Raw genomic sequence first — 49576 nt, forward strand, 5'->3', positions numbered from 1 at the left:
GTGAAAATTATACTTATGAACACTTTTTGAACACCTAGACCGTGATGAAGTCCTCAAAGCCCCTTTCTATCAGTATTTGAGATTGGTTAAAACGGTTCGATTCCGGTCTGCGGCAGTAAGTAAAGGTAGGAGAAACGTTGGTTTTCAGCGTTTCTCTTATTTTTTTAGGAGGATTTTGTTTTACTAAGGTTAGTATCAGGTCGATAGATTCGGAATTTTTCCAGGAGGAATAGTATGGTGGATGTATATAAGAATTGTCCCGAATATGAGAACGAGAGTTATATATTGAGAATGGTAAGTAAAGAGGACAAAAAAGATCTATTAAAGGTATACTCTGATGATAAGGCAGTACCATTTTTTAATAGTGATAATTGTGGTGGGGACGACTTTCATTATACAACGGAAAATAGAATGGAACAGGCAATAGAATATTGGCTTTGGGAGTATAACAGACAGGGATTTGTTCGGTGGGCTATTGTATCAAAAACAACGGATGAAGCAATCGGAACAATTGAATTATTCCACAGAGATGCTGCCGATTATTTTACAAATTGCGGATTACTTAGATTAGATATTCGAAGTGACTATGAAATTTCAAGTGAGATTATAGAGATATTAAGATTGATAATTGAACCTGCATATACCTTGTTTGGTTGTGATAAAATTGCTACAAAAGCTACGATAGCAGCGACAGAACGTATTGCGGCATTGAAAGATTTAGGATTTAAACGCTCAGAAGAAAAATTAATAGGACATAATGGAACAGAATATGATTCGTATTTTGTATTATGCCGGGATTAGTAAAACTACAAACTCAGATTGCGGGCGAAAAACGTGTATTATTCACAGCATTATTTTATCAGTATTTATAATATTTAAAGTAGAGGAAAATAATCTTTTAGGCGGGACTGACAGTACGGGATTCGTGAGGGCAGTTTATGCAGTATTGTTATTTACGGAAGAGATAATGTGCCGGAGCATGTGGCCATCAGTCTGGGTAATAGAAAAGATGTGCATGCAGGCAATAGCAGGGGTGTAAAATGGGCAGAGGAGCCAGTTCGGTTCGCCTTGTATAATTGCCGATTATGCTTTATACTTATAAGAATATGGATGTATGAGACAGTAGGAGAAGTACCGCGGGTGCTTCTCCTATTTTAGAAAGGACAGCATTGTAAGAAATCTGTAAGGAATCTGTCAGTTGTTTTGTAAGACAGAGGGGGTATTATAAATACAAGCTTTAAGGAGGAGGAGACATGAGCGAATGTATTCTTGTGGCAGATGATGACAGAGAGATCGTAAAGGCCATAGCTATTTTACTGGAGAGGGAGGGCTACAAAGTTCTGCGGGCCTATGATGGATTGGAGGCGCTGGATCTTCTGGCGCAGAACCAGGTTCAGCTTATATTGATGGATGTCATGATGCCGCGTATGGACGGCCTGTCCGCCATTATGAAGATCAGGGAGAGAAAAAATATACCGATTATCGTACTGAGTGCCAAAAGTGAGGACACAGACAAGGTGCTGGGGCTCTCCATGGGAGCGGATGATTATGTGACAAAGCCTTACAATTCACAGGAACTGCTTGCCAGGGTAAAAAGCCATCTCAGACGTTATACCAGATTGGGAGATATCCATGCAGCCAGCGCCTCAAAGGAGTTTAAAAGCGGCCGCCTCTGTTATCATGCTGAGGAGCGGGTACTGTATGCGGATGGGGAGTCCATTCGGCTCACTGCCACGGAGACAAAGATTGTGGATCTGTTTATGCGGAACCTGGGACGTGTATTTTCCGCAGAGGAAATTTACTGCCGTGTCTGGGAAGAAGAGGCATTTGCTCCGGAGAACACGGTTATGGTGCATATCCGGCGCATTCGTGAAAAAATCGAACTGAATCCAAAGGAGCCAGAATACTTAAAGGTGGTGTGGGGAATTGGATATAAAATCGAAAAAATGTAAAGTGATAACAGCCTGGGCAGCGTTTTTCCTGAGTATTTGTCTGCTTGTGGAGAGTGGCTTGACCGGCCTGAATTTTCTGACAGGGAGCGGCCCCCGGGGGGTGAGCGTTAAGGATGCGCTTGCCGCGGATTTTGAAGAGACTGAGGAGTTTCGCAGCTTTGTGTCAGACTATCTGGATACGTTTCTTGCCATGGCGACCGGAGGCCCGGTGGACTGGTACAGCAGATATGGAGATGCAGCTTTGGATGATTCTTATGACATCTCCTGGGGAAGCGGCATTGCGGAGAGTGCGGCGACTACTGTAATCGAGGAAAGTGCAGAATCGGCTTGGGATGGGGATTACACCTCAGAGGACTGGGAGTATAAAACTTCCGCAAAACAAGTGCATGAGACGATTAAAAACGATAAAAACCTGGTCTATGATATCCGGTATAACGGAAAGTCTGTATATACCAACGATGAGAATGGAATTTTGAAAGAGGGAGAAAAGAGTCTGCCTTCAGATTACAATTTTTATATGGTCTTTGCAGAGGGTAAGGCGTCTGTATTCAAAGATAAGAAAGCTGTAGATGTATATGGGGATGGGGTATACCGTGATGACAGCCAGTGGCGTATTCCCGGCTATAAGAATTTTACCGTGGATGAAAAAACAAAAAAGGCAGAAGTTCGCATGGCAGTGATAAAATCTCCGGTAAATTATGTGCAGGGTAATTATTCCGGCAGTTCGGGCAGTTATTATGGGACAAGCAGCCTGTATGATATAGTCCGAAATATGGAACATGCAAAGCGCAGCTACATTGCCAAAATCGTGGAGTTTATTGCCGGACTCGTGCTTCTGGGCGTTTACCTGGCACTGAGAAAGTATAAAAAGGACGGAGACAGATTCCTTGCGGTTTATACGGGAAAAATCTGGCTGGAATGTAAGGTCGCTCTGGCAGTTCTTGTGATTGTGGGAGGAATTGCAGGACTTAACAACTACATGGGTGTCTTTTACGGATGGGGGTACTATGAGTATGCATCAGAGATATTGTATCCGATGATGTATTCTTTATTGGCAAATCCCATGCTGCTGCTGATATGTTTCTGGATTTTATATCTCCTGATCAATGATTACAGATATAACAGAAAGAAACCCAGAAAGATACTGGTCAGGGATATACAGAAATTATTTCAGATAAGGGATATGGAGTATCCTTTTCAAAAAAAAATGATCCGTAAATTTTCACCGGTGATGATATCCGGAATCGTACTGTCAGTGATTGCGGCTTTGGCCTGCTTTGTGTCATCTTATTATTTGTATGATAATGGCGGAAGCCTTGCAATGGTGCTGCTGCTTGTGGCACTGGCGGTGATCGCACTGCTGGCGGGTATGATGAGACAATATGCATCTGACAACCGGATACTCGCCAAAGAGATGGGTGATCTGATCCGTCAGATAAAAAAAGTCCATGACGGAAATATGACGGATAAGCTGAAAGTGCCGGAGGATTCGGACCTGTATGACGCTGTCCAGCAGCTAAATGATATCCAATACGGTATGGATACGGCTCTGTCGGAGCGAATGAAAAGTGAGCGTATGAAGGTGGAGCTGGTATCAAATGTTTCTCATGACATCAAAACGCCTCTGACCTCCATTATCAGTTATGTGGAACTTATGAAGCAGGAGGAGAACCTGCCGGAGGATGTCAAGGATTATATCCGCATTCTGGATATAAAGTCCCAGCGTCTGAAATCCATGGTGCAGGATGTTTTTGAGATCAGCAAAGCGGCCTCCAAGCAGCTCCCCGTAAATCTAGAGGATTTGGATCTGGGCAAGCTTCTCCGCCAGACACTGGCTGATATGGAGGAACAGATAGAAGAAAGCTCTGTGACGGTTAAAGCACAGATTCCGGCAGAGGCAGTGGTGATCCATGCGGATGGCAGCCGTCTCTACAGAGTTTTCCAGAACCTTCTGCAGAACGCCCTGAAGTATTCCTTGGATGGTTCACGCGTTTTCATAACACTGAAAACAGACAATAAAACAGCAAGGGCCACGGTAAAAAATATTTCCCAGGAGGAGATCCCGTCGGATATTGATTTTACCGAGCGGTTTGTACGCGGAGATGAGAGCCGTACCGACGGCGGAAGCGGACTGGGCCTTTCTATTGCCAGGAGTTTTACAGAGGCGTGCGGAGGTGTGTTCGGGATTGAAGTGGATGCGGATCTGTTTGTGGTGACAGTGGAATTTCCGATAAAAGATATTTAAACTAACATGTTTGATAGATAAAAAGACTGCCCCTGCGGTGCCGGAATGACGGAGCTGGCAGGGGCAGTCTTTTTTTGAATACAGCGTGCTTTTGTAAGCACACCTTAAAAATGTGTGATAAATTCAGAAAAAACCATTTTTTGTTTTTTGTATACATACATGAATCTGCCCCAATATTCCAGGAAAATAATCGAAAAAATAATCGACAAAAAAAGTCCAAAAATAAATTGCACGCATAAAAATACAAGTAATTTAAGCATTTTTAATTTTTTGAATGCACGCACAAAAAACAAGATGGCCGAAAGTGCACTTTTCTACATTAACGTAGTAGATGAGGCAAAAAAGTACAAAAAATCGTTAAAAAGTTGTTGTTAATTTCTTATCAATATGATATCCTTAATTCGTAGCGCGAAATCAGATTCTTCTCAAAAGGCCCTGAAACCAGGGGGGATGAGTAAATATGTTTTAACAGAAAAACATACTCAGAGAGATAGAATTTGTGATTTCACATTTTTTTGAATATTAATTGTTAAAAAAAAGACAATAAGGACCACCCAAGGGAAGGGGAAAGGAGCAAGCATGAGTAGTAAAATTACTGTCATCGGAGCCGGAAGCGTTGGCTCAACAATTGCTTACACATTATCTAACGGGGATATCGCATCAGAAATCGTATTGATTGATATCAACAAAGAAAAGGTTGCCGGAGAAGTTATGGATATCGCACAGGGTACCTGTTTCCGCGATCCGATCAATATCGTTGCCGGAGAGTACGAGGATGCAAAGGATTCCGATATTGTAATCATCACATCAGGAATCGCCCGCAAACCGGGTCAGACAAGAATTGAGCTGACACAGACAAATGTGAATATTTTAAAGAGCATTACACCGGAAATTGTAAAGGCTGCGCCAAACGCGCTTTACATCATTGTAAGCAATCCTGTTGATATTATGACTTATGTATTTACAAAGATCTCAGGACTGCCGGAGAATCAGATCATCGGTTCCGGAACGATTCTGGATACGGCGCGCCTCCGCTGCGGACTGTCTGAACACTTTAAAGTTGCTCAGAAGAACATCCACGCTTATGTATTCGGTGAGCACGGCGATACTTCCTTCATCCCCTGGACTGGAGCATATATATCAGGTGTCAGCCTGGATGAGTATTATGAACTGGCAAAGAACCTGGGCAAAGACGTGGAAGAGCTTGATAAGGACGAGATGCTGACCTATGTGCAGAAATCCGGCGGCAAGGTGATTGCGAACAAAGGCGCTACTTTCTATGCGGTATCAGCGGCAGTATGTAAGCTGTGCGGAATCCTGCTGGCATCCTCCGATTCCATCGCAACGGTTTCATCCATGATGCACGGGGAATACGGCATTGAGGATGTCTGCGTCAGCACACTGACTCTGGTTGGACCGAACGGTATTCAGGGCAAAGTGCCGATGAGAATGAACAAAGAAGAGATTGCAAAACTTCAGGCAAGTGCCAATGCACTGAAAGAAGTTATCAAACAGATAGAACTGTAAAACAGGATTTTTAACAGGAGGAACTATGAAGTACAGTTATTATCCGGGGTGTACCCTGAAAACAAAAGCAGTGGAGCTGGATGCTTATGCCAGAGCTTCTGCAAGGGCACTGGGATTTGAACTGGAAGAAATTGAAAACTGGCAGTGCTGCGGCGGAGTTTATCCGCTGGGCACTGACGAGATCGCCACAAAACTTTCTTCCGTCCGTGCTCTCAATGAGGCCAAAGAAAAAGGCCAGGATCTGGTAACACTCTGTTCTGCCTGTCATCATGTGATAAAACGTGTCAATGATGATATGAAGAACGCAGACGATATTCGCACCAGAGCAAATAATTATATGCAGTTAGAAGAACCCTATGCAGGTGAGACGACAGTGCTCCATTTTCTGGAGGTACTCCGTGACCGCATAGGTTTCGACACGTTAAAGGAGAAAGTGACAGCTCCGCTTACCGGCAAAAAGATAGGCGCTTACTACGGATGCCTGCTTCTTCGCCCAAGCGGGCTTCTGGAATTCGACGATCCGGAGAATCCGTCCATCATCGAGGACTTCATCCGGGCCATCGGTGCAGAGCCGGTGATCTATCCGTACAGAAACGAGTGCTGCGGCGGCTACATATCCCTGAAGGAAAAAGGGATGTCAAAAACCATGTGTGATAAGATCATGGACAGCGCATCCGGATTTGGAGCTGACATGCTGATCACAGCCTGTCCATTATGCCTGTATAACCTGAATAAGAGCACTTGCGGCAGCAGACTTCCGGTATACTATTTTACAGAACTTCTGGCAGAAGCTCTCGGCGTGAAAGAGGAGGTAGCAAAAGCATGAATACTCCAAAAAAACAGGCTGAAATGATTAAGGAAATCAGCGGTGTCAATCCGCTGAAATGTATGAAATGCGGCAAATGTTCTGCGTCCTGTCCATCCTACAATGAAATGGACATCAAACCCCATCAGTTTGTATCTTATGTGCAGAATGAAGATATCGAGTCTTTGGTGAACTCAAAATCTCTCTGGAAATGCCTTTCCTGCTTTGCATGCGTGGAGCGCTGCCCAAGGGATGTAAAACCGGGCAAACTCATTGATGCGGCAAGACAGCTTGTGGTCCGCGAGAAGGGCGGGGATTACCTGATGGCTGATGAAATCCCCGAGCTTTTGGACCCGGAACTTCCGCAGCAGCTTTTAGTCAGTGCATTCAGAAGATACAGGAGGTGAGGTTAAGTGCAGAGAATAGGTGTATTCGTCTGTCATTGCGGCAGCAACATCGCTGCTACGGTAGATGTAAAAAAAGTAGTGGAAATGGCTAAAATGGAGCCGGGAGTTGTCCATGCGGAAGATTATCAGTATATGTGTTCCGAAGCCGGACAGTCCAAGATTGCAGAGGCTATCAAAAATGAAAAACTGACAGGACTTGTGGTATGTTCCTGTTCACCGCGTATGCACGAGACCACTTTCCGCAAGGCAGCGGAGAGAGCCGGATTAAACCCATACATGGTGGAAGTCGCCAATATTCGTGAACATTGTTCCTGGATTCACAAGGATATGGAGGAGGCTACCAAGAAGGCAGTCATCCTTGCAAGAGCGGCAATCGCGAAAGTGAATTTGAACGCGTCCTTGAAGCCGGGCGAGAGCCTTGTCACAAAACGTGCCCTGGTGATCGGCGGCGGTATTGCAGGTATCCAGACCGCACTTGACATTGCAGAGGCGGGTTACGAAGTGGATATTGTGGAGAAGACACCCAGTATCGGCGGAAGAATGTCACAGCTTGACAAGACCTTCCCTACACTGGACTGTTCTGCCTGTATCCTGACACCTAAGATGGTGGAGGCATCCGCTCATGAGAAGATCAACATCTATACATACAGCGAGGTGGAAAAGGTTTCCGGCTTTGTAGGTGATTTTACAGTGGATATCCGCAAGAAAGCAAGAAGTGTGGATATGGACAAATGTACAGGCTGCGGCGTATGCCAGGAGAAATGCCCGTCCAAGAAGAATTCCAATGAGTTCAACAGGGGCCTGAATACAAGAAGCGCCATCTACACACCGTTTGCCCAGGCAATCCCCAATGTTCCTGTCATTGACAGAGAGAACTGTATTAAGTTCAAGACAGGAAAATGCGGTGTCTGCGCCAAGGTATGCCAGGCAGGTGCCATTGATTATGAGCAGAAGGACGAGATCCTTACAGAGAAGTACGGTGCCATTGTAGTTGCCACCGGTTTTGACACCATCAAGCTGGATAATTACGATGAGTATGCGTACAACCAGAGCAAGGATGTGATCACATCCCTGGAGCTGGAGCGTATCATGAACGCAGCAGGACCTACCAAAGGCCATCTGGAACGCATGTCCGATGGGAAGGCGCCGAAGAATATGGTGTTTATCCAGTGTGTGGGAAGCCGCTGCGCGGACAAGAGAGGAAAGAGCTACTGCTCCAAGATATGCTGTATGTACACAGCAAAACACGCCATGCTGATCCGCGATAAATATCCGGATGTGAACGTGACTGTATTTTACATTGATGTCCGTACCCCGGGCAAAAACTTTGATGAGTTCTACAGAAGAGCCGTGGAGGAATACGGTGTGAACTACATCAAAGGCCAGGTGGGTAAAGTCGCTCCCCAGCCAAACGGACAGTTATTAGTACAGGGCGTTGACCTCATTGATAACAAGCAGATCCTCATGGAGGCAGATATGGTGGTTCTGGCTACAGCCATTGAACCGGATCCTTCTGTAAGGAAGATTGCCACCATGCTCACAGCCAGCATAGATACCAACAACTTCCTGACCGAGGCACATCCCAAGCTTCGTCCCGTGGAATCCCCAACGGCAGGTATCTTCCTGTCAGGCGTATGCCAGGGACCCAAGGACATACCTGAGACTGTTTCCCAGGCAGGAGCAGCGGCAGTGAAAGCCATCGGGCTTCTTGCAAAAGACAAGCTGATGACAAACCCATGTACAGCCAAATCCGACGAACTTCTCTGCAACGGATGTTCCACCTGTGCAAATGTGTGCCCGTACGGTGCCATCACTTACGAGGACAAAGAGGTGAATGACCACGGAATCCGTGAGACACGCCGTATCGCAGTTGTGAACAATGCGCTTTGCCAGGGATGCGGAGCCTGTACCGTTGCCTGCCCGTCAGGAGCCATGGACTTACAGGGATTCTCGAACAGACAGATCATAGCGGAGGTGGATGCAATATGTCGATAGAAACAAAGGAAGAATTCAGACCTAAAATTGTGGCATTCTGCTGTAACTGGTGCAGTTATGCAGGTGCGGATCTGGCCGGAAGCAGCCGCCTTTCCTATCCTGCAGATGTGAAGATCATCCGTGTGCCATGTTCCTGCCGTGTAAATCCCATGTTCATCCTGAGAGCATTTGAGAAAGGTGCGGACGGCGTGATCCTCTGCGGATGCCATCCGGGAGACTGCCACTACAGCACAGGAAACTACTATGCCAGAAGGCGTATGACACTTTTATTCTCCATGCTGGATTATATCGGCGTGGAAAACGGACGTACCCGTGTGGAATGGGTGTCAGCCGCAGAGGGTGTCAAATTCTCCACTACCATGAATGAGTTTGTGGAAAAAGTCCGCTCTCTGGGCAAAAACGTAAGATTGGAGGATTTGAGATGCAGGAATTGATTAACCGTGCAAAAGAGCTGTTAGCGGACGGTACCGTAGCCCGTGTTCTCGGCTGGAAAGCGGGAGACCTGCCTTACAATCCGGAACCGGCATATTTTGAAAAGGAAGAGGACTTTGAGAATTTCGTATACAACGGATTCTGCGGAGCCAATTTAAGCAAATATATGATTGAAGCCTCCAAACTGGAGGGAAAGACCCTGGTATGCCTGAAACCGTGTGATACCTACAGCTTTAACCAGCTCATCAAGGAGCACAGGGTGGACAGGGAAAAAGCCTATATTATCGGTGTGGGCTGCAAAGGCAAGCTGGATATTGAAAAGATCAAAGGTATGGGGATTAAGGGAATCGAGAGTATTTCCGGCGCCGAGATCACAGATGGGGCAGATACCCTGACCATACAGACCCTCTACGGAGAGAAGACATGTTCCTATGCAGATGCCATGCTGGAGAGATGCCATGTATGCAAAGGCAAAGAGCATAAGATATACGATGAGCTGATCGGAGAATCAAAAGAGACAAAAGACGCAGAGCGTTTTGACAGTGTGGCTGCCATTGAGGCCATGAGCCCGGAGGAGAAATTTGCGTTTTTCCAGAAGGAGTTAAGCAAATGTATCCGCTGCAATGCCTGCAGAAACGTATGTCCTGCATGCAGCTGCAGAAAATGTGTATTTGACAGCAACAAGTTTGACAGTTCCCAGAAAGCTAATGTGGACTCCTTTGAAGAGAAGATGTTCCACATCATCCGTGCTTTCCATGTGGCAGGACGCTGTACAGACTGCGGAGAGTGCAGCCGTGTATGTCCCCAGGGAATACCCCTTCATCTGTTCAACCGGAAATTCATCAAGGACATCAATGAGTTCTACGGAGAATATCAGGCCGGTGAAGACACAGATTCCAGAGGACCGCTGACAGACTTTACCTTTGATGACGTAGAGCCAGGCATTGTGGCAGAAAGGGGATAATGTATGTATAAGATAGCAAAAGAAAATCTGGCGGCATTATTCCAGTTGATCGCCGGCTCCCGGGAATTATACCTTCCTGTAAAAGTGAGCGGACAGGTGAACTTCAGAGCATGGAGCGAGGACGCGGAGGTGGATCTTGATACACTGAAGACGGTGAAATCTCCAAAAGACGCGTTCTTCCCCCAGAGTGAGGATCTGTATACCTGCAGAAAGGACGGAAAAAAGCTGACAGTTGAACCGGAAGCACTGAAAGAGCAGGATTTTGTGGTATTTGGAATGAAGGCCTGCGATGTGAAAGGTGTGGAGGTTTTAGATAAAGTATTTTTAGCTGACCCGGTAGACTCTTTCTATGCGGCAAGGCGTGAGCACGGTACTATTGTGGCTATGGCATGCCATGAGCCGGAAGAGACCTGCTTCTGTAAAGTGTTTGGCGCAGACTGTGCAGAGCCGGTGGCAGATGTGGCTGTGTGGATGACAGGCGAGGAGCTTTACTGGAAATCCCTCACAGAAAAGGGAGATGCCCTTACGAAATCTGCAGAAAGCCTTCTTGCTGAGGCAGACGCTGAGGACGAGAAGAAAGTGGAGGAAGAGAAAGCATCCATCCGCGGAATCGTTGAGAAGCTGCCTTACTCCAATCTTTCCCTGGAAGGATGGAACGGGGAGGCATTAAACGAAAAATTCAATTCTGAACTCTGGGAAGAACTGTACAAGCCATGTCTGGCGTGCGGAACCTGTACCTTTGTATGTCCAACCTGCCAGTGCTATGACATCAAGGACTACGACACAGGCCACGGAATCAAGAGATACCGCTGCTGGGATTCCTGCATGTTCTCGGATTTCACCATGATGGCACACGGGAACAACCGTACGAGCCAGATGCAGCGTTTCCGTCAGAGATTTATGCATAAACTGGTATATTTCCCGGCAAACAACGACGGGATGTATTCCTGTGTAGGCTGCGGCAGATGTGTGGAAAAATGCCCGGCTTCCTTAAATATCGTAAAGGTTATCAAATCCTTTCAGAACCAGGGAGGTGACAAATAATGAGTGAATGTACCTGTCATAAGAATTATACACTGGATACGCTGATCCCCCAGGTGGGAGTCATCACGGATATCCGCCAGGAGACACCGGATGTGAAGACCTTCCGCGTAAACGCGCCGGAGGGCGGAAAGCTTTTTGAACATATGCCCGGACAGTGTGCCATGGTGTGTGCACCGGGCATCAGTGAAGGTATGTTTTCCATTACTTCCTCACCGACTAACAAAGAATTCCAGGAATTCAGCATCAAGAAATGCGGTGTCCTCACCGATTATCTCCACAGCCTTGAGGTGGGTGACGAGATCACCGTGAGAGGGCCATACGGAAATCATTTCCCGGTAGAGACTGAGTTAAAAGGCAAAAACCTGCTGTTTATCGCAGGCGGTATCGGCCTTGCGCCTCTGCGCTCCGTGATCAACTATGTGCTGGACAACAGAGAGAACTACGGCACTGTGGACATCCTTTACGGTTCCCGATCCGCAGACGATCTGGTCCAGTTAAAAGAGATCCAGGAAGTCTGGATGAAGACAGAGGGCGTGAATGTATATTTGACCATCGACCGGGAGCAGGAAGGCTGGGACGGCCATGTGGGATTCGTACCAAACTACCTGAAAGAAGTGGGCTTTACCACAGACAAGACAGCCCTTGTCTGCGGCCCGCCGATCATGATCAAGTTCGTGCTGGCAGCTCTGCAGGAGATGGGATTCTCCAAAGAGCAGGTGTACACAACTCTGGAGCTGCGCATGAAATGCGGCGTAGGCAAATGCGGACGCTGCAACATCGGTTCCAAGTACGTGTGCAAAGACGGACCGGTATTCCGCTGTGATGAGATTGATGAATTACCGAATGAGTATTAAGGAAAGGATTGGTACCTATAATGGAAAAAATGGTAAATGTATATTTCTTTGGTAAGAAATACAGCGTGCCTGCAGATCTGACGATCATGACAGCCATGGAATATGCCGGTTACACCCTGAAAAGAGGATGCGGCTGCCGTCACGGCTTTTGCGGGGCATGTGCTACAATATACAGAATCAAGGGAAAGAACGAGTTAAAGACCTGTCTTGCCTGTCAGACACAGGTGGAGGAAGGCATGTATGTGGCAAGCATCCCCTTCTTCCCCACAGATAAGAGAACTTATGATATAGAGGAGATCAAACCGACTCAGCAGATCATGATGGAACTCTATCCGGAGATCTACAGCTGTATCGGATGTAATGCTTGTACAAAAGCCTGTACACAGGATCTGAACGTTATGCAGTACATTGCTTACGCACAGAGAGGGGAATTTGAGAAATGCGCAGAGGAGTCCTTTGACTGTGTAAGCTGCGGCTGCTGTTCCGTAAGATGCCCGGCCGGCATTTCTCATCCTATGGTTGGTCTTCTTGCAAGGCGCCTCACAGGAAAATATATCGCGCCTGAGACAAAACATCTGAAAAACCGCGTGGAGGAGATCCACAAGGGTGCTTATGATGAACTGATCGAGCAGGTTATGCAGAAACCCATTACGGAAATGCAGGAACTTTACAACACAAGAGAGATTGAGAAATAAGGAGGGATAGCCATGTTTACACCAGAAATGCTTGAGTCCATTAAAAAGGTGGAAGCGACCAGAGACGAACGTATGGGCATGGAACCCAGGCGTATGACCGCTGATGAAAAAGACGCCCTCTTGAAGGCTTATCATCCGGACTACAAAAAAGACGGCTTTACAGAGATCAAGATCGGACCAAACAAGGGCCAGAAAGCCCCCACAGAGCTGGGACATTTACTCCACTCCAACAGCCGTCTGTTAAATGTGGATATAGATTTGAACAAAGTGGATTATGACGTGGACGTGCTGGTGATCGGCGGCGGCGGAGCAGGTTCTTCCGCTGCGATCGAAGCTCACGAGGCAGGCGCAGACGTTATGATCGTCACAAAACTGCGTATCGGTGATGCCAACACCATGATGGCAGAGGGCGGTATCCAGGCAGCAGACAAGGAAAATGACTCCCCGGTACAGCACTATCTGGATGCTTTCGGCGGCGGACATTTTGCAGCAAGGCCGGAACTGCTGAGAAGACTGGTTATGGAAGCCCCGGACGCGATTCAGTGGCTGAACAAGCTGGGTGTTATGTTTGACAAGGACGTAGAGGGAAATATGGTCACCACCCACGGCGGCGGTACCTCCAGAAAGAGAATGCATGCCTGCAAGGATTACTCCGGTGCGGAGATCATGCGTACTCTGCGCGATGAGGTTTTAAACCGTCAGATCCCCGTTGTGGAATTTACATCCGCAGTGGAGCTGATCAAGGACGAAAAAGGTCAAGTGGCAGGTGCTGTTCTTCAGAACATGGAGACAGAGGACTATATGGTGGCAAGAGCAAAGACGGTTATCATTGCGACCGGCGGCGCAGGACGTCTCCACTATCAGAATTTCCCCACATCCAATCATTATGGTGCAACCGCAGACGGTCTGGTTCTGGGATACCGTGCAGGCGCTCCGCTTTTATACCAGGATACCATTCAGTATCATCCTACAGGTGTTGCGTATCCGGCACAGATCTTCGGCGCTCTTGTTACAGAGAAAGTACGTTCTCTGGGAGCCATGCTTGTAAATATTGACGGAGAGGCATTTATGCATCCTCTGGAGACACGTGACGTGGCAGCAGCTTCCATTATCCGCGAGTGCAGCGACAGGGGTAAAGGCGTGGCAACACCTCTTGGCAGCGGTGTATGGCTGGATACGCCCATGATCGAGAGAATCGGCGGAGAGGGTACTATTGAGAAACGTATCCCTGCCATGCTTCGTATGTATATGAACTATGACATTGATATGAGAAAACAGCCGATTCTTGTATACCCGACTCTTCATTACCAGAACGGCGGTCTGGAGATCGGCGGAGACGGATTTACAAAGGAAATCAGCAATCTGCTGGTAGCCGGTGAGGCGGTAGGCGGAATCCACGGCAGAAACCGTCTGATGGGCAACTCTCTTCTGGATATCATTGTATTCGGCCGCAACGCAGGTAAGGCCGCAGCAGCCAGGGCAAAAGAGACAGAGCTTGGCACCATGACACTGGAGCATATTGAGAAATATGCGGAAGAACTGAATAACGCAGGCATTGCTTCCGATGATGTATCACCGCTGCTGCTTCCTAAATATGCCCGCCACGAGAGATAGGAGAGTGAACGTATATGCGTGAAATAATGGCAAGCCAGATAACAGATGTCATTGAGAACCTTTGCATCCAGGCCAATGAACATCTGCCTGAGGATGTGAAATGTGCGATCAAAAACTGCAGAGCATGTGAAGACTGGGAAATTGCACAGGGCGTTCTGGACAATATTATTGAGAACTTTGAGATCGCTGACGAACAGAATGTACCAATCTGCCAGGATACAGGAATGGCATGCGTATTCCTGGAAATCGGACAGGACGTACATATCACAGGCGGTAATTTAAGCGAGGCTGTGAACGAAGGCGTGCGCCGCGGATACGATAAGGGATACCTGAGAAAATCCGTAGTAAAAGACCCGGTGCGCAGAGGCAACACAGGCGACAACACACCGGCCATGATCTATACCGAGATTGTTCCGGGTGAGCAGATCAAGATCACAGTGGGACCGAAAGGCTTCGGAAGTGAGAATATGAGTGCTATCCGCATGTTCAAACCGTCAGCAGGCCTGCAGGGAATCAAGGATTTCATCCTGGAGACAGTCGAGACAGCAGGCCCGAACCCATGTCCGCCTATGGTTGTGGGCGTGGGCATCGGAGGTACTTTTGACAAGGCTGCCCTTCTTGCGAAAAAAGCATTGATGCGGCCCATTGATTCCTCCAATGAGGACCCGTACTATGCGGATCTGGAAGTGGAAATGCTGGACAAGATCAACAAGCTCGGTATCGGACCGCAGGGATTCGGGGGTAAGACCACTGCCATCGGACTGAACATTGAGACCATGCCCACACATATTGCAGGTATGCCGTGTGCCATCAATATCAACTGCCACGTGACCCGCCACAAAACGGAGGTGATTTAAATGGAAAAACATATTACACTGCCCCTTACCGAAGAGCTGGCAAAAACTCTTCATGCGGGAGATACCGTATATGTAACAGGAACCATCTACACCTCACGTGACGCAGGCCACAAGCGCATGTGCGAAGCACTGGCAAGAGGTGAGGAACTTCCCTTTGACCCCACTGACGCTACCATCTATTATGTGGGCCCCACACCGGCGAAACCGGGCCAGGTCATCGGCTCCGCAGGCCCTACCACCAGCGGACGTATGGATGCCTATGCACCGACTATGATGTCCGTAGGCGCAAGAGGCATGATCGGAAAAGGCGCCCGCCTTCCGGAAGTCATTGAAGCTATGAAAAAATACAGCGGCGTTTACTTCGGCGCGATCGGCGGAGCAGGCGCACTGCTGGCAAAATGTATAAAAAAAGCGGAACTGATCGCGTATGAAGATCTGGGCGCGGAGGCATTGAGAAAATTATATGTGGAGGATATGCCTCTGTTTGTCATCATCGACAGCGAAGGAAAGAACCTGTACGAAGAGGGCAGAGCCGCTTATCTGGCACAGCATAAAGAGTAAGACAGAATCTGAGGGACGTAAGACAGACCGCTTCTGAAAGAACAGAGGCGGTCTTTGCACCACATTAAAAGAGGGAATGGAGAAAATAGAATGACAAACTTATTAGAAGCACTTATGATACTCTGCTTCGGCCTGTCGTGGCCGATTTCAATCCGTAAATCCTGGATTTCCAGAACAGCAAAAGGAAAGAGCCTTTTCTTTGAGTTCTTTATCTGGATTGGTTACGTGTTCGGTATTGCCCGCAAAGTGATTCTGTGGATGGAAGCCGGATCAGCAGGAACTTCTCTTGACTGGCTGTTTTATCTGGGATGGTTCTTCTACATACTGAATATTGTTGAGATTTCCATTGACATGGCACTCTATTTCAGAAATGTAAAACTGGATAAAGCAAGAGAAAAAGCCTGAGTTCTAAGTTCACGCCCCATTACATAAACTGATACAGAATGTGACCGGGGGCCGGACATGAACAGACAGAGATGGAAAAAATATGGTTTTACAGCGGAAGTTATTGTGTTGACTCTGACGGCAGTGCTTTGCTGGAAAGATGTCTCAGACGGTGCCTTTGCTGCCGGAAGGAATACGAACGCGGCAGCAGATGTACCGGATTCCGGCACTATAGGTGAAGAGAACGCCGGTACGAATGGCGAAGAGGGTTCTGCCGCAGGAAGCGGAGAGGATTCCGCCACGGAAAATGTGGAGAAAGACTACATAAAATGGGTGGATTTCCATGTGACCAGTGAAGCCATGCGTCAGGCATGTGCCTACGATGTGGATACATATGGGCAGGAAGGCCATCTAAACTGGGTGGATCTGCTGGCCTATCTGGGAGCCAGATACGGCGGAGATTTTAAACAGTATAAGGCAAAAGATATGGATGAGATTGCCGACAGGCTCCAAAAAGGGGAAACTACCGTGGAAAAGCTGTCTGCGGAGATAAAGTCTTTTGACTACTACCGTGAGGCCTACGGTGCAGTCCTGGATGGTTTGGTGGGAGAGTATGAAATAGAGGCAGAAAATGAAGGCCAGGAAGTGCAGAGCCGGGACAGTCAGGAAGTGCAGAACCGGGACAGCCAGGCGGAGCAGGGACGTAAAGAGGATCAGAATGACCAGGAGAGCCCGGGGATGGTAAACTGGACAAAGAAGTATGGACTGAAAGGATTCAGTCCGATTGCGAAAAGTTTTCCCTATAATGACTATGATGATTTCGGTGTGGCCAGGAGCTATGGTTATAAGAGAGAACACCTGGGGCACGACATGATGGGGCAGACAGGCACACCCATTGTGGCGGTGGAGTCCGGTTATGTGTCAGCTATGGGCTGGAACCAGTACGGCGGATGGCGTCTGGGAATCAGCAGTTTTGACGGCAGGCGGTACTATTATTATGCCCATCTGCGCCAGAATTTTCCCTACTGCAAATCCCTGGAAGTGGGAAGTGTCGTGCAGGCAGGTGATGTGATTGGCTATATGGGGCGCACCGGATACAGTGCAAAGGAAAATGTGAATAACATTGACACAACCCATTTACACTTTGGCCTGCAGCTTATTTTTGACGAATCCCAGAGAGAGGGAAATCATGAAATCTGGGTGGATGTCTATGAACTGGTCAAATTCCTGTATAAGAACCAGTCAGAGGTGGTAAGGGACGATGCGACAAAAGAGTGGTCCAGGGCAATGCAGATAAAAGACCCGGAGGCTCTGGAATATCTGAAGTCAGCGGAAGAAAAAAAGACAACAGGCGGCAATACGGAAAAACAGCCGGCAGATGCCGATGCAGGATAGCAGACAATGGTCAGTGCTTCGGAAAAGCGGCGATAAATACTTATCTGTTTTGTAAGATCAGAGACCTTATGAAAGGGAGCAGTGAAACAATACTGTCCTTTTGATAAGGTCTCTTTTACATTTTATAATAGTTCTTTCTTTAGGCCGCAATCCTGGCAAGTATCACAAGCAGATATACATGCAGCGGATAATAAACATAAAAGAAGTATTTCATTTTTCGCCCCCGCTGACCGTTGTAGAGCAGAATAAAAGGAAGCGATAAGATCATAAACCACTGGTCATTCAGGATAAACAGATTTTCATAGGTCAGTCCCGCACCAGCCGCGGAGAAGAAGAAAAATCCGGACATAAGTACATAGAAGACAGAAAGCCTGATTTTCTTATTTCTGAGAAAGTAGAATCCGATTCCAAGGACTACCCAGAAGACAGAGCCTTCCACGAAAACAGGTGAGGGGATCAGGGTATACATTGCCTGGAAGGCGATTCTGCCCACAGGTGAAAGCTCTGCCATATTTCCCATAAACAGGATAACCGCAATTCCCGAGAATACGGGTACGAGCAGCATTACCAAAGCGGCTCCTGCCTTTTTCCATTTTCTTTCTTTTCCGCCTTCAATGAGCAATTCAATAGCCCAGATGTAAAGCCCCACAAGAAATAAAGTGGCAAACATACCGTTAATGACCATAGCCCCGCCGGGATGCGGCAGGAAGGCGTTGACCAGGCCATTTCCCACGGACATAAGCACAGAGGCGATATACAGCCGTTTGAGATACGCCTTCCGGTCATGTGTATGGGAAAAGCCCTCCGCCATGGCAAACAGAAACAGGGGTGCTGAGATCCGGCCCAGCAGAGTAAATATGTGGGGGACCGGAAGAATCCCGCCTCCCAGGTAATAATAAATGTGGTCAAGTGTCATCAGCAGAAGCGCCAGAACCTTCAAAGAATAGGAAGTGAACCCCGATCTGGCAGCGGCTGTTTTATTTGGTATTGCAATCTCGTTCATTTCAAACCCTCCGTGATATTTGTTTTACAGTGTTGATTATAGGGTATGACAGGGATATCTACCATCGATTTACCTTACAAATTCGGAACTTTTATTACATTTTTGTCACCTTTGGCGGGGATGTCCGTAAGTATACAGAAGGGCCTGCATGACGGAAGGCAGTTTAAAAAATATACGAAAACACGACATGAAAGACAGCAAGGTGTCGCAGATATCTCTAATAACCTCCGCGCAGAATGGTATAATAAGGACAAATAAAAAACAGCAGAAAATGCTGGAATTTACGGTTGGGAGGACAACAGTTATGGCAGTAAAAATGCTTCCGAAAAAGATGGCAGGTGCAATACTTCCGGGCAACAGCTCAGTTGAAATGAAGGAGTTCGATGTTCCGAAGCCGGGTCACGGACAGGTATTGATCCAGACAAAGGCAACAACGATCTGCGGCAGTGACATCCGATGCATTTACAGAGAACACGTGGGAAAAGGACCGGAAGGATATATTCCGGGTATGGTGGCAGGCCATGAGCCCTGCGGCGTGATTGTGGAGGAGGGCGAAGGCCTCCGCAGGTTTAAAAAGGGTGACAGAGTGATCGTATATCACATTTCCGGATGCGGTGTGTGCAATGACTGCCGAAGAGGATATTACATTTCCTGTAAGAGCAAATTCCGTCAGGCATACGGCTGGCAGAGAAACGGCGGCATGGCTCCGTACATTCTGGCGGAGGAGAAGGACCTGATCGCCCTGCCCGATGAACTCACCTACAAAGACGGTGCGCAGGTTGCCTGCGGATTCGGTACGGTTTACGAGGCAATTGAGAAAATCGGCATCAGCGGAAATGATGCGGTTCTGGTGACGGGACTTGGACCTGTAGGCCTGGCAGCCCTCATGCTTGCCAAAGCGCTGGGCGCGAATAAACTGATCGGTGTGGAAATGAATGACTACCGTATTGAACTGGCTAAAAAACTGGGTCTTGTGGACCATGTCTTCAAACCGGGCGAGAATACCGTGGATGAGATACTGGAAGTGACGGGAGGATACGGCGTTGAACGTGCGATTGATGCCAGCGCCAATGATGCTGGCCGTCAGCTTGCCATCCGCGCCACAAGAGAATGGGGCAAAATTGCCTTCGTAGGTGAAGGCGGAACCTGTACATTTAACCCAAGCCCGGATATCATTCACGGACAGAAGACAATCTTTGGTTCCTGGGTGACAAGCCTGTGGAGAATGGAAGAACTGGTGGAAAGGCTGGTGCGCTGGAATATCCATCCGGAAGATCTGATCACAGACGAGTTCCCCATCGAGAGAGCGGGCGAAGCATATAAACTCATGGCCGGCGGACAGTGCGGCAAGGTAGCTGTAGTCTTCGGCGACCAGGATGAAAGGTAGGCACAGGATGACAAAAGGAGTAGACCCGGCAAAAGTGCCTTACAGAACTTTATATACAGGAGCCAGAATGCCGGCGATCGGTATAGGTACCTTTGGCTCTGACAAGTATTCCGCAGAGCAGGTGTCAAATGCAGTTTACGGTGCCGTGGAAAACGGATACCGCCTCATTGACTGTGCATCCGTCTATCAGAATGAAAAGGAGATCGGTGCTGTGCTCGGACGTCTCTTTGACAACAAAGTTGTAAAGAGAGAGGAGCTGTTCATCACAGGGAAAGTGTGGAATGACATGCACGGGGAAGGGGAGGTTATAGCTTCCTGTAAGCAGAGCCTTGCAGATTTGGGGCTTTCTTATCTGGACCTGTACTTTGTACACTGGCCGTTTCCGAATTACCACGCGCCGGGCTGTGACGGGGATTCCAGGAACCCGGATTCAAAACCCTTTTCCACAGAGGAGTTCATGAGTGTGTGGAGACAGTGCGAACAGCTTTTAGAGGAAGGTCTTGTGCGCCACATCGGTATGTCCAATATGACCATACCGAAGCTGGAGGCTGTGCTTCCCTTTTGCAAAGTACAGCCCGCAGCCATTGAGATGGAGCTTCACCCGGGCTTTCAGCAGCCCGAGCTGTTTGCGTACGCGCTGGAGCACAGGATCGTGCCCATCGGCTACTGCCCCATTGGTTCCCCCTCACGCCCGGAGCGTGACAGGACCTCTGAGGACGTTGCGGACACCCAGATGCCCGAGATTCTGGAGATCGCCAAAGCCCATCAGATACATCCGGCTGTGGTGTGCCTGAAATGGGCGGTACAGCGGGGGCAGGTGCCCATTCCTTTTTCCGTAAAGGAACCGCAGTATATCAGCAATCTGAAATGTACCACCGAAGACCCGCTGACAAAGGAGGAGATGGAGAAAATCCGCCTTGCAGATAAGAACTGCCGTTTGGTAAAAGGCCAGGTATTCCTCTGGCCGGGGGCAGAGAGCTGGGAAGATTTGTGGGATTTGGATGGGACGATCACAAAATAGGGATATAAGAGAAAAAGGGCTTTTCCGGGTATGGTTTACCCGGAAGAGTCCTTCTCAAGAGGTAAAAGCAAAGCGCACAGAGAATTGAGGAGGTTCTCTGCGCGCTTCGACGCGTAAGTCCGTCAGACCGGGCTTTTCTATTTTGTATAATGGACACCTTTCCAGTACACAGGAGTGGTAACTTCCGCAATTTCAGGCAGTTCCACGCCTTCAAGCGTCCATTTCTTAAACTCTTCAAATCCGGTGCGGTCCACAATGTAGCCGATGTGTTCCTTGCCGCCGGGAGCGGAACGGTCAATGTAGTGTTCTACATATTTATAGGTGTTCAGGATAATCTTGATGATGCTGTCCTCATCCACCCATTTGATGAAATCCTCGCCAAGACGCGGATTTCTCTTTCCTGTACGTCCCAGAAGGGTGAGACGGTAATATTTCTTTTCATCCCTGGTCCATGCGGAGGCAGGACAGTTCAGAACGCATTCACCGCAGCCGATGCATTTCTCTTCATTTCTCTTTGGACGGTAGTTTACAGTCTCCAGAGCTTCCACGGATTTGCGGCGGCAGTATTTGACACAGGCACCGCAGTTTACACAGCGGCTGGGGTCCAGACGGGGAAGCGTCATTCCCATGATGCCGAAATCATGCATGCGGACTTTGGCACAGTCATTGGGACATCCGGTCAGGGCAATCTTGAAATGCAGATCGTTTGGGAAGATGGCCTTCTCGATCCGTTTTGCAAATGCCGTGGTATCGTAGCAGGCGTAAGGACATATGCGGTTGCCGATGCAGGCGCTTACGTTTCTGGTCCCGGAAGCCGGATAGCCTGTGCCCGGGTCCGTCTGATTTATGTCCAGTCCTTCAATGATGGGCTGCAGCATTTCGTTGACTTTGGGCATATCTGCATAGTCAATGCCGGGAATCTCGAATCCCTGGCGGTTGGTAATGTGTACGGTTCCGTTGCCGTACTTTTCAGCGATATCCTGTATCATGGACAGATAACAGGCATCCATATGACCGCCCGGTACACGGACACGGGAGGCTGTTTTGCCGCGCTCTTTTGTGACGCGGAATGCATTTTTCTTTAAAGCCTTTGTATTGACATCCATTCCCTGCACCTCCTAATCCAGCAGCTGACGGCCTTTGGTAAAGTTAAAGACAGGGCCGTCCAGACATACATAGACATCATTGATCTTACAGTGGCCGCATTTTCCAAGGCCGCAGCACATTTTGCGCTCCTGGGAAATCCAGATCTGTTCTTCTTTCAGGCCTCGGTCCATAAGGGCCATGGTGGAAAAGCGCATCATGGCGGGCGGGCCTACAACAATGGCGCAGGCGTCATCCATATTACCAAATTCAAGGTCAGGGATATAGGCAGTTACCAGTCCCTCTCTGTAAGACTCGTCACCTTCCCTGCTGTCCACTGTGAGGATCAGGTTTAAATTCTCTTCCCAGAGCTTCAGATCCCGGCGGAACAAAATGTCATCCGGCGTTTTGAAGCCTGCAATTACGGTGACGCTTTTGGCCGCCCCGGGATTGCGTGCAAAGTAGTCGATCACCCCGCGGACAGGGGAAACACCGGTGCCGCCTGCCACAATAACAAGCTCTTTATCTTTATAATTTTCCAGGTCGAATCCGTTTCCGTAAGGTCCGCGCAGCAGCAGGGTGTCCCCCTCATACTGCTCAAACACTTCGTTTGTGACCTTGCCAACGCGGCGTATGGTCAGGTCTATACAGCCGTCGCCGATGCCGCTGACAGAGATGGGAGCCTCGCCGTATTTGGGGATGGATACCTCAAAGAACTGGCCCGGTTTCACATCACCTGTGTATTCCATGCGGAAGGTGTACTCAATTGCTGTGTGGCGAATTACTTCTTTTATTTCTGATCGGAAAGGAATATATTCATTTTTTATCATAAATCTTCCACCTCCTTCATGGCATCAGAAAGGCGGTTCAGGCAGTGTGAGAAGGAAATGTACTCCGGACAGACATCGTCACAGCGTCCGCAGCCCACACACATCTGATAGCCCGCTCTCTGTTTGAAATCCAGTGCCTTATGCATGACTTTAAAGCGCATACGTTCCCCGTTGGTTTTACGATAACTTCCTCCGCCTGCCACGTCCGTGTAGCCGTCCACCATACAGGAGGCCCACACTCTGCGGCGCTCGCCCACCTTACCGTTGTCTGTATAGAACAGATCCTGCATGGTGAAGCAGGTACAGGTCGGACATGAAAAATTACAGCGTCCGCAGTTGATGCAGCGGCTGTCATATTCTTTCCAGACAGAGCTTTTAGCGGCTTTGGCTGTCAGGTTTTCGGGAATATGTACGCGGGTCTTTGTCTCTGTCACGAAAGCCGGGGAGACGGTTTCCTGGGAAACGGCATATTTTCGGAAGAGTTCTTCCTGCTCCTGCCATTTTACATCTATTTTCCAGGTATCGCCTGTAAGGTCCAGGCTGAAATCATAATCCGTGTTTTTATTGGTTCCCATATCCACGCAGAAGCAGGAGTCAAAACAGGAGGAACAGCCCAGAAGCGCGAATTTTACATGGTCGCGGAGCTGCCTGTAGTAGGAATCCTCAGGGCCGTTTTCCAGATACATATAATCCAGACGGCGTATGGCGTGAAGGTCGCAGCTTCTCAGGAAGATGACAGCATCCTTCTTTGGCGGATTCGGTTCGGTTACCTTGTCCTCTGTGAAATAAAATAAGGTCTGGGAAATGGGGAGCAGCACTTCCTTGGGAGAGAAGCGTGACTTCCTGTCAAGTACGATTTCCTCAGGGGAAGTGATCCTGTCATAGCGGACCAGATCCGTATCGGAAAAGGCTCCCTTATTCGGAAAAAGTCTGGGAGCGTAAAGGTCATAAGTTTCGGTAAGAGCAGAAAAGACTTGCTGTAAATCCTGCGTCTTGTAACAATAACCCATAATTTCACCTCTTTCATAAATGGTGTGAGGGCGCAGAAAAGCTGCGGCTTCACTCGTTTCAGATAAGTATAGCCGCAGCAGTCTGGGAATGCCGTGATAATTCTCACGATTTATAAAGTTTTTTGTGCTTTACTGCCTTCTGAACCGGTTAAAGCAGGCGTAAATCTCCTGAGGCCTGGGCATGGCCAGCCCGCAGGGCGTGTAGGAGGTTCCGCAGACAGAGGAAAGTCCCTTTGTCTCAAGCTGGTGCAGAAGCAGCTTCACTACCTGGTCCAGGGTCTTTCTGCCGTCGATGAGGTTCTCACATGCATAGCGCAGGATGGAGGCAAGAGCTGCCGTCTGTTCGTAGTCCGCAAGCTGTTCCACATACCGCAGGTCCACGGATTCTTTGCCGATGGAGAAGGTATAGCGGTCATGTGTCTTGGTCTTCAGACCTCTGTTTTCTCTCTGCCCGTGGCTGTGCTCCTCCGGTCTGCGGCCCCTTGACCGTCCCTGAGGCTCACGAAAATCAGGTGTGGTCATGATTCTGCGGCTTTGAGGCAGCGCAAAGGCTGGCGTGTCTGCCGGGGGCAGCGGAAAGTCTCTGCAGAGTTCCTTCACGGCATGTGTTATGTCCACAGGGCGGTAGCAGTCCATCTGGATAATGGTGTCTGCAATGTGGAAAAAGGCACCGCTGCTGCCTGCCACTAAGATGGTGGAGATACCGGCCTCGGTGTACAGATCCCGGGCGCGCTCCAAAAACGGAGTGATCGGCTCCTTATGGCGGCTGATCACATGCTGCATAAAGGTATCACGGACCATAAAGTTGGTGGCAGAAGTGTCCTCATCTATGAAAAACAGATGGGAACCTGCCTCCATGCTCTCCACAATAGCGGCAGCCTGGGACGTACTTCCGCTGGCGTCCGGGGTGGAGAAGCAGCGGGTGTCCTTTTTATTGGGAAGGTCATTGATGAACATGGAAATATCCACATCCTTTACAAAACGTCCGTCCTCGGAGCGCAGCTTCACTGCTGTGTCGTCCGCGATAACATACTCCCTGCCGTCCCCGGCGATGTGGTTGTATACACCGGATTCCAGGGCATTCAGCAAAGTGGATTTTCCGTGGTAGCCGCCGCCTACAATGAGGGTGATGCCCACCGGGATGCCCATGCCGGTGATCTTCCCTTTGTGGGGAAGAGTCAGCTCAGTGCGCATGGAGTCCGGGGAGATGAAGGGGACACAGTCGGAAAGCGGCTTGTCCGATACACCGCTCTGTCTTGGGAGGATGGCGTTGTCAGCCACGAAGGCAGCCAGCTTACGCTTTTTCAGTTCCTCCCGGATGAACTGCTGGTCCTCTGCCAGAAAAAACACATTTTCCACAGTTTTTGCGTTTTGGTTTTTATACAGGAAAGATTTCCGCACGCATACAGGCAGAAATTCAAACAGGATTTTTTCCAGCTCAGGAGCGTTGATGGTCCTGCCGTTTGCCGGAAAGCCCACAGTGAAGCGGGCGGTCACGTCGGTATCGGTGATCTCACAGGCAGTGCGGTCCAGGATTTCCTGCCCGCAGCGGCTGACGGAGATGAGTCCGCTCTTTCCCGAGCCTTTGGCCCTGAAGCTGAAATGGTATACCTGCTGTTCAAACTGTCTGTTCAGATAGTCCTGAAGGGCGATTCTGGTATGCCTTTCCTTATAATAATGGGCAGGAAAACCGGCGGTCTTCAGGGGGATTTTTACACTCAGACTGGAGGGCGCCGCAAAGGGGTCCCCCTGCACATGATCGATAGATAATGTATAGTCACCGAAGGAGTAGATACCCCGCAAATCCTTGTAGGCAGGATAGCTTTTCCGGTGGATGGAGGCCAGCATGGTCTTAAGATCTGATGATGATTTCATATTCTTGTCACTCCTTTATATAAATAAGCAGACTGCGCTTACCCTTTACTATAAACAATCCGCTGAAAAATGGCAAGTGTAACTGTTTGCTTCCGGCAGTCATCTGTTAAGTATGACGGTAAAAGAGTGATTAAAAAAAGTTTCAAAAACCTATTGACATTTTTCGCACCATAGGATATAATAAATTTCGTTGCTGAGGCAATAACAAATTAATATCTATCCAATTATTGGATGTGCGCGTAGCTCAGCTGGATAGAGCGTCTGGCTACGGACCAGAAGGTCGGGGGTTCGAATCCTCTCGCGCACGTCAAGGCCCTTGTAAAATGAAAATTTTACAAGGGTTTCTTTTTGTTCAGATATACAGGCGGATAAAGGACATATCCGGTGCCGCGATATCGGAAGCTTCGGGAAGGCCGCAGCCGGTCATGAAGTTGCGGACAAAAGTCAGGATATGGCAGTAGCATGCACTGAGCTGCTCCGTGAAGGCAGCCCGGTCTCTCCTGCAGAGATATTCAAAAGCCTGCAGCCCCATCTGGTTAATGATATTGGACATCTGATTGCCTTCCGCATAGAAAGAGAAATAATATCCCCAGTGCAGTGTCTTTCTCACTTCCTTAAGAATGATACGAAAAGGGTACAGAGGCATCTGCTCTATGATACAGTCCATGATCAAATCAAGGGGAATAGCATTGGGTTCCCGGAATCTCTGCGCCAGGGAATCCAGGATCTCATCCGTTATCCGGTCAAAGGTCAGCCTGACAGCAGGGGGGGACGGCAAGCGCCATGAACTGCAGGCCGCTTAAGTACAGCAGCGTGTCTTTTTTATAGGTTCTGTCCTTCATACAGACAAAGGTTGCCTCGTCATTAAAGAGGGTGACTTGTGTTCCTTTGACATTGTAGGTTCTGCAGAAGCCCAGACGGTTCAGGTCAGAGAGCGCCTTGCGCACCGTGGAGACAGAGACCTGGTACTGTCCGGCGAGTATTCCCTCCGGAGGCAGAAATTCCCTGTCCTTATAGAGGCCCATTCCGATCTTGTCAATAATATCCCGTACAATCTGCATATAATAATGATCACGTCCCAGGTCGGCGTTCCAGGAGTAGACGTTTTTACCGGCTGCCTTTACCTGTGGGTTTTCTGAGACAAGTATTTTCAGATGTTCCTGTATGATATCTGTCGTAAAACGATAAAGCGCGGTAAAATAGTGCAGAGCCTCCTCGGCGTTTTCCGGCTTCAGCAGTCCGGTGTCCCAGAAAGTGTTATGACTTATTACATTTTCCCAGGGTCTTACAATGGAACCTCTGCGCTCCCAGAAAAAGGGAATCTGGGCATAGAGTTCCAAGCTGATATACAGGTCACGGAACAGCAGACTGCCGGAGGCGGAGAGAATTTCATGCAGGAACATGGAATAGGTCTGCCACTTATTCCTGCGCACTTTTTTCTCATGCGCCAGAATCCAGAGGCAGTGCTGCATCTTTTCCTCCCCGCAGACCAGGGCAGAGAAGGAAAAGAGAGGAGGCATCAGGATAGTCATGGTCTCATACACAGACAGGATAGAGTCTCTGTGCTCCAGGACTGTGCGCACGGACGGTTCCTCAGGAGAGTGGTTCCCCGAAGGGCGGTATATGACGCGGGAGGGTTTCCGCTCGGCTGTCTGGATGAGACCTTCCTTTGCCAGGGCTTTCAGTACCTCCCGGGCTGTGCGCATTCCCACATGGTATATTTCGCAGAGCTGGCTCATGGAGGGGAGCGCACTTCCGTAAGGAAGAAGTCCGGTCTCAATCTGTTCCCTCAGACTTTGGTATAAAAAATCAAATAATCTGTTCTTCTGTTCCATGGTGCAGCCTCCCTTATGCTGATAGTATATCTCTATTATAATACTATATGTATATGTACACAAATATAAGATTGCGCTTCAAAATAAATTCAGTGTAAAATATTCTAAAGAGAAAAAATAGGAAAAACAGAATCGTATTTTGGCAGGAGTATGGAACATGAGACGAAGGGTGGGAAAAGGCTCCGTATATCAGGGGCCTTTTTTGATAAGCGGAATGCAGGTGGGGATCATCGGGGTGGTCATCCTGATCACGCTGCTCATTTCCGCCTGGAATGCCATTGACCTCCGGAAGGTGCTGGATCACAGCACGGAGGAATATTTAAATGATGTGACAATGCGTATGGCAGGGGAGATTGGCAATACCATGCATCACAAATCCGAGGACCTGGCAATGATATCAGAGTTTGCCGCGGGGTATCTGCCGGATTCCTTTGGGTCGGGAGAGGATACGGCAGAGCTTCAAAATTTTCTGGAAGAGAAGGCCGGAGTGCTGGAGTTTAATTTTCTGACGGTTATAGACAGGCAGGGAAAAATGGTGCATACAGAGGTGCCGGAGACCATTGGCAAGGCGGAACTGAAGGGAATGGCAGAACTGGACTGTGTCAGGGCAGCCTTTAAGGGGAGAACAGGAACCAGCTATCTCGGGGGTCAGGAAATCATCTATTCCGTGCCGGTTTATGGCGGCGATGGGGAGAAATCCGTGGAATATGTCATGGTCGGCATCCGCAGCAAGGAAAAAATGCAGGATATGATCGCGTCCAAGAGCTTTGACGGACAAAGCCTGAGCTGTATCATAGACAGCAGCGGGAAGGTGATTCTTTCCCCCACGGATTTAAAGCCATTTCTGCAGCTGGATGATATTTTCAAGAAGAGCAAAGACGGGAAAGTTGTATCTGAGATTGATGAGATGCGGAAAAATATGCGGAGGGGCACAGGCGGAATCCTGGCATTTACATCCACGCATCAGGATGAACTCTATCTGTCCTATGACGCGCTGGGAGTAAATGACTGGGTTCTGCTGACCATCATACCTTCGGACCTGATTGCAGGCAGCTCAGAGGGGAGTATATGGAGATTTTTTCTGATCCTCATATTTGTCATGGCCGTATTTTTTATCTTCCTTATAAAGGTGTACCGATTTTTCAGCACAGGAAGAAGGGAACTGGAGCGCTATGCGTTTGAGGACCATGTGACCGGAGGCATGAACCAGGCGGCTTTCTGCCTGAAATATGAGGAGCTGGCCTGTAAAATGGCCCCCTCCTCCAACTGTATTGTCATGATGAATGTAAAAGGCTTTAAAATGGTCAACGAGAGATTCGGCATTGAGGGAGGCAATGAGATGCTGCGCCATATCCACCGGGTATTGCAGCGTCATATCAAACCATCTGACGATGAATTTGCCGCCAGAAATGAATCGGACAATTTTTTCCTGTGTCTTCGGGATGCGGAGCCTGCGCGTATCCGGGCAAGGCTCAGGGACATTATTACAGAAGTGAATGCATTTTCGGGATCCGAAACTCCCCGCCATCCTGTGGCATTCCGTCAGGGAGCCTGTATCATTGAACACCCAGGCGAGGAGATCACCATTCTGCAGGATCATGCGCGCCTGGCGGAGCAGAGTGTGGAGAAAAAGGCTGGGGAGGAATGTGTCTTCTATGATGAGAGTTTTGTAAAGCGCCTGAAATGGGAGGAGGAGATGAACGAGCTGTTTGAGGAATCCCTCCGCAGCCGTTATTTCCGGGTATATCTGCAGCCAAAGGTCAGCCCCAGGACCGGTGAGGCAGAGGGGGCGGAAGCGCTGGTGCGCTGGCAGCACCCGGAGCGGGGCGTGATCTGTCCATCGGATTTTATCCCGCTGTTTGAGAGAAACGGAAAGATATGCAGGCTGGATGTATATGTGTTCCGGGAGGTGTGCGCTCTCATGGCAAAGTGGGAGCGAATGGGAAAAAGGCTGATTCCTGTCTCTGTCAACCTGTCAAGACAGCATTTCAGGGAACCGGGCTTTCTGGAGGAGTTTTCCGGTATCGCGAAACAGTACCGTGTCAGGACAGAGATGCTGGAATTTGAGCTGACAGAATCCATATTTTTGGATGGGGAGCAGATTGATGTGGTAAAGGACAGTATACATCGGATGCACGCACTGGGATTTACCTGTTCTCTGGATGACTTTGGTTCCGGATTTTCCTCCCTGGGCCTTTTAAAAGAATTTGATGTGGATGCTCTGAAGCTGGACCGTCTCTTCTTTCTGGATATGCACAGTGAGAAGGCAAGAGATGTGATCGCATGTCTGATGGAGCTGGCAAAGAAGCTGAATGTGAAGACCGTGGCGGAGGGAATAGAGGAACCGGAGCAGGTGGAGTATCTGCGGCAGGTAAATTGTGATATGATACAGGGGTATGTCTATGCAAGGCCGATGCCGGCTGATGCATTTGAAGAAAAATATGTGCGTGGTATAATGGTCTGAGAGCGTACAGAGGATAAAACGCAAGGGGGTAGGACATGTTTCAGAATTCCATACTTTTTACAGCAGGGCAGTTTGCCAGGCTGCATCATTTAAACAAGCGGACACTGCATTACTATGATGACATCGGCCTTTTTTCTCCTGCATACAAGGGAAAGAACGGATATCGCTACTATACATACCGGCAGAGTGCGGAACTGGAAAGTATATTGGCGCTCCGGGAGCTGAATATGTCCATCGGGGAGATCAAAGAATATCTGAACAAGCCCACAGCCCAGGGATTTATATCTCTTTCAGAGAAAAAGATAGGGGAGATTGAAGATACCATCCGCAATCTGGAGAACCTGCAAAACGTTCTGAAGAAGAAACAGGATATGCTGCGGCTCTGTATGGAGGTGGAGGACGGGCAGATTGATTTGATCAACTGTGAGGAGGAGTATGTTTTTATAACACCACTGTCCTCTGAGGCACAGCAGGGAGAATTCGTGGATATGCCCACTCTGCTGGAGCATCTGCAGAAGACCTGGGATCTGAGCAAATATAAGACAAGCTGCGGCAGCATACTGTCTGTGGAAAAAATCCGGCAGGGCGAATTTGAAATCTATGACGGATTATATACCCAGTTAGAGAGTCCTGTGCGGGTGGAGGGATTTTACAGAAAGCCGGAAGGTACTTATCTGCGGGGCATCTGTACAGGAAGCTGGGACAGACTGCCCGGACTTTACAGCCGGATGCTGGCTTTTGCGGAAGAGCACGGCTTACGGATCACAGGATATGCCTATGAAATCGGAATGAATGAAATAGCAGTCTCGGATATAGAACAATATGTCACCCAGGTGACGATCCTGACGGAGCCGGATAGTTAGGCCTGCCTTTGCGGCAGGTCTTTTCTGTTCTGTACTGCTGCAAGTTGCCTGCACTCTGCCCGGATATATGGAAAAAAATTACAATTTTACCCGGAAAAGTTTAAAAACCGTCAAAGTTGTAATACAATAGGAGTTATATAAACGGGTGTGGGAGGAAAGGGAGCAGAAGACAGAAGGAGGCCGATTGAGGATGAATGAAAAAGAGAACAGTTCTGACGGGATGGAGGAGATCGGCGGAGGCGTATTTAACTGCCGGTATGACAGGTATTTCACCCTGATCGATGCGGATGATTATCTGTTTGAGTTTTTAGGATATACCAGGGAAGAATTTTCGGAGCTGTTTCACGACCATATTCTGGACACCGTCTATGAGGGTGACCGGAAAATGGTCATGGAGGAGATACACAGACAGTTGAAGAACAGCAAGGTTTTCATGTACGAAAACCGTCTGGTCCAAAAAGGAGGCACGATCTGCTGGGCCTGGATCAGTGCAGAGCTTATAGAAGATAAGGAACAGGGAGACTGGTTCCACTGTATCTTTCATGATATCAGCAGGGAGAAGGAGGCACAGAGACAGCTCGCTATCAGTGAGAAGCGGTATGAGATCGTGCTCTCCCAGATGCAGGATATTATTTTTGAGCTGGACTGTGTCACCTATGAAATATATTACTCCCCTAATTTTGAGAAAAAATTCGGGTATCAGATTCCATCAGATGGTTTCCCGGATTCCATGTTTGCCACAGATATTGTGTATGAGGCGGATAAGGCAGGACTTCGGAGCGGATTTCAGGCCATTTTAAAGGGGAATGACAAGATGGAATGTGAGTACCGTCTCAAAGCAAAGGACAACTCTTATCTCTGGGTGGATGTCCATGCGACTGCGCTTCGGGACAGGGACGGGAAGCTTTTGAAGATCCTGGGCATTATCTCAGATATTGACCAGAGAAAAAAGGAGATCATAAGAGCCCAGAAAGCGGCTGCCTTAGATCCTCTCACCGGACTTCTGAACCGGAGGGAATGTGAGGCCAGAGTGGAGCGTTATATGCAGCAGGGGCATAATCCCGCGGCGATGCTTCTCATTGATGTGGATAATTTCAAACAGATCAATGATACCTATGGGCATCTGTTCGGTGACAGGGTGCTGAGGGAAACCGCGGGAAGCCTCAGGGCCATTTTCAGACATGAGGACATTGCGGCACGGATCGGCGGGGATGAATTTGTGGTATTTATGACCAATCTGCAGAGGAACAATGTGATTGACAGCAAAGTAAATGCCATACGCAATATCTTTGACCATTACACCAACGGGGAGACTATCTGCAGTATCGGATGCAGCATCGGAGTCAGCTTTTACCCGGAACACGGCACGGATTTTATGTCCCTGTTCGCAAAAGCGGATGCTGCCATGTACCAGGCAAAGAAAAACGGCAAGGGACAGTACAGTATATATGGAGAACGAAGGGCGAACACGGCAGAAGAAGCAGAGGAACTAAAAGTCCCCGCCCTGCTTCCAATGAAGGAGTCCTCCCATAAGGAGATGGTTTACCGGACAGCGCTTAAGGAAGCCTGCATCAATGTATGGGAATATGATCTGAAGACCCGTACGCTGTTTTTGACAGAGGGAGCACAGGAGAGCCATGGCTTTCGGCAGATGGCCAATGCGCCGGAAGCCTTGCTTAAGGAGGGGTATATACATCCGCGGAGCCGTCAGGATCTGCTTGACCTGTACCGCAGGCTGGAGAAGGGGCAGAGCCATGTGCAGGCGGATATTCTCACCCGCTCAGCAGACGGAAGTTACTGGTGGTGGGAACGGGTCACCTATGCCATGCTCTATGACGGGGAGCATGTGCCCTGCAGCGCAGTTGCTGTGGGGGAGGATATCACAAAGCAGAAAAAAGCAGAGATGATCTGCCAGCAGGAGATGCAGCTCAGGCTGACCTATGACGGCGGTGTGATCGCCAGCTTCCGGTGTAATCTTGATCAGAACTGTGTAGAGTATGTAGACGGAAAAGTCCGGAGGGAGTATTCTCCGGGAATGACATATGAGGAGCTGATGGTGCTTCACAATGAAAGTATAGCCAACGAGGAAGACAAACTGCGTCTGCTGAAACTCATGAACCGTGAGGCGCTTTGCAGAGCCTATAAAGAGGGAAATACAACCATTAATTTTGAATACCGCAGAAAAGAAGGCAGCGGCAGGCTGTCCTGGGTCAATGCCGTGGCCCGTCTGGTGCGGGATGTACAGAACGGAGACCTCTATGTCTACGGTACACTGGAGGATATCAACGAGAAGAAAAATCTGGAGCTTGCCCTGAAATTCCGGGCGGAATATGATGTGCAGACAGGTGTGTACAACAAAGATACCGCCATACAGATGATAGGTGATGCACTGCTGAAAAACCACGGCAGAAGACAGTCCTATGCGCTGCTGGTATTCAATGTGGACTTTTTCACAAAGCTGGTACATGAAATCGGCTATGTGGCTGCGGATGATGTGCTGAAGGAGATAAGCAACCAGTTAAAAATGAGGTTTATAGAGGACGCCATTATCGGCAGATTCTACGGGGATGAGTTTGTAGTCTTTGTGTATAACAATCCCAGGATGGAATTTGTACGGCAGTGCGCGGAGGAGGTTGTCAGGGCGATTGCACTTCCCTATATGTTTCCCAATATCAGCCGGGCGGTCAATGTGTCCTGCGGTATTATTTTTGACAGCAGGTCCGACAATATTTTTCAGGGACTGTACCAGAAGGCAAGGGCAGCTTTGGAGACAGGCGTATCCATGGGCAGGAGCGGTGTCTTTGTCTACAGCGAGCAGTTGAAGAAATATAAGCCGGATAATCCCGGCATAAGGGGAACCGGGCAGTGTATGCCCCATACAGAGCATGACAGTGAGGGAGAAAAGGTGGTGCTGCAGAGTATGTTTGCGCTGACCGGCGCGATGGATTTTGGGCATTCACTGGAACAGGTGCTGGAATCCCTGGCTGTCTATTACGGCGCGGACCGGGCGTATGTGATCGAATGTGAACCGGAGAGCAGAGGTGTCAGGGATGTCTATGAGTGGAAGAAGGAGGGAGCGTCTTCCATCTGTTCCGGCATGAGGCCTTATCTGTACCCGGGAGGCCCGGGAGGCTGGAGATGGGAGGAATTAAGGCAGCTTCAGTACATTCGTGATGTGGAACCGTGGAGGGAGAAGCGCCGGGGGCTGTATAAAGCTATGAAGAGCCTGGGTATTGAGTCCTGCTTTACGGCAGGGCTTGAGGAAGGGGATAAGCTGATTGGCTACATGGGCGTTGACAATCCCACAAGAAACACAGAGCATACGGCAGTTCTCAGTACCATGCAGTATTTTATGGCAAATGAACTGACAAAGCGCAGGCTGCAGGAAAAGCAGGAATTTCTCATGCATCACGATGAGCTGACAGGCGTGCTCAACCGGAACAGTTATAAAGAGTATTGTTCCGGTCTTAAAGAGGAGAGTCTGATCTCACTTGGCATCGTTTCCCTGGACATCAACGGGTTAAAGGATATCAACAGGGTATATGGAAATGCATACGGTGACAATGTGGTACAATTTACTGCGGGTATCATGCAGGAAGAATTTCCGGCGGCAAGGATCTACCGTTTTACCGGTGACGAGTTTCTGCTGGTCAGCGAAAATATATCTCACGACTCTTTCATAAAACGTCTGAAGAAAATGAGGGAGAGGATGCGGGATGTGGCAGGCATTTCTGTGGGAAGTGCCTGGTCGGATACGGATATCAGCCTGGATTTTCTCATCGCCAGTGCGGACGAGCGCAGAATGATAGCAAAACAGGATTACTACAGTGAGCATCCTTACGCAGAAGTCCACAGAAACGCAGGGGTATTGAAGGCGCTGTTAAAGGAGATCGCAGAGGGAAGGTTTACAGTCTATCTCCAGCCTAAGATTGATACATATAATAACAAACTCTGCGGTGCAGAGGCATTGGTGCGCTACCAGGACCCGGAGAAGGGAATTGTGCCGCCCGGGAAGTTCATCCCTTATCTGGAGACAGCGGGCCTGATACATTATATAGATTTCTTTGTCTTTGAAGAAGTGTGCAGAATCCTGAAAGAGTGGGAGCGCAGAGGTGTGGAGCTGATTCCCGTCTCCCTTAATTTTTCCAGGGCAACCCTGCTGGAGGAGCAGCTTATAGAGCGGATGGAGGAGATCATTTTCCGCTATGGCGTGGACAAACGGTACGTGGAGATAGAGATCACGGAGAGTATGGGGGAGGTGGAGCGCAACACAGTGGCCCAGATCGGAAAGCAGATCTGCCAGGCAGGTTACCATATAGCTCTGGATGATTTCGGAGCCAAATACAGCAACCTTTCCTTCCTGTCCGCAATCCGTTTCAATCACCTGAAGCTGGACAAGGGGCTGGTCAATAATCTTCTTACCAATGAAAACGCGCGTATCATTGTGAAGAACATCCTGGCGCTCTGCCAGGAGCTGCAGATGGAAGTGGTGGCTGAGGGTGTGGAGAACAGAGAACAGCTTGAGGTGCTGAAGAATCTGGAATGCTTCTATATTCAGGGGTATTATTTCAACAAACCTCTTCCCAGGCCCGAATTTGACAGGCAGTACCAGAAAGCGGGAAGTCAAAAGGGCAAGGATCAGAAAAGCTGAGTGAAAACAGGAGAATGCGGGGCATCTTGCGGAAAGATGTCCCGCAACTCTGTTTTTATAAAGGAATATATTGACAAGTTGTGTGCTCTGTGCTATATTCTATACAAGCAATCGAAAGGGAGTAGCTGAACGTTCAGAGATGAACGGGTTTGAAATCGTCAACCGATACCGAGAGGTGTCCGTATCAAATGAGATAGCAAGACTTTTATTGTGGCGGATGTCATAATAGAGGTCTTTTTTTAGTTCCATCTATTTTCAGCACACCTTCCAGATATCCGCCGCAGGAAAGCCGGCTGAAAAAATGGAGGAAAAGAAAAATGAGAGACGAAGTGAGAAGAAGAGAGATTGAGGAAGCAGCAGCGGCAGGTGAGAAGGCTCTTTACAGCCTGGAAAATGCAAGAGAAAAGCTTCAGGGAGCAAAGAACTGGGGAATCTTCGATATGCTGGGAGGCGGGTTTTTCACAGACATGGTAAAACATTCAAAAATGTCGGATGCCACAGCTTATATGGAGGATGCAAAAAGCCAGCTCCTTGTCTTCCAGAGAGAACTTAGGGATGTCCAGGTTCCCCTTGACCTGCGCATGGACATCAGCTCATTTTTGAATTTTGCTGATTTCTTCTTTGATGGGATCGTGGCTGACTATCTGGTGCAGAAGAAGATCAATGATGCCAGAGAGCAGGTGGATGACGCGATCATGCGGGTGAGAGCGATTCTCGGGGAGCTGAGAGACCTGTTGAATGAATAAGATAGAATAGGAGGGAATTATATGGGATGTCTTGGAAATGTACTGTGGTTTGTGTTCGGCGGCTGTATCAGCGGGCTGAGCTGGTGTCTGGCAGGGCTTTTGTGGTGTGTCACGATAGTGGGTATTCCTGTGGGAATGCAGTGTTTTAAGTTTGCTGCACTGGCTTTTTTCCCTTTTGGGAAGGAAGTGCAGTACGGCGGAGGGGCAGGCTCCCTGCTTCTCAATGTCATCTGGATGATAGTGACAGGAATCCCCCTGGCTCTGGAATCTCTGCTGATCGGCTTTTTGCTCTGTGTCACAGTGGTAGGTATTCCTTTTGGAATGCAGCATTTTAAAATCGCCAAGCTGGCACTTATGCCGTTTGGAGCGGAAGTATACTAAATAAAAGAAAAAATCGGGGCTGCACGAGCGGAGGATTCGTGCAGCCCCGAAGGGTTTTAAACGTATTTTTCCAGTGTGCTGCGGACAGCGCCTGTACCAGCTGTCATCTGTGAGAAGTAACTGCATACAGTGTCAGCCATGCCCACATCATAGAGGTTCACACCGAAGATCTTTTCATTTTCCAGAACCGGTTTCAGCAGTTTTTCCGCATCCACGGCCTCGCCCAGTTTTACGTCTGCAACGTAGGGGCGTACGGTATCCAGAAGCGGATCCGGACTTAATTCAAAAGCATTGCCGTTGTCATCCACACCCATCAGATAGCGGAACCATCCTGCGAATACAAGAGGAATCAGCTTCAGGTCTGATACATGCAGCTTGGGGGACGCCTGATATGCCTTGATGGTCTCACCGAAACGGATCGCCAGCTTCTGGGAAGTATCTGTGGCAATACGCTGCGGGGTATCCGGCATGAACGGGTTCGGGATACGGACACCAAGTACCGTGTCAATGAACTCTTTGGGGTCCAGAATGCCCGGGTTTATAACAACCGGCAGGCCTTCTGCGTAGCCGATGCCCTCTACCAGCTTCTTCAGGGTCTCGTCCTTCATCTCTTTGGAGATCAGGTCATATCCCAGAATGCAGCCGAATACGGCAAGGGCGGTGTGCAGAGGATTTAAGCAGGTGCAGACTTTCATCTTCTCCACCTTGTCAACTGTCTCACGGGTAGTGAAGATCAGGCCGCCTTTTTCAAGCTCGGGTCTTCCGTTGGGGAAGGCATCCTCGATGACCAGGTACTGGCATTCCTCTGCGTTTACGAAGGGAGCCACATAGGTGTTCTTAGAGGTTACCACCGGCTCTAATTCTTCCACGCCGTCTTTTTTCAGGATCTCTTCCACGGACGGGTCAGGTCTGGGAGTGATCTTGTCGATCATGGACCAGGGGAAGGAGACTTTAGCCGGGTTCTCGATATAGTCCACAAAGGCTTTGTCTGTCAGGCCCGTCTTTGACCATTTATCAGCAAATGCGAAGACTGCGTCGTGGAGTTTGCTTCCGTTGTGGGAGCAGTTGTCCATGCTCACCATAGCGATAGGCTTTTCGCCTGCCTGGAATCTGGTGTACAGAAGGCTTACCACTTTGCCGATGTAGCTCTCCGGTTTTTCCGGGCCTTTTTCCATGTCAGCCACAACAGAGGGGAGCATCTCACCTTTTCCGTTAACAAGGCTGTAGCCTTTCTCTGTGATGGTGAAGCTGGCCATCTGCAGGGAGTCTTTTTTGAAGATCTCACGCAGACGGTTGAAGTCCGTGTCATTCTCGGAGTCAACGGTGAGAGATTCCACAACACTGCCCACAACGGTTTTCTCTACAGAGCCGTTTGCTTTTAAAGTCACAAGGATATTGTAGCCGTCGTGGGGACGGTTCATTTTCTCTATGATCTCATAGTCAAATCCCTCTGCAACTACCAGGCCGCGGTCCAGAACGCCTTCATTTAAAAGGTTCTGCACCACATTTGCCTGAAAGGCGCGGAAGATGTTGCCGGCGCCGAAGTGGACCCAGAACGGATTTTCCATGGTCTTTTCCGTTACGGCTGCTCTGTCGAATTTCGGAAGGGAATAGCCTTTGCTTTCCCACTGTTCTCTGTTTTTTAAACCCAGTTCATTTACCTGCATGACTATCTTGCTCCTTTCACGATTGCTTCCCAGAGTCCGTTTAAGTAAGTAGCGCCCAGTGCTCTGTCATAGAGGCCGTAACCCGGCATTGCCACTTCGTCCCAGATCATGCGGCCATGGTCAGGGCGGACAGGTCCTTCAAATCCGATGTCGTAGAGTGCTTTCATGATCTCATACATATCAAAGGTTCCGTCTGTGGAAAGATGGGCAGCCTCCTCAAAATCTGTAGGAGAGTTGAATTTCAGGTTACGCACATGTGCAAAATGGATTCTGCCTTTTAAGGAACGGATCATATCCGGCAGGTCATTTTCCAGGTTGGTGCCGTAGGAACCGGAGCAGAAGGTAACGCCGTTGTGCGGATCATCCACCATTGCCATCATGCGCAGGATGTTGGCTTTGTTGATGATGATACGCGGAAGTCCGAATACGCTCCATGCAGGATCATCGGGATGGATCGCCATATTGATGTCGTATTTGTTGCAGACCGGCATGATGCGCTCCAGGAAGTATTTCAGGTTCTCGAATAATTTTTCGTCGTCAATGTCTTTGTACATGTCAAACAGCTCTTTGATCTTAGCCATACGCTCCGGCTCCCAGCCCGGCATGATCGTGCCGTTGGTGTCGCCTGCGATGGATTCAAACATGTTCTCCGGGTCAAGGGCGTCAACCGCTTCCTGTGTGTACGCAAGAACTGTGGAGCCGTCCGGTCTTACACGTGCCAGCTCTGTTCTGGTCCAGTCAAAGACAGGCATGAAGTTGTAGCATACCAGATGGATATCTTCTTTTCCCAGGTTTTCCAGAGTTTCGATATAGTTGTCAATGTACATGTCTCTCTCCGGAGAGCCTGTCTTGATGGCATCATGGATGTTGACGCTTTCGATACCGGAAATATGAAGGCCTGATGCGGCAACTTCCTCTTTCAGGGCAGCGATGCGTTCCCTGCTCCATACTTCGCCCGGCTGTGTGTCGTAAAGGGTGGTGATAACCCCTGTCACACCTGGGATCTGGCGAATCTGTTTCAGAGTCACTGTGTCGAATTTAGAACCATACCATCTTAATGTCATTTCCATAGTTTTTGTATCCTTTCTCTTTTCCGCTTGGGATTCATTTACTTTGTTATCTATTATTATAATTACTGCAGAGAAAAAGCCAATTGACTGATTTGTTGTTTACATTGCAAAAGTTGCGGTTTCGTGATAATCTATAAAAAATGACGGAGGTGACAGGTGTGAAAAAAAATCTGCAGACAGCGTTCAGCACCAGGCAGTATATGCTTTCCAAAGATTTTGAGGTCTATTATTACAGTGATTTTTATCTGTCCCAGGTAAAGGACCATGCGCATGACTACTATGAATTTTATTTTTTCCTGGAGGGGAATGTGGGTATGATCATCGAGGGGAAGGAGTATTCCATGAGGCAGGGGGATATTGTACTGATACCTCCGAAAGCGCGGCACCACGCTGTGATTCGGGACCAGGAGCTTCCATACCGCCGTTTTGTATTCTGGATCACGGAAGAATACTGCAACAGTCTTATGGAAATTTCATCGGATTATGCCTATCTGATGCAGCATGTAAAGGTGACGAAGAATTACATTTTTCATACGGATGTGGTGATCTTCAATACCATCCGCTCTAAAGTCTTCGGGCTTATTGATGAAATGCGCTCCAAACGGTTTGGCAGGGAGGCGAAGATATCCCTGTGTGTCAATGACCTGATCCTGCACCTGAACAGAATCGTCCATGAACAGAATTATCCGAAGAGCGAGCGGGAGGAGCTGAACCTGTATCAGGGGCTGGCTGATTATATAGAAGAAAATCTGGATGGGGATTTGTCCCTGGAGAATCTGGCGAAGCAGTTTTATGTGAGCAAGTACCATATAGCCCATGTGTTTAAGGACAGTACGGGACTGTCCATCCACCAGTATATCACCAAAAAAAGGCTGTCCGCCTGCAGGGATGCCATACTGGGGGATGTGGGGATCAGTGAGGTGTATCCCATGTTCGGGTTCGGGGATTACTCCAGCTTTTACCGGGCATTTAAGAAAGAGTATGGGATATCGCCAAAGGAATTTAAGGATATGCAGGTGACGCTGTAATATAAAATGTCTGGAAATAGTTGACAAAATGAACTATTTGGCGTAGTATATCTGGATAGTTAATAATGTTAACTAAATAGAACCACAGGGACATTTCACAAATTCGTATACAGGAGAGAGAAAAATGGAATACGACTGGATAGAAATGATGGAGAGAATGCAGGATATCAGGCTTTTTTGCAGTCTGCATGTAAGGCGGGCAAAAAAAGGCGGGATCTCCTCTGCACAGGAACTGGATCTGCTCTCCAGGGTGGCGCTCTCCGGGGAGAAACTCACATCCCATATGCTCTGCGCAGGGATGGGAATCAGCAAGCCGGTAGTCAGCCGTCTGGTGGATAGCCTCTGCAGAAAGGAATTTCTGGAGAAGGAGGCGTGTGCAGCAGACCACCGCAGTTATTATCTGTGTATCACAGAGAAAGGGCGGGAGGAGCTGGATCACACATATAAGTATTATCTGGAACCGCTGTATTCCATGAGGCGCAGGGCCGGGGAGGAGAACTTTGCCCGGCTTATGGAGCTGATCCGCCTGGTGAACCATCAGGCAGGGGAATCCGGGGAAATGAAACAATAACAGAAATCAATCATTCAGGGAGTTGATCATTTGAGTATTTATCAGGAACTACAGTTGAATCAGGCCGGTTCAAAGGCACTGATCCGGAACAGTAAAGACAGCAGGGAAAAGAGAAGGCATCTTCTCATCTATGTTTTCAAAGTATTTCTGACGCTTGCATTCTGTATGGCATTTGTCACAGCTTATACAAAGATATTCGGGGAGGACAACAGTGTGGCCGGGGTGGTAGTGCTGCTTACCGTGATGGTGTTCCGGTCCGCGGATCTGGGAATCAAAGCCTCTCACGGTATGGGGGTTATTGTCATTTTGTTTGCCGTTCTGGCCGTGGGGCCGAGGCTGACCCATATGGTGCCGGCGGGATGGGCGTTTTTACTGGATTTTGTCTTTTTGCTTCTGCTCCTTACGCTGGGATGCCACAACATTATCATGGCCAATCACGCTACCTGGGTTCTGGGGTATCTGCTGCTTCAGGGAAATGATGTGTCCGGACATGCGTATTTCATGCGGGTCCTTGCGCTGGCATTGGGCGCACTGCTGACTGCGCTTGTCTTTTACAGAAACCACAGGGAGATTACCTATAAGAGGGGACTGAGGGATCTGCTGGGGGAATTTGCCCTTTCATCAGCCAGGACGAAATGGCAGCTCCGCATGGCCCTTGGCATCTCCTCCGGCATGTTTTTTGCGCAGCTCCTGCATCTTCCGAGAGTGATGTGGGCGGGATTTGCCATGATGTCCATTATCCAGCCTTTCCGGAAGGATCTGCTCGATCGGTTCAAATACCGTTTTCCGGGAAATGCCATTGGGTGTGTTCTGTTTTTCGGGCTGTGCGCGGTGCTGCCGGAGAGCTTTTACGGTTGTATCGGTATGCTGGGCGGCGTTGGTGTGGGATTCTCGGCAACCTATCTGTGGCAGACAGTGTTCAACTCCTTCGGGGCCCTTGCCATGGCTACGGGAATGTTCGGCATGACAGGGTCCGTGGCGCTGAGGCTGGCAAATAACCTGTTCGGCGTGGTATATGGTCTGGTGTTTGATTTTGTGTTTGAAAAGGTATGCTGCGCGGCGGAACGTATCTCCCGGGGAACGGAATCCGCGGATGCGGCGTAAGTGTGTTCTTCTCATTTCAGGAGGGAATAGAGCTGGGCGTATTCCTCCCGGAAAATGGTATCTTTGCGGAACACAAAGTTAAGTCCGTGCAGCAGGTGGAATTCCTGTAATTTGATCTCTTTTAATTTTCGGCTGCGGAGCTCATGTTCCGCGGCTTTTTTGTACAGAAAAGTGATGCCGCACCCGGAAGCGGTCAGACGCTTGATGGCGCCGATACTGCCGTATTCCACCACGCGGGCAAAGTCAGCGAGCCTTAAGTTCTGCTGTGCCAGGATGGACTCCAGGATATCCCTGCTGCCGGAACCTTTTTCCCGGGTGATCAGGGTGTAGGGCAGCAGGTCCTCTAAAACGCAGGGACACTTGGGAAGGGGAAAGTCCGCGGCGCATACAGCAATATAAGGCTCTTTGCTGTAGGGCAGGAAGTCGTATTCTTCCTTGGGAAAAGAGCCTTCCACCACGGCGAAGTCAATGACCCCTGTGTCGATCTGGCGCAGCAGCTCTCTTGTATTCTGGACCGTGATCTTCATGCGGCAGCCCTTGTCATCGCTTAAGATTTTCGTTATCTTCTCGGGAAGGATATATTCGGCTACGGTGAGAGTGGCGCCGAAATGGTATTCTTTTTTGGGCTGCTGCGCATTTCTGAGCCTGCGGCGGAGATGAGATTCATCGTTTTTCATGGTCTGGGCAGAGGCATGGAGAAGCTTTCCGGCCTCCGTCAGATATAATTTCCGGCCCTGTATGGTGAAAAGGTGTGTTCCGTAGGACTCTTCCAGAAAATGGATGTGCTGAGAAACAGCCGGCTGTGTCAGACCAAGCTTATGGGCTGCACGTGTATAATTCAATTCTTCGCATACGGTTAAAAACGTTTCCATACGAAAATCCTGCATTTTCTTATCCCCCTCTAAAAATATATTCTGGTTATAGTATAAGGTATTTTTATAGAAAAATAAATATAAATAATTTTTATTTATCATAAGAACATGGTAAGATATACCAAAGAAAATGCTAAAAGGAGAAAGGAAGTATGAATTTTGTGAAAAAGAATTGGAAAGGCCTGCTGCTCTGTCTGGTCATTGCAGCAGCAGGCTGGTATCTGGGAAAACTGGTCCCTGTGGTGGGCGGTCCGGTTTGTGCCATTTTGTTGGGAATGGTAGTAACACACTTTCTGAAGGATAAGACGGATTTGCAGCCGGGTATTACATTTACATCAAAAAAAATTCTGCAGTATGCAGTGATCCTTCTGGGATTTGGGATGAATCTCACAGTTGTTCTGAAGACGGGGAAACAATCTCTTCCCATTATCTTATCCACCATTACCACATCGCTGGTTATCGCTTATGTGCTGCACAGGGTTATGAAAATTCCCGGAAAAATTTCCACTTTAGTAGGGGTTGGTTCATCCATATGCGGCGGTTCAGCCATTGCTGCTACAGCGCCTGTTATTGACGCGGATGACGAGGAAGTGGCCCAGGCCATCTCCGTTATCTTCCTATTCAATATTCTGGCGGCAGTTCTCTTTCCTGCGTTTGGAGCTTTGATCGGATTTGATACGCACAGCGGGGAAGCTTTCGGAATTTTCGCGGGGACGGCTGTCAATGATACTTCTTCTGTAACAGCCGCTGCATCTACCTGGGATTCCCTTTATAATCTGGGTAATGCCACGCTTGACAAGGCTGTGACCGTGAAGCTGACAAGAACCCTTGCCATCATTCCCATTACCCTGGTGCTGGCAGTAATACGTACAAAGAATTTGGAAGAGGAGGAAGGGAACAGTGTTGAATTAAGAAAAATATTTCCTTTCTTTATCCTTTACTTTGTAGCAGCTTCTGTTATCACCACGGTCGCTGTGTACTTTGGTGTCCCGGCGGGGATCTTCAGTCCTCTGAAGACGCTGAGCAAATTTTTCATTGTCATGGCAATGGGTGCAATCGGACTGAACACCAATGTGGTGAAACTTATAAAAACAGGCGGAAAGCCAATCTTCATGGGCGCCTGCTGCTGGGCCGGGATCACATGTGTGAGTCTGGTTATGCAGAAAATACTAGGAATATGGTAAGAAGAATGCCTGCCGGGGCGACAGACGAATTGTCTTGACCCGGCAGGCATTTTGTATGCGCGTCAGTATTCAGGACGCGTGTTTTTTCAGCTGTTTCTTTGCGTACTTTTTTACCTTGCACTGGCAGTGGCCGCAGCCTTTTCCGGCTTTGGTCATTTTCCGCACTTCTTTGAAGGAGGAGGCACCATCCTTTATGGCCTCCTTGATATCTTTTTTTGTGACCTTAAAACAGGGACACAGATATTTCTCCCCGCTCATATCAAAGCACCAGGGAAGGGGCAGTGTATACTCTGGCTGCCAGTTCGGAATCCAGCATATAGAGGCTCTTGGAGTCATGTCCGAAAAGCTCGAACTTACGGATCAGGTCCTCCGCATTTTTTTCCTCCTCGCCCTGTTCTTTTACAAACCAGTCAAGAAACTGCATGGTGCGGAAATCTTTTACCGTGTACGCAGCGTCGTAGATATTGTGGATCAGGCTGGTTACATACCGCTCATGTTCCAGGCTGGCATGCAGGGGCTGGTCAAAGGCATCGAATACCTTGTCCGGCTTGTCTATGGATTCCAGTGATATCTTTTCACTGTTATTCTGCAGATACTGGATGAAGAGCATGGCGTGGTCGCGCTCCTCCTGGGCCTGAACGTTGTACCAGTTGGCAAAACCGTCGAGTCCCTGGTCTTTATAGTAATTGGCAAAATCCAGATATAAATAGGCGGAGTAGAATTCTTTGTTGATCTGCGTGTTCAGCAGTTCAGATACATTTTTGTCTAACATTGTAAAAACCTCCTTAAATTGGACTATTTTATGCAGGTATCCTGCAACTTAGATTATAGCACGGTACGATGGTTTCAACAATGGTAAAATTATGACTCCGGTCGTGTGTGACTATAGTTTACGGGTTGGATCCATTGGGCATAACCGGTGGTTAAAATATTTGAATGAAAATTAAAAAGGAATCAATAGTGCCCAAAAGGCACATCTGTTATAATAGCTATAACAGAGAACGAAAGCCGGCGCCGGCTGTCCCTCTGTAGGATGGAGGACAATGTTATGAAAATCAATGAAATTATCAGAACAAGAAGAAAAGAACTGAAGCTGACCCAGGAACAGGCGGCAGAATATCTGGGAATATCGGCGCCGGCTGTCAACAAATGGGAAAAAGGGGTGAGCTATCCGGATATCACGCTGCTTCCGCCGCTGGCAAGGCTTTTGAAGGTGGATCTAAATACCCTGCTGTCCTTTGAGGATGATCTGACGGGGGAGGAGATAAATCATTTCTGCAATGAGGTCTTTTCCGTGCTGAAGGAGAGCGGGTATAAGGAAGGATATGAACTGGCAATGAAGAAGATCCGGGAGTTTCCAAACAGTGACAGTCTGATCTATAATCTGGCCGGTTTTCTGAAGGGTACGCTGCTCATGTTCCCGGTTCCGGATGAAGATAAGGCAAAGTATGAGGAGAAAATCCGGGAATTATTTGAAAGGGTGGCAAAGAACAGCGAGACTGACTGGGGGATAAGGGGCAGTGCTCTGAATATGCTGGTGTCTGATTATATTACAGCGGAGGATTACAGCAGAGCGGAGGAGCTGCTGGCGCAGATGCCGGAGCCTGGGGTGGATAAAAGGCCAATGCTCACACTTCTGTACAGAAAACAGGGGAAAGTTGAGGAGGCAGTGAAAATGACACAGCAAAAGCTTCTCCAGGCAGCGGGCGATGTGCAGAACTGCCTGATCACGCTTATGGAAATTTATAAGAAGCAGAGTGACTGGGAGAACATGGAATATTATGCAGGTAAATGCAGAGATGTGGTGGAACTGCTGGATCTGTGGCAATACGGAAAGTATATGGTGGATTACGAGATGGCGGTTGCAGAAAAAGACGCGGACAGAACGCTGGAGCTGCTCGAAAATATTCTGGAAGAAATGGGGACACCGTGGGAACTGAGTAAAAGCAGGCTGTATTATAAACTGGCTGAGCAGAAGGAGAACAGCGGGCAGCAGACGGAAATATTTAAGCGTATGCGAACTGGGTTATTAACGGAGCTGGAAAAGAGTGAGGAGTTTGCGTTTGTAAGGGACAGGCAGGAGTTTACGGAATTGATTGAAAAGTTCCGGGAAGACGGCGGACCGGCCTGAAGATGACCGGCCGGAGAATGTGCGGCGGAGGCTGTGCAGTCATTTGCTGATAAATGGCAGAGCAAAGGAGTACGGATATGAAGGAAAAGATTTTAGTTGTGGGTGCGGCCATATTGGATGTGCTGGCAGAGCCGGCCGACGAACATGTTTTTGAGACCGGTTCAAGCCCGGCAGATGCCATCACCATGAGGACAGGAGGGGATGCTCTGAACGAAGCGACAGTTCTGGCAAAACTGGGGAGGAATGTCCGGCTTCTGACCGTGCTGGGCAGCGACCCGGCTTCAGAGATCATCAGGGGCCACTGCCGGAAATATGGGATCGGACTTGAACTTGCCAGGACAGAGCCGGGTGTGGATACAGGCATCAATGTGGTTCTGGTGAAGGAGAACGGGGAACGGAGTTTCCTGACAAATCCTCACGGCACACTGCGCGTTCTTTCCGGGGAACATCTGGAGGGAGAACTTTTCCGGGATGTAAAGATCCTGTGTTTTGCCAGTATCTTTGTCTTTCCGAAGCTTGGAAATGCGGAGATGGAGCGGCTGTTTCAGCGGGCGAAAAAACAGGGCGTGCTGGTGTGTGCGGACATGACAAAGAGGAAGAACGGAGAAACCGCGGAGGATATCCGCGGGGCGCTGGCCTGTGTGGATTATCTTTTTCCGAATTATGAGGAGGCAGTGCTGGTTACCGGGAAAAGAGAACTGCATGAGATCGCAGACACATTTCTGGACTGCGGTGTGGGCAATGTGGTGATCAAATGCGGGGATAAGGGATGTTTTGTGAAAAACAGGGAAATGTTTTTTACAAGCCCTGCCGTTCCCGGTGTACCGTGTGTGGATACCACAGGAGCCGGCGACAGTTTTGCGGCAGGTTTCGTGTACGCATTATCAGAGAAAATGGACCTGCAGACAGCAGCGGCATACGCAAACGCATGCGGTGCGCTGGCAGTGCAGAAACTGGGAGCTGCGGAAGGAATTGACAATATTGTTCAGGTAGAAAATGTGGTAAAGAAGTATCATTCTCCATGAAAGTATGGTAATATGGAACAGTGAAAAATTATCCGGATATATATTCATCGGAGCGTGTTTGAAAATGGTTTCGGGAGGCTGTGTGTCACAGTTGGTCGGAATGAATTTTCTGACAGGCACTGGTTCCGGAGAATGGGGGATGAAGTTATGTGGAACAGAATTGACCTGAAAATGAACGGTAAGGCAAATTTCCTGAAAAATTACGGACCGGCAGTATTGGTATCCCTGATATCGGCTCTTGTGGCGACAAAATATGGGCGCAGCTATAGCAGTGACGGCCCTTCGGGATCGTTCCTTGAGTTTTCCGGACTGCAATTGAAATTTGACTGGAGCCATTCGTTTTTTAATTGGGGAGGAAGCGCTTACAGTGCGGGAGCTGTTTCCCTGGCAGTGATCTTACTTGATATTTTTGTGTTTCAGATGCTGCTGATGGGGGCCTGCAGATTTTATGTGGAGAACAGGGATTATAATGCGCCGGTTTCTAAGCTGTTGTTTGGGTTTAAGAGCGGGTATTACGGAAACTCTGTGCTGGTTATGTTCATGAAAAATCTGTTTGTGGCTCTGTGGACGCTGCTGCTTGTGATCCCGGGAATTGTGATGAGTTATGCTTACCGAATGGTTCCCTATATTCTGGCGGAACAGCCGGATATTGATTACAGGGAGGCTCTTCGCATCAGCAAGGAGATGATGTATGGGCAGAAGTGGGAAGCATTTATTCTGGACCTTTCTTTTTTCGGGTGGCTGATAGTTGGTGGAATCACATGCGGAGTAGCTGGGATTTTTTATGTGAAGCCCTATGTGGATGCCACCAATGCGGAGCTTTATGTGGCACTCAGGGAGGACTGGTTTGGCAAGACTGCCAGGAGCTGATGGTTTTTCCTGTGTTTGAATGAGCTGACAGGACCGGCCTGCCGGACTCTATATGGATGTATGATGCAGTTTGGACTGCATGGTGATTCGTATGGAGGACGGCAGGCCGGTTTTTTGTTGTGCAGAAAAGTTGTTCGTTTTTCCCTGTGCAGTCTGAAAGTGCTTGGGGCAGGCTGCGGCGGGTTATGGTTTGGGGTAAATGTCTTTCAGGGCGTTCATGATCAGGCGGAAGGTCAGGTCAGCCATGTGCTGGGGGGATTCGCCTGTGTCGGAGTCCAGCCAGGTTTTGATCAGGCCGATGCATCCTGTGAGGCAGAAGGAATAGGAGTATTTCAGGCTGTCCATGTTTTCCGGGAAGGTGGCTTTCAGGACCTTCAGACTGTGCTCGGAGATAATGCTCTCTATGCGGCTGACAAAGGACATGTCGCCGTTGGGACCTAAAAGGGCGCTGCAGATGTCTTTGTTTTCCCAGAGGATTAGGAAGATGTCCTCTATGAAGGGGAAGCTGGCTTCATTGAAGGGGCTGACAGGGTGTTCCTGGATGATTTTCAGGATTTCTTCCTGCAGGTCGTTTTCTATGGTTTCCAGCATGTTGTAGATGTCTGTGTAGTGGAGGTAGAAGGTGGAACGGTTGATGTCGACTTCTTCTACCAGTTCTTTTACGGTGATCTCTTTGATGCTTTTGTGCTGCATGAGTTTGGAGAGGCCGGCGCGGAGTTGGGATTTGGTTTTTCTTATGCGGCGGTCGGGTTTTTTTGGCATTATTTTGGGGCTCCTTTCTTGTCTTGATTAAAGGGACGGTGAAGTCACAGCGGCAGGGCCGGGAGGGCGGGGTGTCAGGTGAGGGAAGCGTTCCGCTGCCAGGGAGCTAACCTGCTCCCAGTTACTAAATTCATCGGCAATGGCCTCTTCATTAAGTAACTGGGGCAGGTGGATCTCCCTGGCGCTCCTCTGAGACATCCCTCACCTGACACCCCGCCCTCCCGGCCCTGCCGCTGTGACTTCACCTGGTTATCAAGTGCGGGTGGTTGAGAGTGAAGGGGTGAGGCGGTTGGTTTAAACTGTACCCCTTGTCAAGGACATTTTGAATTTGTGTAGTACCTATTTTTTAGACAAATCTACACAAAACATATCCTTGATTTTAAACAACTGAGAATGGTGACAGATCCTGGGC

45 protein-coding genes and 1 tRNA gene are annotated in these 49576 nt (G+C 48.8%); 32 read left to right on the plus strand and 14 right to left on the minus strand.

Annotation, left to right across the window (positions count from 1 at the left end; all coding sequences use genetic code 11):
- Positions 1-234 precede the first annotated feature (234 nt).
- From MUB35_RS27640 to MUB35_RS27720, 17 genes are all read left to right on the plus strand, one after another.
- The gene (locus tag MUB35_RS27640; RefSeq protein WP_118743275.1) at positions 235-801 is read left to right on the plus strand and encodes a GNAT family N-acetyltransferase; all 567 of its coding nucleotides are present in this window, start codon (positions 235-237) and stop codon (positions 799-801) included.
- A gap of 452 nt (positions 802-1253) precedes the next feature.
- A complete protein-coding gene (locus MUB35_RS27645; protein WP_033143683.1) occupies positions 1254-1952 on the plus strand; it encodes a response regulator transcription factor in 699 nt (232 codons plus the stop codon).
- Positions 1927-4197 carry a sensor histidine kinase gene (locus tag MUB35_RS27650; protein WP_244807202.1) on the plus strand — a complete coding sequence of 757 codons (2271 nt, stop codon included), beginning with the start codon at positions 1927-1929 and terminating at the stop codon, positions 4195-4197. Before MUB35_RS27645 ends, MUB35_RS27650 begins: the two co-directional genes overlap by 26 nt.
- Before the next feature lie 579 nt (positions 4198-4776).
- Positions 4777-5724 carry an L-lactate dehydrogenase gene (locus tag MUB35_RS27655; RefSeq protein ID WP_033143682.1) on the plus strand — a complete coding sequence of 316 codons (948 nt, stop codon included), beginning with the start codon at positions 4777-4779 and terminating at the stop codon, positions 5722-5724.
- A 25-nt stretch (positions 5725-5749) separates the two neighbouring features.
- Positions 5750-6550, plus strand: a complete 801-nt coding sequence (locus MUB35_RS27660) for a CoB--CoM heterodisulfide reductase iron-sulfur subunit B family protein (RefSeq protein ID WP_244807203.1) — start codon at positions 5750-5752, stop codon at positions 6548-6550.
- Complete coding sequence (locus MUB35_RS27665) at positions 6547-6936, plus strand: 4Fe-4S dicluster domain-containing protein (protein ID WP_033143680.1); 390 nt, start codon at positions 6547-6549, stop codon at positions 6934-6936. Before MUB35_RS27660 ends, MUB35_RS27665 begins: the two co-directional genes overlap by 4 nt.
- A 6-nt stretch (positions 6937-6942) precedes the next feature.
- On the plus strand, positions 6943-8931 hold the full coding sequence (locus tag MUB35_RS27670) for a CoB--CoM heterodisulfide reductase iron-sulfur subunit A family protein (RefSeq protein ID WP_018595173.1): 1989 nt from the start codon (positions 6943-6945) through the stop codon (positions 8929-8931).
- On the plus strand, positions 8922-9365 hold the full coding sequence (locus MUB35_RS27675; protein WP_033143679.1) for a hydrogenase iron-sulfur subunit: 444 nt from the start codon (positions 8922-8924) through the stop codon (positions 9363-9365). The genes MUB35_RS27670 and MUB35_RS27675 overlap by 10 nt, the downstream gene beginning before the upstream one ends.
- Positions 9353-10327: a 4Fe-4S dicluster domain-containing protein gene (locus MUB35_RS27680; RefSeq protein ID WP_103731168.1), complete on the plus strand. Its 975-nt coding sequence runs from the start codon at positions 9353-9355 to the stop codon at positions 10325-10327. Before MUB35_RS27675 ends, MUB35_RS27680 begins: the two co-directional genes overlap by 13 nt.
- Before the next feature lie 3 nt (positions 10328-10330).
- Positions 10331-11371 carry a 4Fe-4S dicluster domain-containing protein gene (locus MUB35_RS27685; RefSeq protein ID WP_244807204.1) on the plus strand — a complete coding sequence of 347 codons (1041 nt, stop codon included), beginning with the start codon at positions 10331-10333 and terminating at the stop codon, positions 11369-11371.
- Positions 11371-12225 carry an FAD/NAD(P)-binding protein gene (locus tag MUB35_RS27690; RefSeq protein ID WP_033143676.1) on the plus strand — a complete coding sequence of 285 codons (855 nt, stop codon included), beginning with the start codon at positions 11371-11373 and terminating at the stop codon, positions 12223-12225. The genes MUB35_RS27685 and MUB35_RS27690 overlap by 1 nt, the downstream gene beginning before the upstream one ends.
- 20 nt (positions 12226-12245) lie before the next feature.
- Complete coding sequence (locus tag MUB35_RS27695) at positions 12246-12920, plus strand: 2Fe-2S iron-sulfur cluster-binding protein (RefSeq protein WP_103731167.1); 675 nt, start codon at positions 12246-12248, stop codon at positions 12918-12920.
- Between the two features lie 12 nt (positions 12921-12932).
- Positions 12933-14534, plus strand: a complete 1602-nt coding sequence (locus MUB35_RS27700) for an FAD-dependent oxidoreductase (RefSeq protein WP_244807205.1) — start codon at positions 12933-12935, stop codon at positions 14532-14534.
- Positions 14535-14548: 14 nt separating this feature from the next.
- Positions 14549-15391 (plus strand): fumarate hydratase, encoded by an 843-nt coding sequence (locus tag MUB35_RS27705; protein ID WP_103731166.1) that lies wholly within the window; start codon positions 14549-14551, stop codon positions 15389-15391.
- Positions 15392-15952, plus strand: coding sequence for a Fe-S-containing hydro-lyase (locus tag MUB35_RS27710; protein WP_033143673.1), 561 nt, complete (start codon positions 15392-15394; stop codon positions 15950-15952). It abuts the gene before it with no gap.
- 90 nt (positions 15953-16042) lie between these two features.
- Complete coding sequence (locus MUB35_RS27715) at positions 16043-16357, plus strand: hypothetical protein (protein ID WP_033143672.1); 315 nt, start codon at positions 16043-16045, stop codon at positions 16355-16357.
- A 57-nt stretch (positions 16358-16414) separates the two neighbouring features.
- On the plus strand, positions 16415-17731 hold the full coding sequence (locus tag MUB35_RS27720) for a M23 family metallopeptidase (protein ID WP_244807206.1): 1317 nt from the start codon (positions 16415-16417) through the stop codon (positions 17729-17731).
- A gap of 139 nt (positions 17732-17870) precedes the next feature.
- Here the strand turns inward: MUB35_RS27720 and MUB35_RS27725 are convergent, their stop codons facing one another.
- Positions 17871-18734: a TraX family protein gene (locus MUB35_RS27725; RefSeq protein ID WP_244807207.1), complete on the minus strand. Its 864-nt coding sequence runs from the start codon at positions 18732-18734 to the stop codon at positions 17871-17873.
- Between the two features lie 304 nt (positions 18735-19038).
- Between MUB35_RS27725 and MUB35_RS27730 the strand changes: the two genes are divergently transcribed.
- Together MUB35_RS27730 and MUB35_RS27735 are read left to right on the plus strand one after the other, a co-directional pair.
- Positions 19039-20121 (plus strand): zinc-dependent alcohol dehydrogenase family protein, encoded by a 1083-nt coding sequence (locus tag MUB35_RS27730; protein ID WP_197064107.1) that lies wholly within the window; start codon positions 19039-19041, stop codon positions 20119-20121.
- Positions 20122-20128: 7 nt separating this feature from the next.
- Positions 20129-21142 carry an aldo/keto reductase family protein gene (locus MUB35_RS27735; protein WP_033141468.1) on the plus strand — a complete coding sequence of 338 codons (1014 nt, stop codon included), beginning with the start codon at positions 20129-20131 and terminating at the stop codon, positions 21140-21142.
- A 137-nt stretch (positions 21143-21279) separates the two neighbouring features.
- Here MUB35_RS27735 and asrC read toward each other — a convergent pair whose 3' ends face one another.
- The 4 genes from asrC to MUB35_RS27755 all read right to left on the minus strand — a co-directional run bounded on the left by asrC (position 21280) and on the right by MUB35_RS27755 (position 25940).
- A complete protein-coding gene (gene asrC, locus MUB35_RS27740) occupies positions 21280-22248 on the minus strand; it encodes a sulfite reductase subunit C (protein WP_033141467.1) in 969 nt (322 codons plus the stop codon).
- Positions 22249-22260: 12 nt separating this feature from the next.
- Positions 22261-23055, minus strand: coding sequence for an anaerobic sulfite reductase subunit AsrB (gene asrB, locus MUB35_RS27745; protein ID WP_033141466.1), 795 nt, complete (start codon positions 23053-23055; stop codon positions 22261-22263).
- Complete coding sequence (gene asrA, locus MUB35_RS27750; protein WP_033141465.1) at positions 23052-24065, minus strand: anaerobic sulfite reductase subunit AsrA; 1014 nt, start codon at positions 24063-24065, stop codon at positions 23052-23054. The genes asrB and asrA overlap by 4 nt, the downstream gene beginning before the upstream one ends.
- A 129-nt stretch (positions 24066-24194) precedes the next feature.
- Entirely contained in the window at positions 24195-25940 is a 1746-nt protein-coding gene (locus tag MUB35_RS27755; protein ID WP_033141464.1) for an ABC-ATPase domain-containing protein, read from the minus strand.
- Between the two features lie 233 nt (positions 25941-26173).
- Between MUB35_RS27755 and MUB35_RS27760 the strand changes: the two genes are divergently transcribed.
- A tRNA-Arg gene (locus MUB35_RS27760) sits at positions 26174-26247 on the plus strand.
- A gap of 45 nt (positions 26248-26292) precedes the next feature.
- Here the strand turns inward: MUB35_RS27760 and MUB35_RS27765 are convergent.
- Together MUB35_RS27765 and MUB35_RS27770 are read right to left on the minus strand one after the other, a co-directional pair.
- Entirely contained in the window at positions 26293-26718 is a 426-nt protein-coding gene (locus MUB35_RS27765) for a KTI12 family protein (protein ID WP_244807208.1), read from the minus strand.
- The gene (locus MUB35_RS27770; RefSeq protein WP_244807209.1) at positions 26684-27775 is read right to left on the minus strand and encodes a GntR family transcriptional regulator; all 1092 of its coding nucleotides are present in this window, start codon (positions 27773-27775) and stop codon (positions 26684-26686) included. Before MUB35_RS27770 ends, MUB35_RS27765 begins: the two co-directional genes overlap by 35 nt.
- A 157-nt stretch (positions 27776-27932) precedes the next feature.
- On the opposite strand from MUB35_RS27770, the gene MUB35_RS27775 reads away from it, so the two are divergent.
- The 5 genes from MUB35_RS27775 (at position 27933) to MUB35_RS27795 (ending at position 36880) form a co-directional block, all read left to right on the plus strand.
- Positions 27933-30239: an EAL domain-containing protein gene (locus MUB35_RS27775; protein ID WP_244807210.1), complete on the plus strand. Its 2307-nt coding sequence runs from the start codon at positions 27933-27935 to the stop codon at positions 30237-30239.
- A gap of 35 nt (positions 30240-30274) precedes the next feature.
- The gene (locus MUB35_RS27780; protein WP_103731161.1) at positions 30275-31102 is read left to right on the plus strand and encodes a MerR family transcriptional regulator; all 828 of its coding nucleotides are present in this window, start codon (positions 30275-30277) and stop codon (positions 31100-31102) included.
- 190 nt (positions 31103-31292) lie between these two features.
- Complete coding sequence (locus MUB35_RS27785; protein WP_244807211.1) at positions 31293-35753, plus strand: diguanylate cyclase domain-containing protein; 4461 nt, start codon at positions 31293-31295, stop codon at positions 35751-35753.
- Between the two features lie 317 nt (positions 35754-36070).
- Positions 36071-36499, plus strand: coding sequence for a hypothetical protein (locus MUB35_RS27790; protein ID WP_033141460.1), 429 nt, complete (start codon positions 36071-36073; stop codon positions 36497-36499).
- A gap of 21 nt (positions 36500-36520) precedes the next feature.
- A complete protein-coding gene (locus MUB35_RS27795; RefSeq protein ID WP_033141459.1) occupies positions 36521-36880 on the plus strand; it encodes a YccF domain-containing protein in 360 nt (119 codons plus the stop codon).
- A gap of 56 nt (positions 36881-36936) precedes the next feature.
- Here MUB35_RS27795 and MUB35_RS27800 read toward each other — a convergent pair whose 3' ends face one another.
- Both MUB35_RS27800 and uxuA read right to left on the minus strand, forming a co-directional pair.
- Positions 36937-38547: a mannitol dehydrogenase family protein gene (locus tag MUB35_RS27800; RefSeq protein WP_033141458.1), complete on the minus strand. Its 1611-nt coding sequence runs from the start codon at positions 38545-38547 to the stop codon at positions 36937-36939.
- A gap of 2 nt (positions 38548-38549) precedes the next feature.
- Positions 38550-39617, minus strand: a complete 1068-nt coding sequence (gene uxuA, locus MUB35_RS27805) for a mannonate dehydratase (RefSeq protein ID WP_018595261.1) — start codon at positions 39615-39617, stop codon at positions 38550-38552.
- Between the two features lie 158 nt (positions 39618-39775).
- On the opposite strand from uxuA, the gene MUB35_RS27810 reads away from it, so the two are divergent.
- From MUB35_RS27810 to MUB35_RS27820, 3 genes are all read left to right on the plus strand, one after another.
- Entirely contained in the window at positions 39776-40645 is an 870-nt protein-coding gene (locus MUB35_RS27810) for a helix-turn-helix domain-containing protein (RefSeq protein WP_033141457.1), read from the plus strand.
- A gap of 124 nt (positions 40646-40769) precedes the next feature.
- Positions 40770-41216 (plus strand): MarR family winged helix-turn-helix transcriptional regulator, encoded by a 447-nt coding sequence (locus MUB35_RS27815; protein ID WP_033141456.1) that lies wholly within the window; start codon positions 40770-40772, stop codon positions 41214-41216.
- A gap of 30 nt (positions 41217-41246) precedes the next feature.
- Positions 41247-42320, plus strand: a complete 1074-nt coding sequence (locus tag MUB35_RS27820) for an FUSC family protein (RefSeq protein ID WP_033141455.1) — start codon at positions 41247-41249, stop codon at positions 42318-42320.
- Positions 42321-42331: 11 nt separating this feature from the next.
- Here the strand turns inward: MUB35_RS27820 and MUB35_RS27825 are convergent, their stop codons facing one another.
- Positions 42332-43207: a LysR family transcriptional regulator gene (locus tag MUB35_RS27825; RefSeq protein ID WP_103732683.1), complete on the minus strand. Its 876-nt coding sequence runs from the start codon at positions 43205-43207 to the stop codon at positions 42332-42334.
- Positions 43208-43344: 137 nt separating this feature from the next.
- On the opposite strand from MUB35_RS27825, the gene MUB35_RS27830 reads away from it, so the two are divergent.
- Positions 43345-44376: a YeiH family protein gene (locus tag MUB35_RS27830; RefSeq protein ID WP_033141453.1), complete on the plus strand. Its 1032-nt coding sequence runs from the start codon at positions 43345-43347 to the stop codon at positions 44374-44376.
- Positions 44377-44445: 69 nt separating this feature from the next.
- Here the strand turns inward: MUB35_RS27830 and MUB35_RS27835 are convergent, their stop codons facing one another.
- Positions 44446-44634, minus strand: coding sequence for a (2Fe-2S)-binding protein (locus MUB35_RS27835; protein ID WP_033141452.1), 189 nt, complete (start codon positions 44632-44634; stop codon positions 44446-44448).
- Position 44635: 1 nt separating this feature from the next.
- On the minus strand, positions 44636-45148 hold the full coding sequence (locus MUB35_RS27840; RefSeq protein ID WP_033141451.1) for a ferritin: 513 nt from the start codon (positions 45146-45148) through the stop codon (positions 44636-44638).
- A 276-nt stretch (positions 45149-45424) separates the two neighbouring features.
- Between MUB35_RS27840 and MUB35_RS27845 the strand changes: the two genes are divergently transcribed.
- The 3 genes from MUB35_RS27845 (at position 45425) to MUB35_RS27855 (ending at position 48402) form a co-directional block, all read left to right on the plus strand.
- A complete protein-coding gene (locus MUB35_RS27845) occupies positions 45425-46507 on the plus strand; it encodes a helix-turn-helix domain-containing protein (RefSeq protein ID WP_033141450.1) in 1083 nt (360 codons plus the stop codon).
- 77 nt (positions 46508-46584) lie between these two features.
- Positions 46585-47532 (plus strand): carbohydrate kinase family protein, encoded by a 948-nt coding sequence (locus MUB35_RS27850; RefSeq protein ID WP_244807212.1) that lies wholly within the window; start codon positions 46585-46587, stop codon positions 47530-47532.
- A gap of 147 nt (positions 47533-47679) precedes the next feature.
- Entirely contained in the window at positions 47680-48402 is a 723-nt protein-coding gene (locus MUB35_RS27855; RefSeq protein ID WP_033141448.1) for a DUF975 family protein, read from the plus strand.
- Positions 48403-48585: 183 nt separating this feature from the next.
- On the opposite strand, the gene MUB35_RS27860 is transcribed toward MUB35_RS27855, so the two are convergent.
- Complete coding sequence (locus tag MUB35_RS27860) at positions 48586-49164, minus strand: TetR-like C-terminal domain-containing protein (protein WP_033141447.1); 579 nt, start codon at positions 49162-49164, stop codon at positions 48586-48588.
- Positions 49165-49191: 27 nt separating this feature from the next.
- Complete coding sequence (locus MUB35_RS27865) at positions 49192-49362, minus strand: hypothetical protein (protein WP_187370607.1); 171 nt, start codon at positions 49360-49362, stop codon at positions 49192-49194.
- Positions 49363-49576: the final 214 nt, after the last annotated feature.

Origin of the sequence: Blautia sp. NSJ-175 (assembly GCF_022867815.1) — a bacterium.
Taxonomy (GTDB): Bacteria; Bacillota; Clostridia; order Lachnospirales; family Lachnospiraceae; genus Blautia; species Blautia celeris.

Excerpts from the sequence above, each read along its gene's own strand:
- MUB35_RS27640 (WP_118743275.1), top strand. The coding sequence starts at position 235 with ATGGTGGATGTATATAAGAATTGTCCCGAATATGAGAACGAGAGTTAT.
- MUB35_RS27645 (WP_033143683.1), top strand. The coding sequence starts at position 1,254 with ATGAGCGAATGTATTCTTGTGGCAGATGATGACAGAGAGATCGTAAAG.
- MUB35_RS27655 (WP_033143682.1), top strand. The coding sequence starts at position 4,777 with ATGAGTAGTAAAATTACTGTCATCGGAGCCGGAAGCGTTGGCTCAACA.
- MUB35_RS27660 (WP_244807203.1), top strand. The coding sequence starts at position 5,750 with ATGAAGTACAGTTATTATCCGGGGTGTACCCTGAAAACAAAAGCAGTG.
- MUB35_RS27665 (WP_033143680.1), top strand. The coding sequence starts at position 6,547 with ATGAATACTCCAAAAAAACAGGCTGAAATGATTAAGGAAATCAGCGGT.
- MUB35_RS27675 (WP_033143679.1), top strand. The coding sequence starts at position 8,922 with ATGTCGATAGAAACAAAGGAAGAATTCAGACCTAAAATTGTGGCATTC.
- MUB35_RS27680 (WP_103731168.1), top strand. The coding sequence starts at position 9,353 with ATGCAGGAATTGATTAACCGTGCAAAAGAGCTGTTAGCGGACGGTACC.
- MUB35_RS27685 (WP_244807204.1), top strand. The coding sequence starts at position 10,331 with ATGTATAAGATAGCAAAAGAAAATCTGGCGGCATTATTCCAGTTGATC.
- MUB35_RS27690 (WP_033143676.1), top strand. The coding sequence starts at position 11,371 with ATGAGTGAATGTACCTGTCATAAGAATTATACACTGGATACGCTGATC.
- MUB35_RS27695 (WP_103731167.1), top strand. The coding sequence starts at position 12,246 with ATGGAAAAAATGGTAAATGTATATTTCTTTGGTAAGAAATACAGCGTG.
- MUB35_RS27700 (WP_244807205.1), top strand. The coding sequence starts at position 12,933 with ATGTTTACACCAGAAATGCTTGAGTCCATTAAAAAGGTGGAAGCGACC.
- MUB35_RS27705 (WP_103731166.1), top strand. The coding sequence starts at position 14,549 with ATGCGTGAAATAATGGCAAGCCAGATAACAGATGTCATTGAGAACCTT.
- MUB35_RS27710 (WP_033143673.1), top strand. The coding sequence starts at position 15,392 with ATGGAAAAACATATTACACTGCCCCTTACCGAAGAGCTGGCAAAAACT.
- MUB35_RS27715 (WP_033143672.1), top strand. The coding sequence starts at position 16,043 with ATGACAAACTTATTAGAAGCACTTATGATACTCTGCTTCGGCCTGTCG.
- MUB35_RS27720 (WP_244807206.1), top strand. The coding sequence starts at position 16,415 with ATGAACAGACAGAGATGGAAAAAATATGGTTTTACAGCGGAAGTTATT.
- MUB35_RS27725 (WP_244807207.1), bottom strand. The coding sequence starts at position 18,734 with ATGAACGAGATTGCAATACCAAATAAAACAGCCGCTGCCAGATCGGGG.
- MUB35_RS27730 (WP_197064107.1), top strand. The coding sequence starts at position 19,039 with ATGGCAGTAAAAATGCTTCCGAAAAAGATGGCAGGTGCAATACTTCCG.
- MUB35_RS27735 (WP_033141468.1), top strand. The coding sequence starts at position 20,129 with ATGACAAAAGGAGTAGACCCGGCAAAAGTGCCTTACAGAACTTTATAT.
- asrC (WP_033141467.1), bottom strand. The coding sequence starts at position 22,248 with ATGGATGTCAATACAAAGGCTTTAAAGAAAAATGCATTCCGCGTCACA.
- asrB (WP_033141466.1), bottom strand. The coding sequence starts at position 23,055 with ATGATAAAAAATGAATATATTCCTTTCCGATCAGAAATAAAAGAAGTA.
- asrA (WP_033141465.1), bottom strand. The coding sequence starts at position 24,065 with ATGGGTTATTGTTACAAGACGCAGGATTTACAGCAAGTCTTTTCTGCT.
- MUB35_RS27755 (WP_033141464.1), bottom strand. The coding sequence starts at position 25,940 with ATGAAATCATCATCAGATCTTAAGACCATGCTGGCCTCCATCCACCGG.
- MUB35_RS27770 (WP_244807209.1), bottom strand. The coding sequence starts at position 27,775 with ATGGAACAGAAGAACAGATTATTTGATTTTTTATACCAAAGTCTGAGG.
- MUB35_RS27775 (WP_244807210.1), top strand. The coding sequence starts at position 27,933 with ATGAGACGAAGGGTGGGAAAAGGCTCCGTATATCAGGGGCCTTTTTTG.
- MUB35_RS27780 (WP_103731161.1), top strand. The coding sequence starts at position 30,275 with ATGTTTCAGAATTCCATACTTTTTACAGCAGGGCAGTTTGCCAGGCTG.
- MUB35_RS27785 (WP_244807211.1), top strand. The coding sequence starts at position 31,293 with ATGAATGAAAAAGAGAACAGTTCTGACGGGATGGAGGAGATCGGCGGA.
- MUB35_RS27790 (WP_033141460.1), top strand. The coding sequence starts at position 36,071 with ATGAGAGACGAAGTGAGAAGAAGAGAGATTGAGGAAGCAGCAGCGGCA.
- MUB35_RS27795 (WP_033141459.1), top strand. The coding sequence starts at position 36,521 with ATGGGATGTCTTGGAAATGTACTGTGGTTTGTGTTCGGCGGCTGTATC.
- MUB35_RS27800 (WP_033141458.1), bottom strand. The coding sequence starts at position 38,547 with ATGCAGGTAAATGAACTGGGTTTAAAAAACAGAGAACAGTGGGAAAGC.
- uxuA (WP_018595261.1), bottom strand. The coding sequence starts at position 39,617 with ATGGAAATGACATTAAGATGGTATGGTTCTAAATTCGACACAGTGACT.
- MUB35_RS27815 (WP_033141456.1), top strand. The coding sequence starts at position 40,770 with ATGGAATACGACTGGATAGAAATGATGGAGAGAATGCAGGATATCAGG.
- MUB35_RS27825 (WP_103732683.1), bottom strand. The coding sequence starts at position 43,207 with ATGCAGGATTTTCGTATGGAAACGTTTTTAACCGTATGCGAAGAATTG.
- MUB35_RS27830 (WP_033141453.1), top strand. The coding sequence starts at position 43,345 with ATGAATTTTGTGAAAAAGAATTGGAAAGGCCTGCTGCTCTGTCTGGTC.
- MUB35_RS27835 (WP_033141452.1), bottom strand. The coding sequence starts at position 44,634 with ATGAGCGGGGAGAAATATCTGTGTCCCTGTTTTAAGGTCACAAAAAAA.
- MUB35_RS27840 (WP_033141451.1), bottom strand. The coding sequence starts at position 45,148 with ATGTTAGACAAAAATGTATCTGAACTGCTGAACACGCAGATCAACAAA.
- MUB35_RS27845 (WP_033141450.1), top strand. The coding sequence starts at position 45,425 with ATGAAAATCAATGAAATTATCAGAACAAGAAGAAAAGAACTGAAGCTG.
- MUB35_RS27850 (WP_244807212.1), top strand. The coding sequence starts at position 46,585 with ATGAAGGAAAAGATTTTAGTTGTGGGTGCGGCCATATTGGATGTGCTG.
- MUB35_RS27855 (WP_033141448.1), top strand. The coding sequence starts at position 47,680 with ATGTGGAACAGAATTGACCTGAAAATGAACGGTAAGGCAAATTTCCTG.
- MUB35_RS27860 (WP_033141447.1), bottom strand. The coding sequence starts at position 49,164 with ATGCCAAAAAAACCCGACCGCCGCATAAGAAAAACCAAATCCCAACTC.
- MUB35_RS27865 (WP_187370607.1), bottom strand. The coding sequence starts at position 49,362 with ATGTCTCAGAGGAGCGCCAGGGAGATCCACCTGCCCCAGTTACTTAAT.